The 57,671-nt window shown below is 58.7% G+C and carries 46 protein-coding genes, 2 tRNA genes, 1 other RNA gene and 2 pseudogenes (1 of these 51 running past the window's edge); 22 read left to right on the top strand and 29 right to left on the bottom strand.

All coding sequences use genetic code 11. The features are described 5' to 3' along the window. The 9 genes and pseudogenes from QKE19_RS01615 to QKE19_RS01575 all read left to right on the top strand — a co-directional run. Positions 1–119 carry the end of a glucose PTS transporter subunit IIA gene (locus tag QKE19_RS01615; protein ID WP_049189584.1) on the top strand. It extends 2,002 nt beyond the left edge of the window, so 119 of the gene's 2,121 nt are visible here — the last part of the coding sequence; the start codon falls outside the window, past its left edge; its stop codon occupies positions 117–119. A 41-nt stretch (positions 120–160) separates the two neighbouring features. Beyond that, positions 161–1,000 (top strand): annotated as a pseudogene (locus QKE19_RS01610) (PRD domain-containing protein); the annotation flags it as partial. A 177-nt stretch (positions 1,001–1,177) separates the two neighbouring features. Beyond that, positions 1,178–1,444 (top strand): HPr family phosphocarrier protein, encoded by a 267-nt coding sequence (locus QKE19_RS01605; RefSeq protein ID WP_224433282.1) that lies wholly within the window; start codon positions 1,178–1,180, stop codon positions 1,442–1,444. Positions 1,445–1,532: 88 nt separating this feature from the next. Further along, complete coding sequence (gene ptsP, locus QKE19_RS01600; RefSeq protein WP_049189586.1) at positions 1,533–3,224, top strand: phosphoenolpyruvate--protein phosphotransferase; 1,692 nt, start codon at positions 1,533–1,535, stop codon at positions 3,222–3,224. Positions 3,225–3,692: 468 nt separating this feature from the next. Beyond that, positions 3,693–5,096, top strand: a complete 1,404-nt coding sequence (brnQ, locus tag QKE19_RS01595; RefSeq protein WP_070549801.1) for a branched-chain amino acid transport system II carrier protein — start codon at positions 3,693–3,695, stop codon at positions 5,094–5,096. Between the two features lie 80 nt (positions 5,097–5,176). Continuing rightward, a complete protein-coding gene (locus QKE19_RS01590) occupies positions 5,177–6,421 on the top strand; it encodes a dicarboxylate/amino acid:cation symporter (protein ID WP_347890196.1) in 1,245 nt (414 codons plus the stop codon). 123 nt (positions 6,422–6,544) lie between these two features. Next, positions 6,545–7,993 carry a threonine synthase gene (gene thrC, locus QKE19_RS01585; RefSeq protein ID WP_347890195.1) on the top strand — a complete coding sequence of 483 codons (1,449 nt, stop codon included), beginning with the start codon at positions 6,545–6,547 and terminating at the stop codon, positions 7,991–7,993. 135 nt (positions 7,994–8,128) lie between these two features. Next, the gene (locus QKE19_RS01580) at positions 8,129–9,865 is read left to right on the top strand and encodes a thiamine pyrophosphate-binding protein (RefSeq protein ID WP_347890193.1); all 1,737 of its coding nucleotides are present in this window, start codon (positions 8,129–8,131) and stop codon (positions 9,863–9,865) included. A gap of 78 nt (positions 9,866–9,943) precedes the next feature. Further along, complete coding sequence (locus QKE19_RS01575; protein ID WP_256887249.1) at positions 9,944–11,371, top strand: MFS transporter; 1,428 nt, start codon at positions 9,944–9,946, stop codon at positions 11,369–11,371. 29 nt (positions 11,372–11,400) lie between these two features. Here QKE19_RS01575 and QKE19_RS01570 read toward each other — a convergent pair whose 3' ends face one another. From QKE19_RS01570 to QKE19_RS01560, 3 genes are all read right to left on the bottom strand, one after another. Then, positions 11,401–13,623 (bottom strand): hypothetical protein, encoded by a 2,223-nt coding sequence (locus QKE19_RS01570; RefSeq protein ID WP_347890192.1) that lies wholly within the window; start codon positions 13,621–13,623, stop codon positions 11,401–11,403. 98 nt (positions 13,624–13,721) lie between these two features. Beyond that, entirely contained in the window at positions 13,722–16,898 is a 3,177-nt protein-coding gene (locus QKE19_RS01565) for a bifunctional [glutamine synthetase] adenylyltransferase/[glutamine synthetase]-adenylyl-L-tyrosine phosphorylase (protein ID WP_347890309.1), read from the bottom strand. A 68-nt stretch (positions 16,899–16,966) separates the two neighbouring features. Beyond that, entirely contained in the window at positions 16,967–18,307 is a 1,341-nt protein-coding gene (locus QKE19_RS01560) for a glutamine synthetase family protein (RefSeq protein ID WP_005511085.1), read from the bottom strand. A 140-nt stretch (positions 18,308–18,447) separates the two neighbouring features. Between QKE19_RS01560 and panB the strand changes: the two genes are divergently transcribed. Together panB and QKE19_RS01550 are read left to right on the top strand one after the other, a co-directional pair. Further along, on the top strand, positions 18,448–19,257 hold the full coding sequence (gene panB / locus QKE19_RS01555; protein WP_101687482.1) for a 3-methyl-2-oxobutanoate hydroxymethyltransferase: 810 nt from the start codon (positions 18,448–18,450) through the stop codon (positions 19,255–19,257). A gap of 30 nt (positions 19,258–19,287) precedes the next feature. Further along, positions 19,288–21,111: a CYTH and CHAD domain-containing protein gene (locus tag QKE19_RS01550; protein WP_070546228.1), complete on the top strand. Its 1,824-nt coding sequence runs from the start codon at positions 19,288–19,290 to the stop codon at positions 21,109–21,111. A 10-nt stretch (positions 21,112–21,121) separates the two neighbouring features. Here the strand turns inward: QKE19_RS01550 and QKE19_RS01545 are convergent, their stop codons facing one another. After that, entirely contained in the window at positions 21,122–21,325 is a 204-nt protein-coding gene (locus QKE19_RS01545; RefSeq protein WP_016423068.1) for an SPOR domain-containing protein, read from the bottom strand. Positions 21,326–21,588: 263 nt separating this feature from the next. Here QKE19_RS01545 and QKE19_RS01540 point away from each other — a divergent pair, with 263 nt between their 5' ends. After that, the gene (locus QKE19_RS01540; RefSeq protein WP_070438627.1) at positions 21,589–22,752 is read left to right on the top strand and encodes a galactokinase family protein; all 1,164 of its coding nucleotides are present in this window, start codon (positions 21,589–21,591) and stop codon (positions 22,750–22,752) included. An 11-nt stretch (positions 22,753–22,763) separates the two neighbouring features. On the opposite strand, the gene rnpB is transcribed toward QKE19_RS01540, so the two are convergent. The 5 genes from rnpB to cobC all read right to left on the bottom strand — a co-directional run bounded on the left by rnpB (position 22,764) and on the right by cobC (position 27,117). Next, an RNA gene (gene rnpB / locus QKE19_RS01535) (RNase P RNA component class A) lies at positions 22,764–23,228 on the bottom strand. 59 nt (positions 23,229–23,287) lie between these two features. Continuing rightward, positions 23,288–23,977 carry a histidine phosphatase family protein gene (locus tag QKE19_RS01530; protein ID WP_076772136.1) on the bottom strand — a complete coding sequence of 230 codons (690 nt, stop codon included), beginning with the start codon at positions 23,975–23,977 and terminating at the stop codon, positions 23,288–23,290. Further along, on the bottom strand, positions 23,978–24,721 hold the full coding sequence (locus QKE19_RS01525) for a C4-type zinc ribbon domain-containing protein (protein ID WP_049189597.1): 744 nt from the start codon (positions 24,719–24,721) through the stop codon (positions 23,978–23,980). It abuts the gene before it with no gap. A gap of 5 nt (positions 24,722–24,726) precedes the next feature. Beyond that, positions 24,727–25,914: a Nif3-like dinuclear metal center hexameric protein gene (locus tag QKE19_RS01520; protein ID WP_070858928.1), complete on the bottom strand. Its 1,188-nt coding sequence runs from the start codon at positions 25,912–25,914 to the stop codon at positions 24,727–24,729. Positions 25,915–25,983: 69 nt separating this feature from the next. After that, entirely contained in the window at positions 25,984–27,117 is a 1,134-nt protein-coding gene (cobC, locus tag QKE19_RS01515; RefSeq protein WP_049170167.1) for an Rv2231c family pyridoxal phosphate-dependent protein CobC, read from the bottom strand. A gap of 35 nt (positions 27,118–27,152) precedes the next feature. On the opposite strand from cobC, the gene QKE19_RS01510 reads away from it, so the two are divergent. Both QKE19_RS01510 and QKE19_RS01505 read left to right on the top strand, forming a co-directional pair. After that, positions 27,153–27,833, top strand: coding sequence for an HAD hydrolase-like protein (locus QKE19_RS01510; protein WP_049170165.1), 681 nt, complete (start codon positions 27,153–27,155; stop codon positions 27,831–27,833). Positions 27,834–27,895: 62 nt separating this feature from the next. After that, positions 27,896–28,405: a low molecular weight protein-tyrosine-phosphatase gene (locus tag QKE19_RS01505; RefSeq protein WP_016423075.1), complete on the top strand. Its 510-nt coding sequence runs from the start codon at positions 27,896–27,898 to the stop codon at positions 28,403–28,405. Here the strand turns inward: QKE19_RS01505 and QKE19_RS01500 are convergent. After that, entirely contained in the window at positions 28,402–28,980 is a 579-nt protein-coding gene (locus QKE19_RS01500) for a GtrA family protein (protein ID WP_016423076.1), read from the bottom strand. The genes QKE19_RS01505 and QKE19_RS01500 overlap by 4 nt on opposite strands. A 139-nt stretch (positions 28,981–29,119) precedes the next feature. On the opposite strand from QKE19_RS01500, the gene QKE19_RS01495 reads away from it, so the two are divergent. Then, positions 29,120–30,106: an SURF1 family cytochrome oxidase biogenesis protein gene (locus QKE19_RS01495; protein WP_049170162.1), complete on the top strand. Its 987-nt coding sequence runs from the start codon at positions 29,120–29,122 to the stop codon at positions 30,104–30,106. Here the strand turns inward: QKE19_RS01495 and QKE19_RS01490 are convergent. The 4 genes from QKE19_RS01490 to QKE19_RS01475 form a co-directional block, all read right to left on the bottom strand. After that, positions 30,103–31,062 (bottom strand): cobalamin biosynthesis protein, encoded by a 960-nt coding sequence (locus tag QKE19_RS01490; protein WP_246824243.1) that lies wholly within the window; start codon positions 31,060–31,062, stop codon positions 30,103–30,105. The two genes, QKE19_RS01495 and QKE19_RS01490, sit on opposite strands and share 4 nt — an antisense overlap. 1 nt (position 31,063) lies before the next feature. Then, entirely contained in the window at positions 31,064–31,669 is a 606-nt protein-coding gene (locus tag QKE19_RS01485) for a hypothetical protein (protein ID WP_141698021.1), read from the bottom strand. Positions 31,670–31,741: 72 nt separating this feature from the next. Next, a tRNA-Val gene (locus QKE19_RS01480) sits at positions 31,742–31,813 on the bottom strand. Between the two features lie 187 nt (positions 31,814–32,000). Next, positions 32,001–32,411 carry a DUF3052 domain-containing protein gene (locus tag QKE19_RS01475; RefSeq protein ID WP_005511050.1) on the bottom strand — a complete coding sequence of 137 codons (411 nt, stop codon included), beginning with the start codon at positions 32,409–32,411 and terminating at the stop codon, positions 32,001–32,003. 276 nt (positions 32,412–32,687) lie between these two features. On the opposite strand from QKE19_RS01475, the gene aceE reads away from it, so the two are divergent. Continuing rightward, positions 32,688–35,444, top strand: a complete 2,757-nt coding sequence (gene aceE / locus QKE19_RS01470) for a pyruvate dehydrogenase (acetyl-transferring), homodimeric type (protein WP_347890185.1) — start codon at positions 32,688–32,690, stop codon at positions 35,442–35,444. Then, a complete protein-coding gene (locus QKE19_RS01465; RefSeq protein WP_187404726.1) occupies positions 35,444–35,803 on the top strand; it encodes an acyl carrier protein in 360 nt (119 codons plus the stop codon). The genes aceE and QKE19_RS01465 overlap by 1 nt, the downstream gene beginning before the upstream one ends. On the opposite strand, the gene QKE19_RS01460 is transcribed toward QKE19_RS01465, so the two are convergent. The 4 genes from QKE19_RS01460 to QKE19_RS01445 form a co-directional block, all read right to left on the bottom strand. Continuing rightward, complete coding sequence (locus QKE19_RS01460) at positions 35,779–36,402, bottom strand: DUF3145 family protein (protein ID WP_069359222.1); 624 nt, start codon at positions 36,400–36,402, stop codon at positions 35,779–35,781. The two genes, QKE19_RS01465 and QKE19_RS01460, sit on opposite strands and share 25 nt — an antisense overlap. Before the next feature lie 267 nt (positions 36,403–36,669). Continuing rightward, positions 36,670–37,524: a serine hydrolase domain-containing protein gene (locus QKE19_RS01455; protein WP_076772146.1), complete on the bottom strand. Its 855-nt coding sequence runs from the start codon at positions 37,522–37,524 to the stop codon at positions 36,670–36,672. Between the two features lie 10 nt (positions 37,525–37,534). Continuing rightward, positions 37,535–38,899, bottom strand: a complete 1,365-nt coding sequence (locus QKE19_RS01450; RefSeq protein WP_070858933.1) for a dicarboxylate/amino acid:cation symporter — start codon at positions 38,897–38,899, stop codon at positions 37,535–37,537. Between the two features lie 317 nt (positions 38,900–39,216). After that, on the bottom strand, positions 39,217–40,860 hold the full coding sequence (locus tag QKE19_RS01445; RefSeq protein ID WP_347890184.1) for a DHA2 family efflux MFS transporter permease subunit: 1,644 nt from the start codon (positions 40,858–40,860) through the stop codon (positions 39,217–39,219). A gap of 257 nt (positions 40,861–41,117) precedes the next feature. Between QKE19_RS01445 and QKE19_RS01440 the strand changes: the two genes are divergently transcribed. Next, positions 41,118–41,191, top strand: a tRNA-Ile gene (locus QKE19_RS01440). A gap of 20 nt (positions 41,192–41,211) precedes the next feature. Here QKE19_RS01440 and QKE19_RS01435 read toward each other — a convergent pair. Then, on the bottom strand, positions 41,212–41,778 hold the full coding sequence (locus tag QKE19_RS01435; RefSeq protein ID WP_048732776.1) for a thymidine kinase: 567 nt from the start codon (positions 41,776–41,778) through the stop codon (positions 41,212–41,214). Between the two features lie 94 nt (positions 41,779–41,872). On the opposite strand from QKE19_RS01435, the gene QKE19_RS01430 reads away from it, so the two are divergent. Next, complete coding sequence (locus tag QKE19_RS01430) at positions 41,873–42,877, top strand: PfkB family carbohydrate kinase (RefSeq protein WP_069359224.1); 1,005 nt, start codon at positions 41,873–41,875, stop codon at positions 42,875–42,877. A 78-nt stretch (positions 42,878–42,955) separates the two neighbouring features. Here QKE19_RS01430 and QKE19_RS01425 read toward each other — a convergent pair whose 3' ends face one another. The 9 genes from QKE19_RS01425 to QKE19_RS01385 form a co-directional block, all read right to left on the bottom strand. Continuing rightward, complete coding sequence (locus QKE19_RS01425) at positions 42,956–43,588, bottom strand: DUF624 domain-containing protein (protein ID WP_147719360.1); 633 nt, start codon at positions 43,586–43,588, stop codon at positions 42,956–42,958. A gap of 115 nt (positions 43,589–43,703) precedes the next feature. Beyond that, complete coding sequence (locus tag QKE19_RS01420; protein WP_042389412.1) at positions 43,704–44,600, bottom strand: carbohydrate ABC transporter permease; 897 nt, start codon at positions 44,598–44,600, stop codon at positions 43,704–43,706. Positions 44,601–44,618: 18 nt separating this feature from the next. Then, positions 44,619–45,464, bottom strand: a complete 846-nt coding sequence (locus QKE19_RS01415; protein ID WP_016423090.1) for a sugar ABC transporter permease — start codon at positions 45,462–45,464, stop codon at positions 44,619–44,621. 179 nt (positions 45,465–45,643) lie between these two features. Further along, positions 45,644–46,972, bottom strand: coding sequence for an ABC transporter substrate-binding protein (locus QKE19_RS01410; protein ID WP_042388805.1), 1,329 nt, complete (start codon positions 46,970–46,972; stop codon positions 45,644–45,646). 480 nt (positions 46,973–47,452) lie between these two features. After that, positions 47,453–48,664 (bottom strand): DUF4032 domain-containing protein, encoded by a 1,212-nt coding sequence (locus QKE19_RS01405; protein ID WP_172620277.1) that lies wholly within the window; start codon positions 48,662–48,664, stop codon positions 47,453–47,455. 81 nt (positions 48,665–48,745) lie between these two features. Further along, positions 48,746–49,882 (bottom strand): sn-glycerol-3-phosphate ABC transporter ATP-binding protein UgpC, encoded by a 1,137-nt coding sequence (gene ugpC, locus QKE19_RS01400; protein WP_016423093.1) that lies wholly within the window; start codon positions 49,880–49,882, stop codon positions 48,746–48,748. Between the two features lie 97 nt (positions 49,883–49,979). Continuing rightward, positions 49,980–51,254: a PhoH family protein gene (locus QKE19_RS01395; RefSeq protein ID WP_042388806.1), complete on the bottom strand. Its 1,275-nt coding sequence runs from the start codon at positions 51,252–51,254 to the stop codon at positions 49,980–49,982. A gap of 189 nt (positions 51,255–51,443) precedes the next feature. After that, on the bottom strand, positions 51,444–52,880 hold the full coding sequence (locus QKE19_RS01390) for an FtsX-like permease family protein (RefSeq protein WP_070546208.1): 1,437 nt from the start codon (positions 52,878–52,880) through the stop codon (positions 51,444–51,446). Further along, complete coding sequence (locus tag QKE19_RS01385) at positions 52,877–53,593, bottom strand: ABC transporter ATP-binding protein (protein WP_083301590.1); 717 nt, start codon at positions 53,591–53,593, stop codon at positions 52,877–52,879. The genes QKE19_RS01390 and QKE19_RS01385 overlap by 4 nt, the downstream gene beginning before the upstream one ends. Positions 53,594–53,719: 126 nt before the next feature. Here QKE19_RS01385 and QKE19_RS01380 point away from each other — a divergent pair, with 126 nt between their 5' ends. The 3 genes and pseudogenes from QKE19_RS01380 to QKE19_RS01370 all read left to right on the top strand — a co-directional run bounded on the left by QKE19_RS01380 (position 53,720) and on the right by QKE19_RS01370 (position 56,865). Continuing rightward, positions 53,720–54,511, top strand: coding sequence for a histidine kinase (locus QKE19_RS01380; RefSeq protein ID WP_083301589.1), 792 nt, complete (start codon positions 53,720–53,722; stop codon positions 54,509–54,511). After that, positions 54,511–55,224, top strand: coding sequence for a response regulator transcription factor (locus QKE19_RS01375; RefSeq protein ID WP_049170138.1), 714 nt, complete (start codon positions 54,511–54,513; stop codon positions 55,222–55,224). Before QKE19_RS01380 ends, QKE19_RS01375 begins: the two co-directional genes overlap by 1 nt. A gap of 121 nt (positions 55,225–55,345) precedes the next feature. Beyond that, a pseudogene (locus tag QKE19_RS01370) lies at positions 55,346–56,865 on the top strand (aldehyde dehydrogenase family protein). Between the two features lie 184 nt (positions 56,866–57,049). Here the strand turns inward: QKE19_RS01370 and QKE19_RS01365 are convergent. Next, complete coding sequence (locus tag QKE19_RS01365) at positions 57,050–57,487, bottom strand: hypothetical protein (RefSeq protein WP_049189609.1); 438 nt, start codon at positions 57,485–57,487, stop codon at positions 57,050–57,052. Positions 57,488–57,671 lie beyond the last annotated feature (184 nt).

Here is a 57,671-nt window from a genome sequence, read left to right as displayed (position 1 = left end):
CTGGCTACCCAACCACGACACTGATGACCATCACCAATACCAAGAAGCTGACCAAGGTTTCCCCGGTCACCGGCATCTCCGTCCAAGCCGGCGACACGGTCATCGAAGTTCAGCCATAATTGATTTCTAGAAGGCATACCGGCCTGAAATCCCTCAACTTATGGAGGAGTTCACGGTTACCGACATGGAAATCCTGAGAGTATTCAATAACAACGTGGTTCTGGCCAAGGACGCGACCGGCGAGAAAATCATCACCGGCCGCGGCATTGGCTTCAAGGCCCGCCCGGGGCAGCCGGTTGATTCGAGCAAAGTTGTTCGCATCTTTGTCCCAGCGGAAGGCCGTGATCCGGACCATATTGCCACGATGCTCACAGAAATTCCGCTGGCTCACATGACTCTTGTGACCGATGCGGTAACCGCAGCCGGCCTGCCGGAATCAATGACGAAGAACGCTTCCCTCCTTGTGGCGTTAGCCGATCACATTGGTTTCGCCATCATGAGGGCAGCTAACGGGCAGCGAGCAGATTACCCGCTGCTCGCGGAAGTCAGCCAACTTTATAGTGAAGAATACGCGCAGGCGCAGGCGATTTTGTCGCATATCAATCGCGCTCTCAATGACCGTCGTATAGCACCATTGCCCCGTTCCGAAGCAGTGGCTATTACGTTGCACCTGGTCAACGCCGGGTTTGCCACGGGTGATTTGAGCTTCACCTACACCATGACGGGCGTCCTGCAGCAGCTGCTCACAATCATTGAAAGTGATTTTGGCATCACGCTGGAGCCAGAGACTGTCAATGTGGGGCGCTTCATCACACACCTGCGCTACCTGTTCGTCCGGATTGCCAAGCATGAGCAGTTGAAAGATCACTCCTCCGCTATTGGCCAGGCCATCCGTGACTCCGCCCCAGAGGCGTTTCGCTGCGCACAGCGTATCTCCGCAGTCATTGAACTGCGTCTGGGGTCGGGGTTGACGGAAGACGAAGTTTCCTACCTCACCCTGCACATTGCACGCATTGTGCAGGCAGCGGCTGTATCTCCCACCGCCTCCAGGGTTTCCCGGAGCGTTCGCGACGTTGATGCTAAGCAAGCACCAGCGGGCGGCGCACCCGCGGTGGGATGTACAGGCACTGTGCCTGAGTCAGAACATTTCACATATTCGACCCGAAAGGATTCAACCATGATTACTCGTACCGCTACCATCGGTTCCTCCGTAGGCCTGCACGCTCGCCCGGCTTCCCTGTTCACTCAGGCTGCTGCTGAGTACGACTACGACATTGTCATTTCCCTTGACGACGAAGAGGCCGATGCCGCCTCGATCCTGGAGGTCATGACCCTCGGCGCTAAGCACGGCGACGAAGTCACGCTGAGCTGCGAGGACGACTCCGCAGCTGCAGCTCTGGACGAGCTTGCAGCCATGCTCGAGCGCGACCTTGATGCCGAGTAAGCCCAGCTAGAACGCTCCTGGATAACACCACGGCACACCACGACCGACGAGTATCCCCGCAGAGGTCCCGAAAAGGAGATCGGAAGCAATGAACGAGCAGCACACTGTCATCTATGGCATCGGTGTCTCGACCGGTACGGCCAGCGCTGAAGTAGTAAAGGTACTCCCCGCCCCGGGAGTTGATACTCAAGAGCCGTCGTCGACCGATCCCGTCGCCGATGGTGAGCGCGTCCGCGCGGCGATGGCCAACGTCGCAGAGTCGCTGAAGAAGCAGGCTGAGCACTCCAGCCCGCAGGCACGCCCGATTCTGGAGGCCACTGCGCAACTGGCTTCCGATAGGGCGCTCGCCAAGGCCGTGGTGAAGAAACTCAAGGCGGGCTCCGGCATCACCCAGGCCGTTCACGATGCCGTTGAAGACTACGCGCAGCTCCTAACCAGTCTCGGTGGCTACATGGCTGAACGTGTCACCGACCTCTACGATGTTCGCGACCGCACAATTTGCGAGCTGCGTGGCCTGCCAAAACCGGGCGTCCCGGATGTCTCCACCCCAACTATTCTGCTTGCCGACGATCTCGCGCCCGCCGAAACCGTGGGTCTTGACCCCGGGTTGGTCGTAGGCATTGCCACCGCCGGTGGCGGGCCGACCAGTCACACGGCTATCCTCGCAGCACAGCTGGGCATTCCAGCCGTCGTTAAGGCGAAGGGCGTCATGGAACTCGAGGCCGGTACCTTCGTCGCCATTGACGGCGGCGCCGGTGAGGTAATTGCGAATCCGACCGCCGATGAGGTCGCCGCGTTGGAAGAGCGCGCTCGACGCCGGGAAGCAGCCCTGGCGCAGTCTGTGGGCGCAGGCAAGACCGCTGATGGGTACCCCGTGAATCTGCTGGCCAACATTGGTACGGCGGAGGATGGTGAGTCTGCAGCAGCGCAGGACAATGAGGGCACCGGCCTGTTCCGTACTGAGTTCCTTTTCCTCGACCGCGACAAGGCTCCGAGTTTGGAGGAACAAACGGAAACCTACACTCGTGTGCTGAAGGCATTCGGTGAGCGACGCGTGGTTGTGCGCACGCTGGATGCGGGTGCGGATAAGCCGCTGAGCTTTGCCGACCTAGGCGAGGAAGAAAACCCGGCGCTGGGTCGCCGCGGACTGCGCCTGTCGCAGGCTCGGGAAGATTTGCTGGATACGCAGCTGGATGCACTCGCCGCTGCGTTTGACGCCACCGGCCGTAAGGCTGACCTGCGGGTTATGGCTCCGATGATCGCAACGGTCGAAGAAACAAAGTGGTTTGCAGACAAGGCACGGGAGCGTGGCCTGCCGAAGGTCGGCATCATGATTGAGGTCCCCGCAGCAGCAATTCGCGCGAAGCAGCTGCTGTCCATTGTGGACTTTGCCTCCATTGGTACTAACGACTTGTCGCAGTACACTATGGCGGCCGACCGTATGCAGGGGGCTCTGGCGGATCTCCTATCGCCATGGCAGCCGGCTGTGCTGCAAATGATTAAGTCCGCATGCAAGGGCGGCAATGCTACCGGCAAGCCCATTAGTGTCTGCGGTGAAGCCGGCGGTGACCCGCTGCTGGCACTGGTCCTGGTGGGACTCGGCGTGAGCTCGCTGTCCATGGCTTCCAAGAAGGTGCCGGCCGTCCGCGCCGCTCTCCGCCTCCACGACCGCGCTACCTGCCAGCAGATGGCAGCATACGCTGTCGATGCCGAAACTGCAGCCGATGCGAAGGCCGCAGTGACCGCGCTGGTGGATCCGAAAGTGAAGGATCTGCTGTAGAGCAGACGGAATTAGTACTAAGCCTGGCGTACACACGCTGTCAGCGTAAACGTGTGCGCCAGGCTCTTTCTCTTTTGTTCGCTGCCCCATCACAGGCAGCAAACTTTCTGGGAAATTTCTTGATTTTCCCTCTCTCGAACGCCCCATTAGGATAAATAGAGTGCCTTCGTCGGCACCACCAACGCCGTCGAAGCCCCTTAATAATTCAAATAAAGACGGCTCATACAAGCCGCAACTTAATTCACGCATCAGGCTCCACCCAGCCCGTGAAAATTCACAATTTCACATTAAGAGTGTCAGTTTTCGACATCGTGGCCTTTCATCTACATGGGCACACGAACTGCAATTGCGCTGCTGTAACGGGCGTTTGCGCCACCGCAGCACAGGCAACAACGGCGTCGCCACAGCAGCTTGCAGCATCGCCCTTGACCTTACGGGCGACACTAATTTAGAAAGAACACAATTCTCATGACCAAGTCGAGCGGAGTGGAGTCCCCGAAGTCTTTCGCTTCCATTATCGTTGTTACAGCTCTCATGCTGTTTTCGATGTTCTTCGGCGCGGGCAACCTCATCTTCCCGCCGAAGCTCGGAGTGGATTCCGGTACCAATTTTGGCCCCTCAATCACCGGCTTCCTGCTCACCGGTGTGGCGTTGCCAGTTCTGGCCATCATCGCCATCGCCATTTCAGGCAACAACCTGCGTGACCTAGCGTTTCGCGCAGGCCGCATCTTTTCCTTGGGCTTCCCGGTAATCGCATACCTTTCCATCGGTGCTTTCTACGCTCTGCCGCGTACCGGTGCCGTGTCGTACGAAACCGGTGTCCAGCCGATTTTCGGCAGTGATTCACTGGCCGTCGCTGCGGCCTTCTACTTTGTTTTCTTCGGTATCGCCTTAGCATTGGCGTGGAATCCGAATGAGATTGTGTCCAAACTGGGCAAGATTCTCACTCCGGCTCTGCTGATTCTCTTGGTTGTATTGGTTGGAATGTCGGCATTCAAATTCGATGCCGCTCCAGCTGCGCCAATTGAGAAGTACTCCTCTACCCCATTTGCCTCCGGCCTAGTCGAGGGCTACCTCACCATGGACTCCATCGCCGGCCTGGCATTCGGCATTATTGTCATTTCTGCCCTCCGCGTCAGCGGTGTCCCAGAGGGCAAGCGTATGGTTCGCGGCACAATGATCTCAGGCCTGTTCGCCGGCATTTTGCTGGCCATCATCTACTTGGGTCTGGGCTATGTCGGCCAGGTGCTGCCGAATGCCGCCTCCTTCGATAACGGCTCGGGCATTCTCGCAGAGGCTTCCAAGCTGGCCATGGGCCAGGTCGGACAGATTGTCTTCGGCCTCATCGTTCTGCTCGCATGTATGACCACCGCTGTCGGCCTGATTGCCGCCACCAGCGAGTTCTTCAACCTGCTACTTCCGGGCATCAGTTACAAGGCCTGGGCGATTATCTTCACGGTCATGTCCTTCGTAATGGCAACACAGGGGCTGTCTCAGGTACTGGCGATTGCCGCGCCGATTATCACCTTTATTTACCCGCCGGCTATCACTCTGATTGCACTGACTCTTCTCGACCCGGTCATTTCCTACTCCTTCAAGCTGCATTACACCTACCGCCTGGGCGTCTGGGTTGCCACCATCTGGTCGGGTATCTCAGTACTCTCCGGTTTGGGTGTCGGTGGTTCTGCTTTGGCGGACTTCCTCAGTCTCGTACCTGGTCAGACCATCGAGTTCGGATGGTTCCTGCCGACTCTGGCAGCGACGGTGATCGGATACGCAATTGACGTCGTCACGCGAAAGCAGCGCGCAAATCGCCCGGCGAGTGTGCTTGCCGACGAGACCGTTGCAGAAGAGGTAGCCGAAAAGGCGTAAAACCACACCCGGTTATTTGCGTTGCATAACGTAAATACCGCACGCTAGAGAAGTAAATTCCATCCGAACAAGGATTGACTATGAGTACCCGAATGCGTTTTACGCAAACGCTCCTTTTCCGCGTTATTGTCGCGATTATTCTGGGCATTGTCTGCAGCTTTTTCTTCCCGGACTGGCTGGCTCGAATTTTTGTCACTTTCAATGGCCTCTTTGGTAACTTCCTGGGCTTCTTTATCCCGGTGCTGATTTTTGCCCTCATCACGCCGGCGATTGCTAGCCTGGGCCGCGGCGCCGGAAAGTGGCTGGGTATTACCACTGCTATCGCCTACGGCTCGACGGTGTTTTCGGGTCTATTGGCCTACGCCGCCACCCAGGGGCTCTACCCTTGGCTGCTCGGCGCTGATCAGGCCGGCACATCGGTGGATATTGATGAGGGCGCGCTGGAGAGCTTCTTCAATGTGGAGATGCCACCGCCGTTTGACGTCATGACCGCCCTGTTGCTGGCTTTCACGGTCGGTGTGGCGATGACCACCGTGAAGTCGGACTCGCTCTACCGCGGTGCGACGCAGCTGCGCGACGTGATTATGAAGATCATCTCGGCGTTTATCATCCCGCTGCTGCCGATTTACATCTTCGGCATGTTCCTGTCTATGGGCATGAACGGCAACCTGACCACGACGCTGTCGATGTTCTTCAAGGTGCTGCTTCTGGCAGTCATCGGCACCGTGCTCCTGTTGGCAATCCAGTTCTCCATCGCTGGCGCCATCGCTGGCCGTAGCCCGTGGACGTCCCTGAAGAACATGCTGCCGGCTTACGTCACCGCACTCGGCACCTCCTCCTCGGCCGCTACCATTCCGGTGACTTACAAGGCCGCGCTGAAGAATGGTGTCTCGGAGAAGGTCGCAGGCTTTACCGTGCCGCTGTGCGCGACCATTCACCTGGCCGGTTCGATGATGAAGATCACCCTGTTCGCGTTTGCTGTGATGTTTATGGCGGACAAGCCGCTTTCGCCGGGCATGGCCATCGGCTTCATTCTCACTTTGGGTATCACCATGATCGCGGCTCCGGGCGTTCCGGGTGGCGCAATTATGGCCGCGGTCGGAGTGCTGCAGTCCATGCTCGGCTTCGATCAGGAGCAGGTCGCTTTGATGATTGCCGCCTACATCGCCATCGACTCCTTCGGTACCGCATGTAATGTCACTGGTGACGGTGCAATTGCCATGATTGTTAACCGCTTTGCCAAGGATGATGTCATCGACCGTTCCGAAGAGCTCAGCTTCGACGCTGAAGAGGCCAATTCCGCATCTTCCACAACCGAGGCCTAACTGGCTTCGGTGCATATGTAAAAATTAAAGAAAACATCCACCGGTCAACCCCGTCGCAATCTTTCAAAAGGCCTTCTTATGGGCCGATGCGGCGGGTGTTGGCATACATGTAAGGGGCCCGCCTTGGACTTCATTTCGACTCGCGACCCAGAGCGCACGCCGCACAAGTTCTCAGACATTCTCCTGGGAGGTCTCGCTAACGACGGTGGCCTCTACCTGCCGGTCGAGTACCCACAGGTTGACGATGCCACTTTGACGCGTTGGCGCTCCGTGCTTGTCGACGACGGTTACGCAGCCTTGGCTGCAGAGGTCGTCAGCCTTTTTGTGGACGACATTCCACTGGAGGATTTGCGCGGTATCTGTGCACGGGCGTACACCTACCCGAAGTTCTCCGATCCGGATATTGTGCCGGTGACGAAGCTGGAAGATCAGCTCTACATCGGTCACTTGTCCATGGGCCCCACAGCGGCATTCAAGGATATGGCGATGCAGCTGCTCGGTGAGTTCTTCGAGTATGAACTGGCTCGTCGTGGCGAGACCCTGAACATCCTCGGCGCCACCTCTGGTGACACGGGTTCCTCGGCCGAGTATGCAATGCGCGGCCGTGAGGGAATCAGCGTGTTCATGCTAACTCCGGCTGGTCGAATGACCGCCTTCCAGCAGGCTCAGATGTTTGGTCTGCAGGATGCCAACATTCACAACGTCGCCCTCGACGGTGTCTTCGACGATTGCCAGGACATCGTTAAGGCGGTCTCCGGTGACTTGGAGTACAAGGCCAGCCGCCACATTGGCGCAGTCAACTCCATCAACTGGGCTCGCCTGATGGCTCAGATCGTGTACTACGTCTCCTCGTGGATTCGTGTCACTGGCGGCAACGACGCTGAGGCGAACAACGCGCAAAAGGTCAGCTTCAGTGTGCCGACCGGCAACTTCGGTGATATTTGCGCCGGCCATATTGCGCGCCAGATGGGTGTGCCAATTGACCGCCTGATTGTGGCTACCAATGAAAACGATGTCTTGGATGAGTTCTTCCGCACGGGTGCCTACCGCGTGCGCAGCGCTGCGGAGACGCAGGCTACCTCTTCCCCATCGATGGATATCTCCCGCGCGTCTAACTTCGAGCGTTTCATCTTCGATCTGCTGGGACGCGATGCTGAGCGCACTGCAGACCTCTTTGGTGTCAAGGTCAAGGAGGGCGGCTTCTCGCTTACTGCTGATCCAATCTTCCCAGAGGCTTCTGCCCAGTACGGTTTCCTCTCCGGTCGCTCGACTCACGCTGACCGCGTCGAGACCATCAAGGACTGCTGGGAGCGCCTAGAGGTCATGGTCGATCCGCACACCGCTGACGGCATCCACGTCGCCCGCGGCCTGGTAGACCAGGTATCCACCCCAATCGTCTGCCTGGAGACCGCCCTGCCGGTAAAGTTCTCCGAGACCATCCTGGAGGCCACCGGACGCGAGCCGGATTGCCCGGAGCGTTTCGCGGACATCATGAATGCCCCGCGCCGCGTTACCGAGCTGCCGAATGATGTCGATGTGGTGAGGAAGTTCATCGACGACAACGTGGCTTAAAACCGGGCATAGCCCAACGTCACCCCCATCCGCGCAGCAACGATGTGGAATAGTGCCCTCTTTTTTAAGGGCAAACGGCATTATCTTGGGCTATAGGGCTGTTATTACCCCCGTGATTACCTCACAATTGTTCACATGAGTTTCACTCGAGTTAATAGCCGTCCTATGCCCCACGCGCCCGCTTCCTCTCCGCAGGAAGGTTCCCAAAAGACCACCACGGTCTCGCGGGCGCTGGCCGACACACTGGCCCAGCACTGCGACCACTGCTTCGGTCTCATCGGCAACGCGAACTCCCACTTCACGTCAGCCCTTACTGAATCGGGATTCGGCTACTCCTCCGTCCGACACGAATCGGCTGCTGTCGGGGCCGCCGATGCCTTCCACCGTGCAGGCGGAGGGCTTGCTATCGCGACCGCTACTTGCGGCGCAGGATTCACCAATGCGCTAACCACTCTGGCCGAGGCCCGAGTAGCCCGTATTCCGCTGATTTTTGTCGTCGGCACGCACCCGGAACGCCCACGTCCCTTTGACCTTAATCAGGCGGCGCTCCTCGACGCCCTCGACGTCTGTCATCGCACCGTTACTCCCGAGTCCGCGCTTGACGACGCAAACTTTGCGGTCCAGCACGCACTGAGTTCTCGGCAGCCTGTCGTGCTGCTGCTCCCCTATGACATCCAAGAAGCACCGATAACGGCATCTGCATCTGAAACACAGTCGGCTAACCAGGAACATCTGCACACGGGCCGACCAGAATGGCTGGAGTCAACTGTCACGTCGCTGGCCGAGGAACTGCAGACCGCCCGTCGCCCTCTCATTATTGCTGGTAGAGGTGTGCTGCTCTCTGATACCGCAGAGCTAGTCCGCCGCATCGGGGACAGCGTGGGGGCACTGTTTATGCACTCAGCGATGGCTCGTCATGTGCTTTCCAGTCCGTGGCAGATCGGCACCGTGGGCGGTTTTGCGCATGCGTGGCAGGTGGAGCTAGCTCGACAGGCCGATGTGGTGCTGTTCCTGGGAGCAAGCTTTAACGCTTTCCAAAACCGTGGCGGCAACATGTTTGCACCGGACGCGAAGATTATCCAGGTTGTCGACGAGCCCCATCCCGCCGCTCAGCCGTCCGTGACACCGCTATTGGCTAAGTTGGAGGAACTTCTGCCCGTACTGGCAGAGCAGCTGGAGAAGCCCCGGGGGGCGTCGTCAAGCACATGGCGTGCGGAGTTGAAGACACTGCCGACGACAGCGGAGGTCGAGTCCCTGACGTGCGCGGATGGCCGGTTGGATCCGCGGGCGTGCCTGCAGTATCTGAATCGTATCCTGCCCAATCAGCGCGCTGTGTGTACTGACGGTGGCCATTTCCTGGGGTGGGTACCGAAGTATCTCGATGTGCCTGGTCCGCAGCAGCAAGTGATTGTGGGCACGGCGATTCAGTCAATTGGTTTGGGGATGGGGTCGCTTGTCGGCCTCGCGGCAGCGCGGCCCGAGGACTATTGCGTGCTAGTCGCCGGTGACGGTGGCGGCACGATGGGTATTGCGGATTTACCTGCGGCGATTGAGCAGCTGCGACGTGGTCGTGGCGGTTGCGTGGTGTTCATTAACGATGCTGCCTACGGCGCGGAGCTGCACCAGTTTGGCGATGTCGGGTTGGACACCTCGTCCATGGAGATTGCCGACTACGACTTCGCCGCAGTCGGACGTGCCTATGGCGCTCACGGTTTCAGTGTCGGCACACCTGAGGACTTTGCCCAGCTCGACGCCTATTTCCATGACGTTTCCAACTCCGATGAGGCCTCCGTTGCCGTAATTGATTTCAAGGTCTCACGGCTGGTGGTTGCGGACTTCGTGAAGGAAGTTCTGGCTAAGGCACAAAGGTAGATTGCCGCAGGCATAATCGGGCTGCCTAGAACCCCCGGTGCGACCCAACTTCAGGCCGGTTGGTTGATGGGGTCTACAATGTGGCGAGTGGTAAAGCAGCGTAACGGTAAAGATCAAATTTCATCAACAGATCAGCCCGCCACAGCGGTGGCAAAGGACCCGCGCGAGCACGTCACTGGCCGCGCGATTGCCGTCTGGCTGGCGGCGCTGATTACCTACATCGTTGCCATCGTCGGCCGCACCTCCATGGGTGTCGCTGGCGTCGAGGCGCTCGATCGCTTCCATATCAACGCCTCCCAACTCGCGCTGTTCACCGCCGTGCAGGTTGGCGTCTACGCCCTGGCGCAGATTCCGACGGGCATCATCATTGACCGCGTCGGCGCCAAGAAAACGATGGTCGTGGGCGCACTGATCATGGCGCTGGGCCAGGTCATCATCGCGTTTACGACATCGTATCCGCTGGCTGTCATTGCTCGTGTGTTCATCGGCGCCGGCGATGCCACCGCATTCCTCGGTGCTATGCGGCTGCTTCCCGCGTGGTTCCCACTGCGCGTCACTCCGCTGTTCACGCAGCTCACGGCTGGTCTTGGCCAGCTCGGCCAGTTCATCTCTGCGGTCCCGTTCCTCGCGATTCTGCACGCCGCGGGGTGGGTGCCCGCGTTCTTGTCGCTGAGCACCGCGGGTCTTCTCATCGCTATCGTAGGCATGATCGCGCTTGCCGACGTCCCGGAGAACTCCTCCACAGCCAAGATGTCACTTCGTAAACGCCGCGCCGCCAAGAAGGCCGCGAAGACGGCTGCCAATGGCGGGACCTCTGCCGCAGCCGACGAGAAACTGACTATCGGCCAGACTCTGAAGATTGTGACCACTCACCCGGTGTGCTGGCAGGGTTTCTTCACTCACTGGACTGGTTTGATGCATCAGTGCATCTTCACATTGCTGTGGGGCATGCCTCTGATGATGCTGGGTATGGGTCTTAAGCCCTCCGAGGCCAGTGTGGTGCTGGTCGTTAACACGCTGTCAGTAATTATCGCCGGGCCGTTGATGGGCATGGTCTCGGCACGCACCGGCCGCGACCGTATCAAGGTTGTTGTCGCAATCGCGTTTATCAACATGGCCGTCTGGATTGTGTTCCTGGCACCGAGCAACCCACCAGCGTACTGGGCAATTATTGTAGTCAACATCCTAATGGCCGGTCTTGGTGCAATGTCCAACTTCGGCTTTGACTCAGTGCGCGAAGAGGTCGATCGCAAGGTACTCGCCACAGGCACTGGGTTGGCGAATATGGGCGGTTTTGTGGCCACCATGCTCGCTGCACAAGGTGTCGGCTTCCTGCTGGATATTGCAGCTCCCGATGGAAATTACACCTGGGAGACCTTCCGCATTGGCTGGTTGGCTGTCGTCGGTGTGTGGGTGATTGGTTTCGTTGGCCTGCTGGTGGCAAAGCGTGCGGCGGCACGCTTTGTCGCCCAGCAGAGCCGTTTTGAGCTGGAACCTACGGAGTAGGAACTACAGGAAGTCGAGAGACGGAGCGGCTAGAACAGCGAAAGCTGCTCTGGTCCTTCCAGTCCCTCCGAGTCATCCGAGTCCTCCGAGTCCTCCGATTGCCCAGAGGAGTCTGCGCGGCCGCTATCCGCCGTGCGTTCGCTGCCATCGGTCTGAGCACCATGGGAAACGCGCTCACCGGTGTCAGTTTCGGAGGCTGCGTTCTCCGGGACGTCGTCAAGCGAAGGCGTTGGCGCTACGGCCTCACGCTCATACATTTCCTGCAGCTTCTCGGTCTTGGTAATGCGGACTAGCTCGGCGTAGATGACCAGCTTCATGGAACTATTGACCAGTGGCCCCAGCTGGGAAAACAGGACATCGACGTCGCCGTCAACCGCGAGGCAAGCGCGACGCAGGCTCTCCTCGGAAATAATCCAGCGAGAAGTTTCCGCGCAGGTTTCGCGGTCGCCGATGAAGTCCAACGCGAGGGCAACCTGGTTGCTGGCGACGCCATCCAATGTGGCAGCCAGGCGCTCGTTAGGTGCGGCATCCTTGAACAGGCGGGCAATCTGGACTGCCTCCGCCGTCGGCACCTGGCCAGCGGCATACTCAGCGATGAGTTCGGCCATGCGCTGAGCACCGACGTGCTGATCAGTCAGCCAGATGTCGTGCAAGGCATACATGATGGCCATGGCTTGCCAGGAGGCGTGCCCATGGTAGAGAATGCCCAAGATGCCGGCCTGCTCCAGCAGCCAACCGACCATCGCTTCCCCATCGGCGCCATTGCGAGCGCAGAGGTTGTCGACATTCCAAGCCATATGCCCTTCGACACAGCAGCCATAGAACTTCTGATCTTCCTCCAGCTGCGCGGCCAGTGACACTACTTCACGCGCGGCATACGGGTAGCCGTAGGCAAGGGTGGCATGCGACAGATCATCGACGCCCATGGTCACCCACGGAAACTCGCCGTGCCACGGACCGCGACCAACGAGGAAGCCCGCCGCGAGATACGCCCATCGGGTCGAGGCATCAGCGTTGTACCAGTACTGCAGTGCGCGCGGCGTCGGATGCCCGCTGTCAGCGTGAATCAATCCCGCGTTGACCAGCATCTCCACAATCCAGGGCGCCGCGAAAGCACTCGCCCCTATTGACGCTGCGAAGTCCTGAATCCACAGCAGGCTCGATTCCTCATACATGTGCAACGGGTCCTTCAGGCGCCCGTCGCCGCTGCCCGCAGCATCCATAAACGCCGAAGCAAACGCCACCGCAGCCACCGAAGCTTCGGTCAATTCCTTTGACTCCAGCGTTGCCGGGAAAGACTCCGTCGGATGCGGCTTACGAATCGACCACATGTCGCCCTTGAGCGCGAGCGCGACTGCACCCACCAGGCGGGCAACCACTGTCGATTCGTTGCGTGCTTCCGATTCTTGCTCAAATGTCGGCATCGCCGGTTCTTCTAGCACAGTCAGCAGCAGACGCTCTTCGGCCCAGCGCACTGCGTCGGCACGTAGTTCAGACCACATATAGGAGGGCAAGTACTTCTCGTCGGTTGCCATCCAGCGCAGCTCATTGCGAATATCCACCGGAGCTGTCATCACCAGAGCCCGCACCTTCACCGGATCGCAGAGGAAGCCTGCAATGTGCTCCACCTGGCGAGCCTGCACATTCCGCACCGTTAAATCGCTGGCGTTCAGAGCTCGCGATGTGCCCTCTCCCGGCGCGTTATCCGGCTCCAGCCCCATGCGCTCCATACGGCGACTCAGCACATCCGCTGGCATATTCGCCACCAAGTCGGCGACGCGGAAGCTGAGGCTCGGTTCCGCCGGGAACACCTCCGAAATATGTGGCGGCACATGCCACACGCCCGCCGGTTCCTCCCACACGAGCCCCTGACGCTGGCCACGGCGTAGCACATGCTCAAGCTGCTGCTTGCCGACGCGACGACGCTTGCGGTCAACGCCCTTCGGCGTATCGTGCGCCATCACGTCCGCATCCGATGCCCAATAGGCCACTTCTGTGAGGGTATCCAGCGATGCGGAATCCTCCAGAATATGAACCAAGTGCGCCACATCGAGAACATCGGGATCACAAAAAGACAGCGCTGTATGCGCTGAATCCTGTGACATCAGCAATTCCACCGCCTCTTGCCCAGCAGCTGAGGTGTCAGCTGCTGGGCACGTGCGGCTCAATAAAAAACGCAGGTCAGTGCCATCGAGGTTGAGAATGAAATCCTCATACCTAGGGCGTACCGAGTAATCGACGTTGCGTTCCATAGCCCACCATTATGCCCGGTCGCCGTGCTAAGACAAAGGCTGCACCCCGCTGCCACATATTGAGCCTCGCAGCGAGGTGCGGCAGACCTCTGCCCGGCCTACTCGTGGTCGGGGTTCTCCTCACCCCAAAACACGCGATTGACGACACGGCTGGAGTGACGAGTCAGACGCAAATAGTGCTCAATAAAACCGTTGGAATCCGATGCTTCCCACCCCGCCGCACCTGCGACCTGAGTCAGCTGACGCCCCGGCTGTGGCAGCTGATCCGTGCGTTTACCACGCGTGAGCACCAGCGCGTTACGAGCATTCGTCGCCATCAGCCAGGCATCCCGAAGTGCGTCGGTATCTTCCGCATCTAGAATTCCGCGGTCTTTCAGCACTTCCAGACACTCCAACGTCGAAGTGTTGTGCAACTCCGGCACCTCGTGGGCATGCAGCATGGTTAGCAGCTGCACAGTCCATTCAATATCGGTCAGTGCACCGGAACCGAGTTTGGTGTGGGTACGGCGATCGGCTCCGCGAGGCAGCCGCTCGGAATCAACACGCGCTTTCATACGACGGACATCGCGGACCATCTTGGCATCAGCTCCGCCCTGTGGGTACCTCAGCGGATCGATGGCCTTAAGGAAGCGGGTGCCCAGGTCTTTGTCGCCGGCAATCCAGGTAGCCCGTAGCAGTGCCTGAATCTCCCAGGTTTCACCCCAGCGCTCGTAGTAGGTCACATAGGAATCCAGGGTCCTGACGATCGGGCCCGAGCGTCCTTCTGGGCGCAGGTCCACGTCGACCTCCAATGGCGGGTCCTGGCTTGGCTTTGCCAGCCTACGACGCAACGAGTCACAAATCCTGGTTGCCCACTTGACCGCCTCGGAATCGTCGACAAGCGGCGTGCCATCAGCGTCCTTGCGGGGTTCACAGATGAACATCACGTCGGCATCGGAGCCGTAGCCCAGTTCAGCACCGCCGAGTCGCCCCATACCGATTACGGAGATAACGCCCGGGACCTCCGAGTCAGGATGCTCCAGCGACCATGCACGGATTTCGGCGGCGAGGGCAGCTTCGAGCACGTTGTCCCACACCATCGACAGAGAGTGACAGACCTCTTGCACATCCATCAGCCCGAAAAGATCCGCGGAGGCAATGCGCGCGAGCTCTGCACGGCGCAACGCACGTGCCACACCAATGGCCTTAGCTGGACTGTTGTGACGGGCAGCCGCTGCGACCAGCGCACGCCCGACTGCATCGGAGTCGGTATTCAGTAGCTTCGGCCCGGATGCACCGTCGCCGAACCGTTTAATTACGTCCGGCGCACTCATAATCAGATCAGACACGTACGGCGAAGAACCGAGCACACGCATCAGCCGCTGGCCGACGACGCCCTCATCGCGCAGCGTACGCAGGAACCACGTTTCGTCGTGGAGCTGCTCAGAGAGCTTGCGATAATTGAGCAGACCCGCGTCGGGATCTGGCGTCGACGATAGCCACTCCATCAGCGTCGGTAGCAGCATCGCCTGAATACGCGACTTGCGCGAGGTCCCCGCCGCCAGCGCAGAAAGATGCTCGTAGGCGCGATCCGGGTACTGATAGCCCAGCGCGGCCAGCTGGCGCTTTGCCGCATCGGCCGATAGCTGCAGGGTTCCAATATCCTGCTCCACCACGGAGTTCAGCAGTGGACGGTAGAAAAGTTTGTTGTGCAGGGAGCGAATCTGTGAGCTGGCCAGTCGAACCTGTTTGGCCAGCGGTTTGCTGGCATCGGTGCCACCCTCTCCGACGATGCCAGAGGCGCGGCCAAGCCACTGAAGAGCTTCAGTGTCGTCCTCGGCAGGCAACAAATGCGTTCGCCGCATCTTCTGCAGCTGCAGGCGGTGCTCTAGTAGACGGACGAACTCGTAGGCGTTAATCAGCGCGGCACCGTCTTCGCGACCGATGTAGCCAGCCTCGACAAGTGCGTCGAGTGCCATCACAGTTGGCAGCACGCGGAGGCTATCGTCATAGCGACCGTGAACCAGCTGCAGCAGCTGCACCGCGAACTCGACATCACGCAGACCACCGCGACCGAGTTTAAGCTCTCGGTAGCGAAGCTCTTCGGGGACGTTTTGGACCACGCGGGCGCGCATGCGCTGAACATCATCGACGAAGGATTCCCGCTGAGAGGCGGTCCACACCATCGGGGCCAGAGCATCGATGTATTCACGGCCCAGCTCGACATCGCCCGTCATCGGACGCGCCTTCAGTAACGCCTGGAACTCCCAAGTTTCGGCCCAACGCTTGTAGTAAGCGACGTGGGAATCCACGGTGCGTACAAGTGCACCCGACTTGCCCTCCGGGCGGAGATTCGCGTCGACCTCAAAGAAGCAGTGACAAGAAATCCGGATAAATTCACTGGCCAAACGAGTCGCTCGGGCATCCGCCGGCTCTGCGACGAATATGACATCCACATCGGAGATGTAGTTCAGCTCTTCCGCACCGCACTTACCCATGGCGATTACGGCCAGGCGTGTTGAGACCGGCGACGAAGGAAAGACCTGCTGAACAGCCACAGACAGTGCAGCCGTCAACGCTGCATCAGCCAGATCACTGAGTGCCTCCGAGACCTGACGGAATGGGACTTGTGGCTGTCCCGGACGGCGAGGACCCCGTGGGTACGTGCCAGCCAAGTCGTAGCACGCAATACGCATAATCAAGTCGCGGTAGGCGCACTGCATCGCAACTTCGGCCTCACGGCCGGTAAGCTTCGCACGGTACAAACCGGGGCCTTCAAGCGTGGCGGGCGCAACGACGGGCTTGCGATACTCCGGATCCTCCTTCTTTTCCAGACTGGCCTCATCAGTGAGTTCAATGACCTCTGGCACAGCCCCGACGCTGGAGAGCATCTCGCGGAACATGTCTGCCTCAGTTGGAAGCTCGGCTTGGAGCAAAACCCACTTTTTTGGGTGTGCGACCAGGTGATCGCCCAGTGCACTCGAGCCTCCGAGCAGCGCAAACATACGCGTACGCAGCGGCACCTGCTCGCGCATGGCCTCATCTAGACCGGACCAGGTGGCCCAGTCCTCCAGCTTTCCCTGCTGCTCCAGCTCGTCGAGAGCGCCTTTCAGCCGCACTAGCGCCATGAGCGCCAGTTTGGGGTCGCTGGCCCCGGCAAGCCCCCACAACAGCTGTAGGGACTCCTCGTTGTACCACCCCAAATCTTCCAGGTCAGCGCGCGTCCGATCGTCGTTACGCAAGCCCAGCGCTGCGGGCCGCGGCACTGACTGGCGGGATGTGCGAGGTCGATTCATCACCATTGAAACTGGTCACCCAAAAAAACAAATTAAAGACGAAAAAGGAAGGGAGCGGTACGGGGAAACTAATAATCCAGGGTTGTGCGCAGCTCCCACTGCGTCACCTGACGCTGGAACTCGCGCCACTCGCGCCACTTATTGAGCAGGAAGAACTCGTAAACATGGTCACCGAGAGCATCGGCCACCAGATCGGAGCGTTCCATCTCCTGCAGCGCCACCTCCAGGGATGTCGGCAAATCGCGGTAGCCCATCGCACGTCGTTCCCGCTTGGTCAACTCGGAGATGTTGTCCTCTGCCTGCTCCGGAAGCTGGTAGCCCTCCTTAATTCCCTTCAAACCGGCGGCCAAAATCACCGAGTAAGCAAGATACGGGTTACAGGCCGAGTCCAAGGAACGAATTTCCACCCGGCGCGAATGTGCCTTACCCGGTGAGTACATGGGCACACGCACGAGAGCCGAGCGGTTGGCCATGCCCCATGTCGCGGACGTCGGAGCCTCATCGCCAAATGCCGTGCGCTTGTAGGAGTTGACCCACTGATTGGTCACAGCGGAAATTTCGCTGGCGTGGGTCAGAATGCCGGCAATGAAACCCTTTGCAGTGTCCGAGAGCTGGTTTTCATCATCCGGGTCGTGGAATGCATTAGTGTCCCCTTCAAAGAGGGAAATATGAGTGTGCATGCCATTGCCCGGCAAATCCTGGAAAGGTTTCGGCATGAATGTCGCCTGCACACCATTTTTCATTGCGATCTGCTTAATGATGTAGCGGAAAGACATCACGTTATCCGCCATAGTCAGCGGATCGGCGTAGCGCAGATCGATTTCCTGCTGACCCGGCGCATTTTCGTGATGGGAGAACTCCACAGGGATTCCCATGTCTTCCAACACCGTGATCGCCTCTTGGCGAAAGCGGGGTGCGCGGTCGTAGACCGCCTGGTCAAAGTAACCGCCATTGTCCGTTGGCACCGGCGGCTTTCCATCAGTAGCCAGACTCTCTACGAGGAAAAACTCAATCTCCGGGTGGATGAACGCGTGGAAGCCCTCGTCGGCAAGCGCCTTAATTTGGCGGCGCAGCACCTGGCGTGGATCTGCCCACGACGGCTGCCCGTCGGGCATGACAATGTCGCAGAACATGCGCGCGGACGTGATTGTGTCTTCTTTATGTAGACGCGGCATGACCTGGAACGTCGAAGGATCCGGTTGCGCGATAGTGTCAGCCTCGGAAACGCGGGAAAAGCCCTCCACCGCGGAGCCATCGAAACCAATGCCCTCTTCAAAGGAGCCCTCGAGCTCAGCCGGTGCGACGGCAACGGACTTCAGATACCCCAAAATATCGGTAAACCACAGACGGATATAACGGATATCTTGCTCTTCGATTGCGCGGAGGACGAATTCCTGCTGACTGTTCATACTTTCCAACGTTACCCAGGTGCCCGGATTCGCGGTACACATTTTGACCATCCGGCGTGGCTAGCCAACTGCCGCGCCCGTGTCATAACCGCTGCCCTCGTGGCCTCGAATTGCGGGTGACTATGGCATGCTCTATTGACATGAGCGGAAAAAAGATTCGTCTGAATAATCTGGCCGAATGGAAGGCTGAGTCTCGCCCCTGGGCAATGCTGACTTGCTACGACTACTCCACCGCGCGCGCTTTTTCCGCCGCCGGTGTCGAGCTGCTGTTGGTCGGCGACTCTGCAGCAAACGTTGTCTACGGCTACGACACCACCACCGAGATCTCGCTGGAAGAAATGATCCCGCTTGCTCGCGGTGTCGTCCGGGGCGCTGGCAACGCACTTGTGGTTGCCGATTTACCCTTCGGCACTTACGAGGCCTCCGATGAGCAGGCCGTGCTGTCCGCCGCGAAGATGATGCGCGAAACCGGCGCACACATGATCAAGATCGAAGGTGGCGTTCGTATCGCTCCGCGCATCCGTGCGCTGGTCAACGCCGGCATTCCGGTCATGGCGCACATCGGTTTCACCCCGCAGTCCGTCAACGCGCTGTCCGGATTCAAGGTACAGGGGCGCGGTGCGGGGGCGGAACAGCTGCGTGCCGACGCCCATGCGGTAGCCGATGCTGGTGCCGCGGCCGTGGTCCTTGAGATGGTGCCTGCGGATCTGGCCACCGAGATTACCCGCGAGCTATCCATCCCAACCTGTGGCATTGGCGCTGGTAACCAGTGCGATGGCCAGGTTCTCGTCTGGCAGGATGCCTTTGCAGTTCCGGCCGATGGCCGCAGGCCGTCGTTTAGTTCGGTGTTCGAAGAGGTCGGCGAGATGCTGACCAAGGGAGCGAAGCAGTATGTCGACCAGGTGCACTCCCGCGAGTTCCCTACTGAGGCGCAGAACTTTTCGGGTTAGCTCTTCGATTCGGGGGTAGAATTAGTGGTTATGGCATCTAAGTCTGGTTCTAAGTCCAAAACTCCAACTGCGGCGTTGGAGGTGGAATCTAAGTTCTCAGCTACCCCAGAAGTGGTAGCCCCATCGTTCGATTTCGTTCCACAGGTTGGCTCCACCACCACTGAGGTGCGAAATCTCTCCGCGATTTACCTGGACACGGCGGACCTGCGTCTGACCCGGTCCAAGCACACTCTGCGTCGCCGAACGGGCGGCCCCGATGAGGGGTGGCATCTGAAGGCGCCGGGTACCGGCGGTCGCCTCGAATATGGCGTCGGCCTGGAAGAGGGCTCTGTTAACGGTGAAGGCCGCGATGCTGACTACATCGTGCCTACCGAGTTGCTTGCTCCCGTGCGCGCAATTGTGCGCAATCACCCGCTGCAACCAATCGCGCAGGTAGACAATGAGCGCCACGTCACCACGGTGTTTGCCCTCGATGGCACGCCCATGGCGGAGTTTGCGGATGATCACGTCACGGCGACTTCCTTCCTCGATGGCGGCGAAACCACTACCTGGCGTGAGTGGGAGATTGAGCTGCTCGGGGATTGGGCAAATCACCCGGACGGTAAGGCCGTAATGGCAGCGATGTCCAAGGTCGCTGAGGTGGCTGGCGCCGTGCCGTCGGAAAGCCCTTCGAAGTTGGCGACGGCGTTGGGTGACTCCATCGACTCCGCTCCCCTGCCGCCGGTTCCAGCGAAGCTGCCGAAGGGCACTCCGGGGCGCACTGTGGTCGATGCGCTGGCCGCTAACGTGGCCAAGATGGTCGAGTACGACCCGAAGGTACGCCGCGATGAGTTTGACTCGGTGCATCAGATGCGCGTCGCCACTCGTGAGCTACGCAGTCACATGCAGACCTTCCACGGCATTGTTGTGGGCGATAAGGTCGCTGAGCTGGAAAGCAACCTCAAGCAGCTGGCGGGTGTTCTCGGCGTGGCTCGTGACGCTGAGGTCGTCGCTATGCGCTGGGAAGAGCTGCTGGCCAATCGCGAAAGCGCCGCTTTGGGCGAGGAGCTGCGCGCGAACCTTGTCGAGGATGTCCAGAAGGACTACGAGCGCGCCCATCACCGCGTTATTCTCGCGCTGAATTCCGGCGAGTACCTGCAACTTCTCGACGATCTCGATGAGTTCCTCGCCAATCCGCCAATTGCCGCAAATGCGGACGAGGCCGAGGCTGGGGAAAAGAAGTCTAAGAAGAAGGATGATTCGCTTGTCGACGGAGCGGAGAACGCAGACTCCGAGGATACGTCGGCAGCTGGTTCCGAGGTCGCGGCTGAGGCTGATACTGCAGCCGCCGATGCAGCAGCTTCCACAACCTCAGACAAGGCCGCACCGGAGAAGGTAGCGGCCCCGAAGGAACTCGACACCACTGCGGTGCTGCTCGATCACCTGCGCAGCGCGTTTTCGAAGTTCCGTCGTCGCCACAACCTGGTACTCGATGGCCGAGAGGATGCTGACCTTCCAGAGGCAGATTTGGACGAGCGTTACCACGATGTCCGCAAGGCTGCGAAGAAGCTCCGCTACAGCGCGGAAGCTGCTCAGAACGCGGACCTGCCGACCGAGAAGCTCTATGCTGCCTGCAAGAACCTGCAGTCGGTTCTCGGTGACTTCCAGGACACCTGTACTGCGCGCGACTTCGTGCTGGCTCGCGCGAAGCGTGCCTCCCGTGCGGGCAGGGACACGTTCGGCTACGGCGTGCTTTACCAGATGGAGTACTACGACGGCCTGAAGGCCCTGACTGAGTACGACGATGCCGTGGCAAAGGTTTTCAAGGCCTTCCGCAAGATGGAAAAGAAGATTAAGAAGGGCAAGAAGGCCTAAAGGCAAAGCCTTATTTCTCAGCTACGCCCCAGTCGTCATCTTCTTCATCCCAGTCGTCGGCCGCCTTGTTGCGCTCGGCGACTTTTTCCATGGCAGCGCGGGCTTCCTCTTCGGAATCGTAGGGGCCCATTCGGTCGTCCCAACCGGTTTTCTTCCCCTGAAACACCGTGCCCGTCGACGGCTGGTAGTACCACTTACTGCTGTTGTCGCTCACGATTTTTCTCCTCTTCCACATCGAGAACATGTCGAGTTATCAAGCGGTTCTGCCACCGCCAACTCCACAGATAAGCAAACTTGCAGAGAGGCAACCATTTGACTGCCATGTGCGCTGCGGCGACATAAAATCCCAGTATATAGGTTTGTCACTGTCCCCCGACCCGGGTATTATCGACGGAATTGTTCACCTTAGAACACAAGCGTTGAACGCGAACACTGCACACCAGCACTATGAGTCCGATCTCTGGAGAGGTTTCACCCATGCCCGCCGCACCCGCTGTCGTAAACGACGTCTTCGATGCCGTCGGTTCAAATGCTTCAGTTGCATACGCCCCGGGTTCCATCAACCTGTTGGGTGAGGACTGCGCGTCCTCCGGCGGCATGCTCCTAGCCACCGCCATTCCGGCCTATGCTGCGGTCGGTATCGAGGAAATCGACGAGCAGCAGCTCATTGTCGTGTACAAGCGCGAAACTACCAAGATGGATTTCCCGGATAGCGTCCCCGCCGCTTTTTCTCAGGTGCCGACCGCTGTCGCGGCTGCCATTGTCGCATTGCAACACTCGCTGCATCTCGTTCCGCGCAACAGCAACGGCCTGAAGGTCACCATTGCCTCCACTATCGCGCCAGGTCGCGGTTTTGGAGAAATTCCGGCAATTCAGTGTGCCCTCGCACTGGCTCTCAACGCGCGTTTTGGCGACCGCGATGATGTGCCCACCCGCACGCGTATTGCCACCGCTATCCACGAGACCATGGTGCAGATTAAGGGACAGTCGTGGCCGCTGTACCCCTACACCACGGCACTGCGCAGCCGCCCGGACAGCCTGCTGTGCATCAACCACTCCGATGAGGCAGTCACGCAGACGGCGTTCCCGCAGTCGTTGGCGCTGACTGTCGCTTACTCCCCCGATGTCACCGGCGGTTCGCCCGACGAGGAGCGCTACGAGTTCTTCCAGCAAGCCTGCGCCGCTTTTGGCGTGCCGACTCTCGCTAGCCTCCCCGACTCACAGGAGCGGGTCGCGGACTGGGTGCGTGCTCGTCACGAGGTGCATCCGGACGACGAAGACATCCCCACCATCGGCCGTGCCATTCAGTGGCTTGACGAAGCCGACGCATCCTCCGACCGTGCCCGCGCAGTCATCGGCCACATCCGTCACAGCGATATTCAAGCAGCCATCGCAGGGGTTTCGCGCGATGTCAGTGAGCGTGGCTCCGCGCCGTCGGCAAGCTCTGTGCTGGGGCAGATTTCCGAGCTGACCGACACTATTGACTGCGAGAAGATTGCCCGTTGTGCGCCATGCCCGGGTGCGTCGCTGGTGATGTGGTCCCACGTCGACGACGCCGATCGGATTGCCTCCGCGCTTAACGACGGCGGTTCCGAGACCATCCGTGTGGAGAACACTGCGGCCGGCGCGGTGGTCGAGTAATGAAGCTTGTGTGAACGAGTCGGCCTATGAGCCGGATTCTGTCCCTCGGCGCTCCTTTCGGAAAGCGCCGGGTGGCGATCATCCATCTCGGTCTGCCATTGCTGACAGCCTGAAGCAGCACACCCGCGAGTATCGGACGGGCAGCCCTCAAACACTCGCGCACGCGCACGACGAAGCATGCGCGATTTTGCCTTGCTCCTGGTGGGGTTTACCTAGCCGGTGCAATCACTTGCCCCGCTGGTGCGCTCTTACCGCACCTTTTCACCCTCACCGAATCTCCACAGCTTTACGTCAAAGACATCGGCTGTGCGCCCGGCGGTCTATTTTCTGTGGCACTATTCCCGCAGGTCACCCTGGGTTGCTGTTAGCAACCACCATGCCCAGTGGAGTCCGGACTTTCCTCGACAGCGGCCTGGACACACTCTGTAAAAGAGGCGTCCGGTTCCGTTAACTGCCGCGATCACCCGGCCGGCTCGCTCGAATGGTTAGTGTACCCGCCACAACCGCAATTCAAATAACCCGCCGTGCTCGGCTGCTAACCACGCAGGTAGCTGGTGTCGTTAATCAGCCGCACTGATGTCGGCCCATCTGCGTAGAACTCCGCGATGGAGAGGCTGGCCAGGTCCAAGTGCAGGCGAGTGAAGATTTCAAAGCCGCAGCCGAGCCCCTGGCGCAGCAGCGACTTGATTGGCGTGACATGGCTGACTACCAGCACATCCGAGGCACCGAATTGTTGAGCGATGCGCTCACGCGCGGCGCTCACTCGGCTATCGACCGTGCGGAAATCCTCCCCCTCCGGTGGCGCCACGGCCGGATCCGCAAGCCAGGAACTGTGCAGCTCAGGGGTGGCGTTGTGAGCCTCGGAGAAAGTCATGCCCTCCCACTGCCCAAAGTCGGTCTCGCGCAGATCCTCTTCAAGGTGGATGTCCAGCCCGAGCGCTTTGGCTGCCGCCTCTGCTGTCTGCTGTGCACGACGCTGTGGAGAGGCCACAATCGCCGAGAAACTCATGTTGCCGCTATCGACCAGCGCCGCCAGGTGACGTGCTGCCACTTCCGCTTGCTGTCTGCCCACCTCTGTCAGGTCGGGGTTCGAACGGCTTCCCGAGTACTCCCGGCGAATCGACATTGGCGACTGCCCATGGCGCAGCAGCACCAACCGCGTGGGGTCGGTAGTCGCCCCCGTCCAGCCCGGCGCGCTATCGCGCTTGTCTGCAGCCTGGCTCATCTACTTGCCCTTCACCGCTCCCAGCGTTTCCGCACGCACAATCATCGCACCGCATTCAGGACAAAACGTCACTTCTTCCGGCGCGAGCGTGGTGAATTCATGCACGGTTCCGACATCGAGCTCCATGAAGCAGGAACCGCAGGTGCGTCCGTTCAGGCGTGCAACGGGGATCCCATTAGCAAGCGCTAGACGACGGTAAAGCTTGGCTGCCGAACCATCAATAAGCTTGTCAGCCTCCTCGATTCGGGTCTCAGCGATGGAAATGCGCGCAATGAGGTCAACCTCGGCGTCGTTAAGCCTTTGCTTGGCAGCGACGATGTCATCGTGCGCCTCGTCGGCGTCGTATTCGTGCTCAGCGTCGACCTGATAGGCCTCCTGCATGCGCTCGTACTGCTGGAGTTCCTGTTCAGCGCGTTCGCGGCGCCGCTTGGTGGAGCGCAGGTCGTGCTCGAGGTCACGGCGCGTGGATGCGTCTTCTGCGGCACCGAGCGACAGACGGTCTGCCTTTTCGCGGGCCTTCAGCTTGTTGATGTCCGATTCCAGCTTGGCAATATCGCGGCCGATATCGGAGGCGCTGAGCTTGGAGCGCGCTGCCTCACTGGCCTGACGGCTGTGCTTTTTGCGCAGCTCCTGCAACTCGGCACGCTCGGGCAGAACGTTCTGGCGGGCGGTGAGCCCATCCAACAGAGTTTGGTTTTCCGCCTTTTCCAACATCGCCACTTGGATTTGTGGACTAAGCCTCATGGTCTTCACTTCCTTGCCTGTGTCGACGATTCTGCCACTGTCCAGGGATCGGTGCGCACCTCAAGGACCTCGGTCGCGACCCCGAGCCTCTCGGCCAGCATGTCTGCGGCCTGGTAGCACCAGGGGAACTCGCTGGCCCAGTGAGCCGTGTCCACCACGCAGAAGTCCGCGGTCCGCAGTGTCTCATCGACAGGATGATGCCGCAGGTCAGAGGTAACGAACGCATCGACGCCCATCTTTGCCACAGTGTCCAGGAAAGAGTCACCTGAACCAGATGCGACGGCAACCGTGCGAATCATCCGCTCCGGATCGCCTGCGCCACGCACGCCCCATGCCGTTGCGGGCAGGCGCTCAGCCACACGGGCGACGAAGTCCTTAAATGGCATCGGCGTATCCAGCGTGCCCACTCGCCCAATGCCCACAGCCTGCTGCGGATCCAAGCCGGTAGCCTGATTGTCCACGATGTCGAAGGCAGGCTCCTCATACGGATGCGCTGCAACGAGAGCCTTGACAATCGCCGCGCGCACGGACCGTGGCGCGACCATCTCCAGGCGTACTTCCTCGACATACTCAATCTGCCCCTCGGCACCGATGAAGGGATTCGCCCCGCTCAGCGGGCGGAACTGGCCGCGGCCGTTAATGCGAAACGCACAGCTGTCGTAGTCGCCGATAGTGCCCGCGCCCGCCTCAAACATGGCTTGCGCGACCTTATCGACGTGATCTGCCGGAACCTTCACTGTCCAGGTATCCAAGCCGGGAGCCGGCTGCGGAGCCAGCGGCGCACCCGGTTCAACTCCGAGCACCGTGGCCAACTGGTCGTTGACACCCGGTCGGGCGCTGTCAGCGTTGGTGTGCGCTGCAAAAAGAGCTACACCTGCCCGAATCAGCTTATGAATAATCCGACCCTTCGGTGTATCCGCCGCCACGGAATTCACACCACGCAGAAGCAGCGGATGGTGCACAACGAGCATCTGAGCACCGGAGGCAATCGCGCGATCTGCAACCTCGTCAGTGCAGTCCAGCGCCAACGCGATGCGACGCACCTCATCCTGCGGGTCACCGCAGATCAGGCCAACTTTATCCCAGTTCTCCGCCAGTGCCGGCGGGTAGGCCGCGTCCATCGCCGCACGCACGTCGGCAACGGTCACCACTGCGTTATTGCCCTCGGCACGGGTCTGCGCAGAGTCCGTCATACATCCATCCCTTCAACATGCATTTCTCTCCAGCTTCTCTTCCAGCGTAGTGAACTCTGCCCCGACCCATCAGTTCTGCGACAGCAAATCCGCTACTTCCGCAATGAGCCGCCGCACACTGGTCTCGTCTCGCACAGCCAGCCGCCACCACGAACCGTCCAAACCGGCGAAGGTGTCGCAACGCCGCACGGCTACTCCGCGCGCAGCGAGCCGCTGTCTCAGGCGCTCGTGCTTGACGACGTCAACCTCCGCAGCGTCCGGACCATCATGCGTGCTCAGGGCAACCCCCGGGCGCGCCAGCACAAAGGGAGCCTTGGAATCCAACACCTGCCAGCCGGCGGCTACTAACAGCTGTGTCATAGCCTCGCGCTGCTGACCAATCTCAGCGCGGATTTGTGGCAACAGCTCTGCCTCGCGACACGCGATTGCCGCCATAGCGGTAAGTTGCAGCGTGCCCAGTGGCCAGTGCGGACGCAGTCGCCCCAACTTCGCCAGGAGCTCAGGGGTTCCCAGTGCGTAACCACAGCGCAGGCCTGCGATTGCCCAGGTCTTAGTCATGCTGCGGAAAACGATGACATTATCGGGGATACTGTTCGCTTCCCCCGGCCTGCAATCAGCTAGTGAGCACCGCCGAATAATCTCACCATCGGCGACGTCCATAAATGCCTCATCCACGACCAAGATCCCACAACGGCTGGCGAGCCCCCGCAGGTCATCCGCTGAATGAGCAACACCGGTGGGGTTAGTCGGATTGCCGATGATGACCATCCGACCGTCAAGCTGCTGGGAATGCGGGGAGGAGGCGTTCTCGTGGACGTCGGCAAGCGTAGGCGTGAGCGTGTACGGCGACGGTAGTACCAGCGAATCCACCCCGACTCCCGCGGCGCGGAACGCGGCTTCAGGTTCGGTGAACTGCGGCTGGACGATGGTGGCGGGCAAGCCCAGGTGCGGCAAGAGCGAAAAGCCCTCGGCGACGCCGTGGAGAAGCAGTACCTCGTCGGCGCTGCGATTGTGGTTGGTGGCAATGGCAGCGCGGACGTCGGCATCGAGCTGCGCAGACGGATACGCGGCAAGTTCTCCGAGGGACGTGGCCAGCGAGTCCTGCAGCCACTGCGGTGTGGTGCCGTGAACATTGACGGCAAAGTCCAGGTCAGCGCCATGGGCGGCCTGATCGCCGTGATAGCGCAGCGGGTCGTCTAACATGCCATCCAGCCTAATGACCTTTTAGGATGAACAATATGTCCACTGGCCATCGCCCCACTGTCCTTATTGATGTCGACGGCACCATCGCCGATTCTCTCCCCGCAATCGCACATGGGTTCCGCCTTGCATTGAAGGCAATTGACCACCCACTTCCGCCCGAGAGCTTTATCAACACGATCCCCGGCCCGCCAATGGTGGAGACACTCGCATCCCTCGGACTTTCCGACGAACAAGTCGACCGAGCCTTCGCTGTGTACATGGAGCATCAACACGCCGGTGCTTGGCAGCGTGCCGAGATGTTCCCCGGCTGGCCGGAGCTCCTGCGCGATTGGCGGGCAGCTGGTGTCCAACTAGCCACTGCGACGTCCAAGGGCGACTACTTCGCCCGCAAGACCCTGGACAATTTCGGGCTTCTCGACGCCTTTGACTTCATCGGCGCCGCCAGCGACGACGGCTCACGACAGACTAAGACTGAGGTCATTGAGTACACGCTCAAGGAGTTGGGCATTGAAACCGATGAAGCAGTGCGTCCGCACGGTTCGGTCGTAATGGTTGGCGATCGCATCCATGATTTTGAGGGCGCCGCACAGTTCGGCATCCCCGCCATCGCTGTTAAATGGGGCTACGGCTCGGAATCTGAGTGGGCATCGGCAGCGGCGGTGGCGTCCTCGCCTGAGGACCTGAATCGTGTTGTGCGGGAAATGTTGTATCTTTAAGACTCGTCAACGATTAGTGACAATCCTATTTTTATTTTCCGAGAAGTTTGGTTTTGCCTATTATGCTTATGAACTCGTCGCATCGTACTGAGTCCGTGTACGTCGTGTTTGTCTGCTCCGGAAATATCTGCCGCTCCCCCATGGCTGAAATCATCGTCCGTGACGCGGTTGAAGCCAATGCGCTTGCCGACGATGTCCTGCTCGCCTCCTGCGGAATCGGCGGCTGGCATGTCGGCGAACCCGCCGACGAGCGAGCGCAAGCCGAGCTGGAAAATGCTGGCTACGATCCGAACCACACCGCGGCACAGCTGGGCGATGAGCACATGGATGCAACGCTTTTCATCGCCATGGATGAATCGCACATCAATGGTCTACTCCACGCTGGCGTGCCAAAAGAGAAGATTCGCCTGATGCGTTCCTTCGACCCGGCATCCCCGAAGGGGGCCGTCGTGGCCGATCCTTACTACGGAGGTCCGGAGGGATTCGTCCGCACTCGAAACGAAATTGAGGCCGCGACGCCGGGAATCATCGCATGGTTGCGTGAGACTCTGGCGCTGGCCTCTGAGCGCTAAGGTTTCAAAACAACCTTTTCTTTTGTTTTGCTGGCATTGCCCCGGTTTCGAAACGCCCAAATCTTATTCAAGATGAAGTTAGCGGGCGTGCCCAAAATAACGCCGATAAGGTTTGCCCAGTAGAGGCGGTTTCTAAAGCCGGTGGAGTCGTCGAAAATATCCACCGGCAGTGCCAGCGGCGAGGTGGGGTTAGTCAGCAGCGTGATGACAACCAGGTTCACAATCAGCGCTGAGATACCTGCAAATAAAAACGGGAAGAACTGCCTAAACCAGTTCGGGCGATTGTCAGTTCGGAAGGTCCAGGACCGGTTGAGCTGGAAGTTCCAGATGTTAGCCACGACAAACGCCAGAGTTGCATAGACGTGGGAGTAACGGATATTCCACCGCGTTCCGAACAGGTTCATAAACACGTCATGCTCATTGGTGCCCAGACTGAGGCCCAACTTGCGGGCAATAATCACGACAATCAGGTTGACAACCACACCTGTGCCGCCGACCAGACCGAACTTGATGAACTGGCGCGAGACTGTGCTGAAGCGGCGTGAAGGCGAAGATTTCGCTGTTTGCGTGCCCACCACGACACCTCTCTTTCCATCTATCCCCGGGTAGATTCCCCGTCAAATACGCTCAAACAACTTTACCCGAAGTTCACTCAATCTCCGCACCGCCAACCACCAGCCGCTCTAGTGCCATCCACACCACCGGGTAAGCTCAATGAATGTGTTTAAGAATGTGCGCCAGTTTCTGACCCCTGGATGGGTTCTCACTGCCATTGTCGCCATTGCGTTTTCCTATCTCGCATTTACTGTTCTGGCTCCGTGGCAGTTGGGTAAGAACACCGCGACGCAGCATCGCAATCAGCAGCTTGAGCACTCATTCGAGCTCGACCCCGTAGATGTCAATGAGCTAATGCCCAAGGGCAAAGGATTCGTCGAGGGCAACGAATGGCGTCGCGTTACCGCCACCGGGTCCTTCCTGCCGGATACACGCGTGCTATTGCGTAACCGTCCGGTCAATGGAGCCCCCGCCGTCCAGGTACTCGATGTCTTCGTCGCTAACAATGGCGAAAACTACCTGGTCAACCGCGGCTTTGTACGCCCGACAGACTCCAGCACCCCCAATGTTGAGCCAGCCCCGAAGGGCACCTTGACTATCTCGGCCTTTACCCGCCGAAACGAGATTCCCGCCGAGACCGCCCCAATCCCCGGCACCCCGCCGCAGGTCTACGGAATCAACACCAAGGAAGTGTCCGAGCTAGTCGACACCGAACTCAACCCCGATTGGCTTCAGCTCTCGGACAAATCCGATGCCGTCATCGAGGCCATTCCACTGCCCACTCTGGAGTCCGGCCCCTACCTCTCCTACGGCATTCAGTGGATCTTCTTCGGCGCTCTCGTACCGCTGGCCGTCGTCTGGTTCATTCGTGCTGAAATCGTCGAGCGCAGACGAGACCGCGCGGAGCAAGAGGAGATGGCTAAGAACCTCCGCGATGCCGAAGCCGCGGAACCAGTAGATGACGCTGATGACTCTGAGGACGCAACACCCGAATCGGACGATGCCACCACTCCCACTCCTCCGCAGGCTAAGTCCGAAGAGGATCGCGCCGCCGAGCTGCACCGCCAGCGCATGGCGCAACGCTACGGCAACACTGGCCACCGCGCCGCAGGTTACCGCGACAACCGATACGACGAACGCTTCTAGCTCGCAGCTCGCGCCTTCGCGTGCCGGACGCATCCGGCCACAACCACAGCTCCCGCACAGCTGAGCGCAACAATATTTTGCACTCGCTTGCTCAGCTCAGCCGCACGCCGAACATCTGCCACCGCAGGTCTCCGACCACTGCCCAGCACTGGGCGCATCTCCACACCGCTGGGATACACCGTCTTACCACCCAGCTGCAGCCCCAGCGCGCCTGCAGCGCTCGCCTCCACGACGCCTGCGTTCGGGCTTGGGTGGTTGCCGGCGTCTCGTCGCCACGCTGCCAATGCTTGACGACGATCCGGACCTGCAACCACAGTTGCGACAGCTGTAAGTCTCGCGGGGAGGAACCCGGCGACGTCGTCAAGCCGTGCACTAGCCCACCCGAACTGGCGATAGCGAGCGTTGCGGTACCCCACCATCGCGTCGAGGGTATTGGCCGCTCGATGAGCGACCACACCAGGAGCTCCTGCAATGGCACCCCACATGAGAGTGCCGGTGACGGCGTCGGAGGTGTTTTCGGCGAGCGATTCAACGGTGGCTCGGGCGATGCCATCAGCGTCGAGGGATTCCGGATCACGCGAGCACAGCCACGGCACTAGCGCACGAGCGGCATTGATGTCGCCGGAGGTGAGTCGGTCGGCCATGCGTTCACCAGTGCGGCGAAGAGTGGTGCCACCAAGCGACGCCCACGTGACAGCAGCCAGCGTGAGGCTCGGAGCAACTGTGCTGGCCGCAGCGGTTAGCGCTACCGGTGTGGCCACGGCGATGGTGGTGAAAGCTACACCGCACCCTTTGGAGTCGGCGTAGATTCGGCGCTCAAGCTTGCTGACAGCCTGCCCGTAGAGGGCCACCGGATGGTGATTGGTGGGATCTGCGAAAATGCGGTCAAGCGCATATCCTGCAGCGATGACTGCACCGCGTCGCCAGAGGCGTCGACTTCTGGCTTTTATACGCAATTTAATCGAACTGTCCCTGCAGAACGGCTACGACATCGAGCGGAGTGACATGTGCTGCCGGATGACGGTGCGAAGATGCAGCCATCAAGGTGTAATCACAGGTGTGCCGGATACCGAGTAGGTGCCCAAACTCGTGTGCAAGCGTGCTGCGAATTGCATCAGGATAGAGTGTGGAAGTAACGAAAACCGTCATTTCTTTACTAATTTCCGATGCAGAAGCCAAAACGTGCGAGTTCGGCTTAGGCACGTAGCGAACGCTCACGGTATCCGAATCAGCTTTGTCTTTGGTCACTTCCCGGAGCACGACCTTGCCACCGAGCTTTTCATTCCACTCTTGGGCAGCAGCGTCCAGCTGCGCGCGGTACGGAAAGTCTGGAGCAACAACGTAGTCCAGGGTGCCGTCGGCAAGGTAGGAAGGCATCTTGTCGGAGAGATGGAGAATCGATGGATCCTCCACCGGCTCGCCTGCATTTGCGGCTTTGACCATTGCCTTACAGGTGGCAGCGTCGATTACTGGTTTACCGTCTCCTCCAATTGCGTAGGCCTGTGGGCCCGCAAGTAGAGATCCGGCAACAATGATGGTTACTAGCGATTTGGTAAAACGCACAGACCGGGAGTTTAGCACAAACAAAAATCCGCCCGGTTTCTCCATTACGAGAATCCGGACGGATTATGACTGTGCGGCGAGAGGGTTTCGAACCCCCGACCGCTGGTGTGTAAAACCAGAGCTCTACCGCTGAGCTATCGCCGCGCTGCTGCGAAACTTTAACACACGGCAAACATAGATTGCCAATTTCGCACTACACACAGCGTTTATCCAGTTTATTTAAGCAGACTTTCTCAACGACGACAGCCCGCCTCACGGCAGCCCTACCCAGCAACAGCTCAGCTAGTGGCCAAATTTAGCTGATTAGCTAAAGCCAATCAGCTAGAACCGGCTAGCTAGAGCGCTGCACCAGGCAATTGCCCTGCCAATCCCCCAGACGAAGCGCCGAGGTATTGGAGAAACCAGCAAGCTGTGCGGACTCATCAATCACGCCAGGATCAATGGCGCCCGGCTGACCAGCGCCTGGCGTGAGCAGCCAAACGCGGCCTTCATCCTCCAAAGGGCGGGAAGCATCCACAAGACCATCGACCAAGTCGCCGTCTTCTTCACGCCACCACAGCAATACGACGTCGACAACCTCATCCGTGTCTTCGTCGAGCAGGTCTGCATCCAGGAAATTCTCGACCGACTCACTGATTGCTGAGTCACAGTCTGTATCCCAGCCAACCTCCTGGACTAGCTGACCTTCCTTGATGCCGAGCCTGCTCGCATATTCATGAGCAGCGCCTGTGGCGTTGACCACTTCCCTTTTCCTCCTCTAGAAAAAATATTCAGCTCGATTTTTCGAGCTATGTGGGGAAATTTTACCGCTCAAATACATTTTTCACAGCTGCAAAATAAGAATTTCCCCAAAAAGGTGCAGTTTTCGCAGTGTTCTTCGCAATGTTCGTCGTAAAGCCGACCGGATTGTTCGGTGAAAGCGTGTGCAAGAAACGGCTAGGGGCACAACAAACGATTCAGACGTAGAGTGGAGAAAAATAACCTTTGCCTTTCCTTCAGGGACTGAAAGGAGCTCACAATGTCCGATATCTCGTCGGGTACGCCACAAGCCCACTCTGATGAGTCAAACTTTGCCCTTATCCGTGATGGGGTCGCCTCCTATCTCACGGATGCAGATCCTGAAGAGACCAAGGAGTGGCTTGAGTCTCTCGACGGACTGTTAGAAGAGGCAGGCCCGGAGCGCGCACGCTTCCTCATGCTGCGGCTGCTGGAACGTGCCACGGCAAAGCGCGTAGCTCTACCGCCACTGACTTCGACAGACCTCGTCAACACCATCCCGACTGAGATGGAGCCGGAATTCCCTGGCGATGAGGACATTGAGCGCCGCTACCGCAAGTGGATCCGCTGGAATGCGGCAATTATGGTCCATCGCGCACAGCGTCCGGGTATCGGCGTGGGCGGACATATCTCCACCTATGCGGGCGCCGCACCGCTTTACGAGGTCGGCTTTAACCACTTCTTCCGCGGCAAAGACCACCCAGGCGGCGGTGACCACGTCTTCTTCCAGGGCCACGCTTCGCCGGGTATGTACGCCCGCGCATTCCTAGAGGGGCGTCTGACCGAAGAGGACCTCGACGGTTTCCGTCAGGAAGTCTCCCTCGGCGAGGGCAATGGCCTTCCCTCCTACCCGCACCCGCATGGCATGCCGGAGTTCTGGGAGTTCCCGACGGTGTCCATGGGCCTTGGTCCGCTCAACGCCATCTACCAGGCACGCTTCAACCGCTACCTGCATGACCGCGGCATCAAGGACACCTCCCAGCAGCACGTTTGGGCCTTCCTCGGTGACGGCGAAATGGACGAGCCGGAATCTCGTGGCGCCATTCAGCATGCGGCGTTGAACAACCTGGATAACCTGACATTCGTCATTAACTGTAACCTGCAACGCCTCGACGGTCCGGTGCGCGGCAACACCAGCATCATCCAGGAGCTGGAGTCGTTCTTCCGCGGCGCTGGTTGGAATGTCATCAAGGTCGTTTGGGGCCGCGAGTGGGACGAGCTCTTCGCTAAGGACAAGGACGGCGCACTAGTCGACCTGATGAATAAGTTCTGCGATGGCGATTACCAGACGCTGAAGGCTAACAACGGCGCTTGGGTGCGCGAGCACTTCTTCGGCCGTGACCCGCGCACTGCCAAGCTGGTCGAGGACATGACCGACGAGGAGATTTGGAACCTCCGTCGCGGTGGCCACGACTACCGCAAGATTTACGCTGCCTACAAGAAGGCCTTGGAGACCAAGGACCAGCCGACCGTCATTCTGGCGCACACGGTTAAGGGCTATGGCCTCGGCCATAACTTCGAGGGCCGCAACGCGACCCACCAGATGAAGAAGCTGACGCTCGATGATCTGAAGCTTTTCCGCGATAACCAGCGCATTCCGATCTCCGACGAGGAGCTGGAGAAGGATCCTTACCTGCCGCCGTACTACAACCCGGGCCCGGAGTCCGAGGAAGTGCAGTACATGCTGGAGCGCCGCAAGGAACTCGGCGGTTTCGTGCCGGAGCGTCGCACTAGCTACGAACCACTGACAACGCCAAAGCCGGAAACCCTGAAAAACCTCCTCAAGGGATCAGGTAAGCAAAAGGTTGCCACCACTATGGCGACGGTGCGTGTTTTCAGGGACCTGATGCGCGATAAGGATCTCAAGGACCGCTTCGTGCCTATCATCCCTGATGAGGCCCGCACTTTCGGCATGGACTCCTGGTTCCCGACGCTGAAGATCTACAACCCGCACGGCCAGAACTACACCCCGGTCGACCATGAACTGATGCTGTCCTACAAGGAAGCGAAGGACGGCCAGATTCTGCACGAGGGCATTTCTGAGGCGGGCTCTGTGGGGTCGTTTACCGCTGTCGGCTCGGCGTACGCCACCCATGGCGTGGCCATGATTCCGCTCTACATCTTCTACTCGATGTTCGGTTTCCAGCGCACGGCTGACTCCATCTGGGCTGCCGGTGACCAAATGTCCCGCGGCTTCCTACTCGGCGCTACCGCCGGTCGCACGACGCTGACAGGTGAAGGCCTGCAGCACATGGACGGTCACTCCCAGCTGCTGGCAGCTACGAACCCGTCCGTGGTCTCCTACGACCCAGCATTCGGCTACGAGATTGCTTACATCGTCTGCGACGGTATCGACCGCATGTATGGTCCGGAGCGCGGCGAAGATGTCATTTACTACCTCACTATCTACAATGAGCCGACTTCGCAGCCGGCTGTCCCGGAAGACCTCGATGTCGAAGGGCTGCTTGGCGGTATCTACCGCTTCCGCAAGGCTGAGGGCGACAAGCATGTCAACCTGCTGGCTTCCGGCATTGGCATGCAGGAGGCGCTGCGCGCCGCGGACATCCTGGAAGACTACGGTGTGGCTTCCTCGATTTACTCGGTGACTTCGTGGAATGAGCTGGCTCGCGATGGACACGAGCGTGACACTGAGCGTCTGCACAACCCGGCTGAAGAGGTCGAGGACGCCTTCGTTACCCGCCAGCTGTCCGACACCGATGGGCCATTCATCGCAGTGACTGACTTCCAGCGTGCGGTCCCGGAGCAGATTCGCAAGTGGGTTCCAGGTGACTACACCGTCCTCGGCACCGATGGCTACGGCTTCTCGGATACCCGTCCGGCCGCTCGCCGCTACTTCAATTCCGACGGCGAGTCAGTCGCTGTTGCGGCCCTGGCCGCACTGGCACGCGCTGGCAAGCTCGACAAGAGTGTCGCCCAGGAAGCAGCCGAAGAGCTGCAGATTACCGATCCAACCGCAACCACTCAGGGCGCTGAATAATGACCTCTAGCCTTGGAGATCAGCTCAGCGCCCTACTGGGCACACAGGTCACCGGGGCCAGGGACGCTGACGATGCCAATGCAGCGAACGCGGGCTCGAAGAAGGGTTCCGCCGACGCTGACCTGCCCGCAGGTCTTCACGGAGAGGTCGCGGCAATCGTCAAAAAGATGGCTAACGACGCGGTGGAGTCCTTAGAGCTCCCCACTCCGCTGACCGACTACGGCTTTGACCGCTTGAGCGTCGTAGAGTTGGCCGTCCGCTGTGAGGAAGAGCTGGGAGTCCGCATTGAGGACGAGGACATTCCCTCGTTTAAGACCCTTGGCGATGTAGTTGACTACATCGCCGCCCGGCGCGGGTAGAGCTGCAGCACGTTAGCTGCCTCTACCCCACCGAGGTCTGCGTTGCCAGCGGTCGAGTTGCCGCTGGCACTGTCGGGTCCGGCAGGGGTGGACGTCGTAAAGCACTCTTCGGGGGCGTAGCCTGCCGTCATCATGCGCATCGGCTCTAACACGCGATCCCACGGCCCGCCGATGGCCGCGTCGAGGGCGCCTGCGATGTCGCCGCCGCGTGCCATGATGGAACGCAGCGCATCCTCGTTGACCACGATGTTTCCGGCGGCATCGGTCTGTCCGGCGAAAGTCCCCAGCTGCGGGGTATGGCAGTAGCGCATGCCATCGATGGCGTAGCCGTCATCATCCACGGCTGGGTCTTGCGCCAGCTCGAAATAGAGGCGCGGCCACCTAGCCAGGTTGTCCACCAGTGTGGCGATGGTGTCAGCACTTGCAGTGAAAGGCACCTCGGCGCACAAAGTGGCATCCTGGTCGGTCGCACGCCAAATATCCCGGCCTGGCTTAGTGCCATCGGGCATGCTGAGTCGGGCCAGCGCCCACGTGATGTGTGGTTGCAGCGGCCCTGGCATGCTGTGAATCCACAGAACGCCTGAAAGTTGGGTGCGCATAGACGAAGGTCCTCGGAAAAGTTGCGGTCAATTGGTGTAAGACGAGATTCGTCTTCCCCTACGAACTCATCCAACGACACTTGCCACACTGCAGAAAAAGCACTGCGGTAAAACAACACTTCTGAGGTTTGCGTTGCACGTGTTTATGATTGTTATTTCCGAGACGGCTGCTGGCAACCCTCAAGTTGTCCTTAATCCCCCAGATGTGATTTAGCGCTGAGACGAAAAATCGGCGCCGCAGCCGACGCCGACTTAGCTCATATCCCCTTAACCTTTAGCGTGTTCTTCCAGTTCACGCCATAGTTCGTCGTTGAAGTCAGTCCACAGCGGCTTGGCCCATTCGCCGAAAGCTCGGTCGGTCAAGGCGATTGCCGCCCGCCCGGTTGGACGATGAAGCCACAGGAACGTGCCCGCCTGCCCGAAGTGGCCTGCGACATCCTTGGGCATCGAGGCGCCAAACCACAGCCCCTGCTTGGAATCGGGGTGCCCGAAAATCTCAAAGCCCAGGCCCCAATCGGCCGGACGTTGCATTCCATAGCCCGGCACGACACCATTCAGGCCCGGGAACTGCACGGTCAACGCTTCGGAGACGGTACCTGGGTGCAGGAAAGTCGGGGTGAAGATCTCATCGACGAAGACCATGAGATTAGCGACACTGCTACGCGCGCCATGCCCTGCCGAGCCATCAAGCTCGGAATCCGCCATCCCCAGCGGCTCAAACACAGCCTGGCGCAGGTATTCACTAAACGGCATGTCTGCCTCCGCAGCGATGGCATCGGCGATGATGTCAAAGCCCGCGGAGGAGTAAATGCGCCGCTCCCCTGGTTCTTTTTCCAGCTCGCGGCTGGCAAAGCCCACCCCGCCGGCGTGCGCCAGAAGGTGACGCACAGTCGCGCCGTGACCGGGTGGGGTGAGCTCTTGGGCGAGCTCCACCGCGCCCTCTTCGACGGCCACAAGCATACCCACGGCGGCTAGCAACTTGGTCACACTGGCGAGCTCAAAAACGCGACCGCTATCTCCGTGGGTGTGCCAACTGCCATCATCGGCACGCACGGCAGCCGCGACCGTGTCAACTGGCCACTGATCAACTTGCGCAAGAACAGAGGGCTTCCAAGAAGTCATGTCCTCAAGACTACGCAAGCGTGGCGGACTCGGACTTCTCAGCAGGCGCGTCTGCAGACTCGTCGTCCGACTCGTCGGCTGGCGACAGGTCGGCGTTGGCGCTGGCGTCCCACTCGTCCTTGTCCCAGATTCCCGCACGCTTTGCGACGACCAACGGGACCACAGCCTGACCGGTGACGTTCACCGCAGTGCGGCCCATATCCACGATCGGCTCGACAGCCAGCAGGAGACCGACGCCGGCGAGTGGCAGGCCAAGGGTCGACAGAGTCAGGGTCAGCATGACAGTAGCGCCGGTGGTGCCAGCAGTTGCTGCCGAACCGATGACGGAGACGAAAATGATGAGCAGGTAGTCCGTGAAGTCCAACGGCACACCGTAGAACTGCGAGACGAAGATAGCCGCGATAGCCGGGTAAATGGCGGCGCAACCATCCATCTTCGTGGTGGCGCCCAGCGGTACTGCGAAGGAGGCGTACTCATCCGGTACTGCCAGACGACGGGAGACAACGCGCTCAGTGACCGGCATGACGCCCATAGACGAACGGGTGAAGAAGCCGAGCGAGGTCACTGGCCAGACGCGACGGAAGAAGTCGATTGGGCTAATGCCATGAATCTTCAGCACAACTGGGTAGACAACTGCGATGACCAGGAACAGGCCAATGTAGATGGCAATGGCGAACTTGCCCAGGCTGCCGAGTGCTTCCCAACCGTACTCAGCGACAGCATGACCGATCAGAGCCGCGGTACCGATTGGTGCCAGACGGATGACCCACCACAGCACCTTCTGCACGATGGTCAGGAGCGAGCCGGAAAACTCGATGAATGGCTCAGCCTTGGGGCCAACCTTCACCGCGGCGACACCGAAGACAATCGCGATGACCAGCAGCTGCAGGACGTTGAAGTTCAGCGAGCCGGATACAGCACCGTCAGATTCGCTGATCTTCACGCCAAGGCCGAGGAAGTTCTGCGGGACGATGCTCTGCAGGAATCCCCACCAGGAGCCCACGGAACTCGGCTCTTGCGCTGCCGAAGCATCCACGCCAGAGTTAACGCCCGGCTTGATGACCAAGCCCAGCACGATGGCGATGACCACCGATACAAAGGACGTAATGGCAAACCAAATCAGTGTCGAAACAGCCAGCTTGGCTGCACCTGCGACCTGACGCAGGTTGGCAATCGACACTACGACCGCGGTGACCACCAGCGGCGGGATGAGCAGCTTCAACAGCGTGACGTAGGTACTGCCGACCTCGTCGAGCGCTGTGCGCAGCGAGGAGTCATCGCCAGTACTGCGGGCCATGAAGCCCAAAATGAGACCAATAATCAGGCCATAGACAACTTGGGCACCGAAGCCGGTCGCCCATTTAAATTTATTCACTTTTCCTCCTGGAGTTTTATTTCTCTGAAAACACTTGTGCCGCGCCTTATGCTGTCTGACAAATGCGCGCGACGGGATCCGAGGCCGCTGAGCTCAGCCTCGAAGAGACAGGCGCAGCGAGGCGGAAGCTCCGAAGTGTTTAGCGACAGGAGGAAGTGGAGATTCGGCCGTAATCGAGCCAACGCCGCTTTGTGAGCATTTTCATGTTGGTCATTTCTATCTAGCAAGTCCGGTTAAGAGACAAACGATAAGACTGCCACGATTGATGTTGTGACACCAATTTCCAACACGGCCCCTCACCCGAATATTCCACATCGCTAATTCGACTTCTCAGCCTGCCTGCGCAACTGCAGTACCTTCAGCGAGCAGAGGAAGCCAATAGTCAACGCGCCGACAGCGGAATACAGCGCAAACTGCGTGGCATGTGCAAACGCATTTGTCAGCGGCACCAACACACCGTCGGGAGCACCCTGCGCACGCAGACCAATCAGCATCGAGCCAGCGGAATCCTTCAGCCCCTGCCCCATCTGCTCCAGGCCCGGCGACAGCTTCGCGATCTCACGATCCAGCCCAATCGTCAGCGCCATACCACCGAGCGCAGCACCGAGCGCCGAACCAATCTGCCGAATCGTCGACTGCGTTGCCGATGCCTGCCCCGACAGCCGCACCGGAATATCACCAAGCACCAACGAGGTCAGCTGCGCCGATGCCAGACCAAGACCCAGACCGTAGACAATCAATGCAAACACAACCAGCCACAGCGGCAGGTCAACGCGCTCTTCGGCCGCCAACTGCAGCGAACCAAAGACCTCGAGACCAAGGCCCACAATCACCACACCGGCCGGGGTAATCCGAGCTGCCAGATGACGCGCCATGGCACCTGCGAAGAACGCACCGAGAGCCATTGCTGCCAGGACCAGGCCGGTTGCGATCGTCGATAAGCCAATCGCCGACACCAAGTAGAGCGGCAGCACGAAGACCAGCGCGAACTCACCCACCGCGACGAGCATCGCCGTGGTATTCCCCCAGCTAAACGTGGCGTAGGAGAACATCGACACGTCCAACAGCGCAGAATCCGCGTTCTTCCGACGACGGTTTTCCCACAGCACGAAGGCGACAAGCACCACCGCACCAACCAAGAGAGTGACGACGGGGGCGGAGGGAAAAGCAAACCCTATCTTGGCGCCCTGAATGATGCCGAAGACCACGGCACCAAAGCCGATTCCAGACAGCACCAGGCCGAGAACATCGAAGCCACCCGCGTCATTGGTATCGCCTGCAGTGTTCGGCACCCAGCGCAGCGCAAGGACGAAAAGCACCACTGCGATGGGCACATTGACCCAGAAAATAGCTTCCCAACCAGCGAATTGAGTGAGCACGCCACCCAAGAGCGGGCCGACTGCTGCAGCACCGGACATGACCGCACCCCAGATGCCGAATGCGGTGGCTCGATCTTTGTCGCGAAATAGTGCATTCACACTGGACAATGTCGACGGCAGAATGCACGCACCACCAATGCCCTGGATGATGCGGGCTATGACCAATGGAGCCAATGAGGTGGAAAGCGCGGCCACGACGGAGCCGACCGTGAAGATGACCAGACCGACGAGGAAAAGCGTTCGACGGCCGAAGCGGTCGCCAGCGCGGCCAGAGGTCAGGAGTAGTGCGGCGAAAACGACGGAGTAGATCGTGGTAATCCACTGCGCGCCCACGATGTCGAGGCCCAGCTCCGAAATGATGGTCGGCAATGAAACACCGACGATGGTGCCGTCCAGGACGATCATGCCGAGGCCAACCGCGAGCACGAGCAACCCCCACCAGCGCTGTGGTGAGGCCGCAAACTCAGCGATCTGATCCTCGTTGGCGATTGCCGTGACGGTGGTGCCCTTCGCTTTCGCTGTGGCACCGGTTTGTGCGTCGGCTGAGACGTCGGCGCTGCTCAAGGAAGGTTTTGTACTCATAGGATTAATGCTAGAAGTGTCCAAGCACTGATTCATCAACCGAAAGTCGTAACTTTGCAGAAAGATCAGCTTCGTTGAGCACAGGGATTGCCTTCGTTGGCACGGAAATACTTTGCTTCATTGAAACTGTGCAATGGCAGCCGAACCCGCTGGGTATAGGGCTTTTATCACCGCACGGTGGCAGATTGCTATGATGCTATGAGGTTTTGGGCATTGGTTCATAGTGCTTAATTGTCACTTCATAGTGCCTAATCCTTGCCCCTATAGCTCAGTCGGTTAGAGCAGAGGACTCATAATCCTTTTGTCGCAGGTTCGAGCCCTGCTGGGGGCACTAAAAACTCCGGGTTCACCTCACGCCCACTTCCCCGACATCCGGTTGTAACAGCTGGCGCACAGGGAGATGTACTTCGGCGCTTCGAGTGCCTCAATTTCCACGGTTTCGCCGTCGAGGATAATGCTGCCGTCCGGATTCAACCGTGCAGTAAAGATGGCCTTCTGCCCACAAGTGCAGATTGTCTTAATTTCCTCAATGGTGTGGGCAACTTCGAGCAATCGCTGGGAGCCTGGAAAGGCATGGGTGCGAAAGTCGGTACGCAGACCGTAGCAGAGCACCGGAGTACCGCGAAGGGTAATTCCCAGCAACTGATCGACCTGGTCAGGGGTAAGAAACTGTGCCTCATCGATGATTAGACAATCGTAGCCGTCGGCAAGCGAGGAGAGGTCATCGCCATCGTGGATGAGGTGCGCGCGTTCCGCGATTCCGATGCGGGAGTGCACGTCGCCGTCAGCCAAAGTATCCACGGCCGGCTTGGCGATCAACGGCCGCATATCGCGCTCGCGGTAGTTGTGGGCGACGCGGAGGACCTCGATGGATTTTCCGCTGTTCATGGTTCCGTAGCGGAAGTACAGTTTTGCCATAGCCATCGATTGTAGGGCATCGATTCGCGGGCTCTGACGGCTGTAAACTCGGGCCGCCAACACGGATTTGAATTCCCGACTATCCTTTATTTTTATGCAGCCGATTCCTGACCTGAATGAGAATCCAACAGTTGTTGTATGTGGATCTATCCACCTAGATACCTTGGTACAGGTCGATAGTGTCCCCGCAGAAGGTGGCACGCTCATCGTTGATGACGGCACGAATATGCTGGGCGGCAAGGGCGCTAACCAGGCCGTTGCTATCGCTTATGACGGCGTCCGTGCGATCATGGCCGGTACGGTTGGTGAGGACCGCGCAGCGGATTTCGTGGTCGAGGAACTCAACGCACACGGCGTAGATGTCCACTCCATTCAGACGTCCTGGGATTTGCCGACCGGCAGCGCTTTCGTCGCAACGAACCGCAAGGGTCGCCCGGTGATTTTTGTCCAGCGCGGTGCCGATGCGCTAACCGACCCCACCGATTTCGTCGACGAGTTCGCATCAGCGGATGTCGTGCTCGCGCAGGGCGAGCTACTTCCGGAAGCAACTGAGGCCATCGCGTCCGTCGCATCCATGTACAGCGCGCGACTGGTGCTGAACCTCAATCCGGTCGTAACCGTTACACCTGCCCTGATTGACCATGCAGATCCGCTGATCGTCAACATGAAGGGCGCCTGGGAAACAATCCGTCGCCTGGACATCGCCGAAGGAATCCGCGCTACCGACTACCGCGCACAGCTCGAGGCGCTTCTGCAGTACTGCCCCAGTGTCGTCATGCTCCGGGGCGACCACGGCTGTCTCTTCGCACAGCACTCCGACGGTCTCGACGACGAGCCGACAATCTACGAGCACCCCGCGCTCAAGCTGCCAGAGGAGAAGATTGTCGACGGCACTGGCTCCGGTGATGCGTTCGTCGGCACGCTCACCGCGGAACTAGCTAAGGGCACCTCGCTTTACGACGCCGTCCCCCTGGCCACCGCAGCAGGCGCAGCAGCTGTACAGGCGGTCGGCGCATGCTCCGCTTTTGCACGTCGCGAAAAACTGCTGGAGATGGTCGAGGCGGAGGATTTTCCCCCTGTGAAAGAGTACGCGGGCTAAGGGTCGTCAGCGGCCTGGTGTGCGAGCTGGCACCGATTAAGTCAGTGCCAGCCGGGCCAGTGGGGCCAGCGGGAGAACCTACCCAGCATTGTCTGGCAGAACGGGCTCAAGCGCCAGCATCACCAAGTACCAACTCAACGCGTACCCGATGAGGAAGACATAGGTAGCAATCGCGTAGATTTTCGCCGGGAAAAAGAATATGGCCGCGGGCACGATGAGAAGCGCCAATACTGCGAGCGCAGTCCGCGGCAGGTTTTTGACGGTCATGCTGGTGGCCGTTGCCAGGGTTCGGCGGAGCGACGAGTGACCGTCGGAAAGCGAGCACAGCGAGTAGACCCACGCGGTAATTCCCAGCAGTATTAGCGCCCCGGAGGTAACTCCTGCGGCGAAGATTAGGCCGACAGTGCCGAGGTCCGCGCGGGAAATAACGTAAAACTCATAGCCAATGGCTCCGGCGAGAACCACGGTGAATAGCCACCACACGGTTGGTGTGCGCCAATTGTCCAGCAGTGCGCGCAAGAAGCGCTGTACGGGCCTTGAGCCTTCGTCACGGACCATATCGCGAGCGACCACTACCCCAGCGCGAGTTGCGGCGCCTGCAGTGACTATCGGGATGGATGCGACGATCATCAGCAGGTTGATGATTACAAGGTCTGCTAACAGCGACCAGGCTGCGTAGAACTTTGTATCGGTGCTGAAAAATCTATCCACGGGTTCATATCCTAATAAAGGCTGATTAACAGACGAAAGCCTCAACCTACGCGGTTGAGGCTTTCGCTTTCGTAAAACGCGGTGCTTGGCGCCCTATGCGCTAACGCTTAGGCGACTATCCCTTAACGGCACCCGCAGCAACACCCTCGATAATGTGCTTCTGGGTGGCGACGTAGAAGATCACAATCGGAATGATTGCGAGCACCAGCATTGCCATCATCGCGCCAAGGTCACGGTTACCGTTGGAACCAACGAAGCTCTGCACGACGACCGGGATGGTCTTGTACTTAGTGGACAAGCCGATGACCAGGTACGGCAGCAGGTAGTCGTTCCATACCCACATTGCGTTCAGAATGGCGACTGTCACTGCAGTCGGCTTGAGCATGGGCAAAACGATGCGGAAGTAGTTCTGCATCGGAGATGCGCCATCAATCATCGCGGCTTCCTCGATGTCAATCGGGATGGACTTGATGAAGCCGGCAAACATGAAGACCGACAAGCCGGAGCCAAAGCCCAAGTAGAGAACCACAATGCCGATTGGGTTGTTCAAATGCAGCATGTCGGCGATCTTGACGGTCGGGAACATCACCATCTGGAACGGGATGACCATCGAGAACACAAACAGGTAATACAGCAGCGAGGTCCACCACGTCTTCACTCGCGTGATGTAGTAAGCCGTCATCGCAGAGAAGAACACAATCGCAATAACCGAGAGGATCGTGATGACAAAGGACCACACGATCGCCCAGCCGAAGCCCTCCTTCATCAGGCCGACGGCGTAGTTTTCGAACCCGACCCACATGTCACCTAGTGGCAGCTGGAAGGGGTTATCTGAAATTGCGAACTTGGACTTGAACGAGTTGAAGATAATGAACGCGATTGGCCCCAAGAACACGACGGTCAAAAACACCAGAATCGCGTAGATGATGACCTTAGATACGCCTCCCACCTTGGCCTCGTCCTGCTTAGCGGGCTTGGCCTTGGGGAGCTTGGTGGCCGTTTCAGTGGTCATTGCAGCGTCGACAGACATTTATGCCTCCACTTCCTTGCTGCGAGTAGCACGCAGCTGCAGCATCGCGATCGCTACGACCACGACGACGAAAATTACTGCCTTGGCTTGACCAACGCCCTCCACACCAATTCGGTTAAACATGGTGTTGACGATGTTCAGAGCAACCATTTCTGTCTCTGAACCCGGCGCACCATTGGTCAGGGCCAAGTTTTGGTCGAAGAGTTTGAAAGTGTTCGACAGGGTCAAGAAGAGGCAAATGGTAATCGATGGCATGACCATCGGGATAGTAACGTGCCGCAGGATCTCCCAGCGTCCAGCGCCATCAATCTCCGCAGCTTCGATGAGCTCCGGCGGGACATTCTGCAAACCGGCAATATAGATAATCATCATGTAACCGACCAGCTGCCAGTTGATGAGGATGATCAGACCGGCGTAACCGAACTTCCAGTCGGACACGATTGTCGTACCGTACGATGCCAGCACTGCGTTAATCATCGACTGCCAGGTGTAACCGAGCACGATGCCACCGATGAGGTTCGGCATGAAGAAGACTGTGCGGAAGAAGTTCGTGCCCTTCAGCTTGCGCGTCAGAATCCATGCGATCCAGAACGCGAACAAGTTCACAGTAATGATGGAAACAACAACCACCATGAGAGTGAATCCGAAGGAAGCGACGAAGCCCTCGCGCTCACTAAAGGCCTTCTGGTAGTTCTCGATACCAACCCACTGCGCATTAGTGATGGTTGTGAAGTCAGTAAATGATAGGAAGAAACCGATAACGAACGGCACCAAGAACGCGATTGCAAAGGCAATCAGCGTGGGTAGCACGAAAATTGGGAAATACTTTTTCAATGTTGCTTGCATCTACAACACCGCTCCTAAAGCTAAAGGCGGAGCCTGGTGCCTCGAGACCGGTTTAACAGGTCACCGAGCCCCGAGCTCCGCCTTGCCATTGGATGAACTCATTCCGTCGGTTGTTCATGCGCGAGAAGCTTTCGCTTCACACTCACCGATGGAATGGATCACCATTGATTTGCTGGTATTTAATTGTTCGGAGATTCCGCATTCCAGCTGTCGGCGAAAGTCTCGACAACCTTGTCCCACGGCATCTTTCCGGAAGCGTACTGCGCCAGCGCTGCGCCAAAATCATCCTTGAACTGCTGCGACGGGAAGTACTGGAAGTCCCACGGGATGGTGGTCAGGTCCTCGTTCTCAATTGCTGCGGCCACTTCCTTGGCTAGCGGGTCATTCGGAGTGTCGGCTTCAGTGAAGTTCTGGAACGGAGCGATGAATCCGAGATCCTCGACGACGTACTTCTTGCCCTCATCGGTGTTGAACAGCCAATTGACGAAGTCCTTCGTTGCCTTTTGGGAAGCCTCCGAAGCCTTGGAGTTGACCGTCAGGTAGTTCTCAGTACCAACCGAGATGCCGGTCTTATCCTCGTCCTTCAGGCCCATGTACATAGGCATGAACTTAATCTTGTCCTGCTTGACCACGTTGCCGGAGACATCGTTGATCTGGGACCATGCCCAGTTGCCATTCTGAACCATAGCGGCCTTGCCCTGGGCGAATTCCGCCATCGAGTCGGACACAGCCTTCGACGGGGCCAGAGTCTTTTCGACAGTGGAGTTATTCAGGTACAGATCAAAGAGGTTCTTGAACTCCTTGTTGTACTTGAACTTCACATCAGCGGTTTCCTTGGTGCCAAGGTCCTCGAATTCATAATGAACCGGTCCGTTGGCCAAGTGTGTCTGCCAGCGCCAATCCTCACCGGATGCGAGCGAGGTGGAAGCGAAGGTGCCGGAAATCCCCAGCTTGTCCTTCTTGGCCTGCATGTCCTCAGCAACTTCCTTCAGCTTTCCGAAGGCCTTAATCTCGTCGATGCTCTTGGCCTTGGCATCGGGCAGCGCGAAGTACTTGTCCATGATCTCTTCGTTATAGATCAGGCCAAACCCCTCGACTGCAAACGGGACGCCGTATACCTTGCCGTCCTCGCCCTTCAGCGGCTCGATGCCCTCGTTGAGGTTTTGTGCGATCTCAGTGTCAGACATGTCTGCCATGTATTCCTGCCAAGTACGCAGGCCCGCCGGACCATTGACTTGGAACAGTGTTGGCGCGTCCTTTTTACCAATCTCGGCCTTCAGAGTTTGCTCATAGGAATTCGAAGCTGCAGTAACGACCTTGACCTGGACACCAGTCTTGTCAGTGTATGCCTTCGCAATCTTCTGATATGCGGCATCCTGCTCCGGCTTGAAGTTAAGGAAGTAGACACCACCATCTGCAACCGCATCATCACTCGAGCACGCAACCAAACCAGCGGTTGCCATCAGGCCTGCTGCACACAGAGCTGAAAGGCGCTTGAAGTTCTTCACTATGTTTTCTCCCTTGAGAAGAAAGGCCACTTCAATGGCATCCTCCGAGCAATTCGGACGAATATTTGCCAGCAGCCGTGGCCTAATTGGATTATCCCGCCCTGCGGCTAGAAGTAGCCTTTCATGCGAACTTCGACGCCACCCACGCGGGTATTCGGTCTCACCAAAATCTTACTTGACCAAAACCAATTTAGGTTGGCCTTCAGCCAGCTGTGAACAAATGCAAAGGAGAAAAATAGCAAAAGCTCTCGAAAGCACACCTAGAATTTGAGCTGTTTTCGAGCTGTTTTCGCTGAACAGAGCCGCCTACCGGCACCAAAGTAAGCACCTGGCCGCGACAATCACACGCAGACCCGACAACCACCCGACCACCAAAAGCACCCCTGTTTGGCCTGAATGTATATTTTTATAATATTCTGGCGGGTCGTTTACTTGTCACTTTTGAAATAATCGTACGCTCGACAGTCTGCTTCTAGAGAGCTACTCGACCTCATCGCTCGCGGGAAGATATACGGACTCGTCGCGATGCCCGGGCAACACTCGATCCACGTAGCTCTGCACCGCTTCTTGAAGCGGCACATCCGCACGGCGTTTTTCTGCCATGTACCAGCGATGCTCCAAGACCTCGTGGAAAACCTGCGCATCCTGCAGCCTTCCACGCAGCCCCTCGGGCACAGCCAGAATTGTGGCCTCGAAAACTTCACGCAGCCATCGGTGCGCAACCTGCTCTAGCGGAACCCCTTCAAGACCTTCCGCCAACCGAAAGGTCTGCATACTATTGAGCATCCGCCTCGCTTGCCGTTCTTGAACATCCAACCCCGTCAGTCGCATTAACTGCCGATGGTGATGCCCTGCGTCAACCACTCGTGGTCGGAATACAACACGGCCACCATCACTGGTGACTTTCAGCTCGCCAACATCGAAACCGAGGTCGTTGAGCCTGCGAATCCGCTCATCGACAAGCCAAGGCTCCTCAACACCAATAGATTCTTCCCCCGTCAGCTCTTGCCACAAGTCCTCATAACGCTCAATAATGCGCCTACCCACCGCAATTACGTCCAACTCAGGATCGAGGAATCCGCCGGCCTGCAGATCCATGAGCTCTCCGATGATGTTGGTATGGGCAACGTCAACGTCGTAAAGCCTGCGGGAATCTGAGAGTGTGCCTTGCAAATCTCCCGTTTCCGCGTCGACAAGGTAGGCGGAGAAAGCGTCTGCGTCACGACGAAACAATGTGTTCGACAGTGACACGTCGCCCCAGTAAAAACCAAGGAGATGTAACCGAACTAGCAGGACTACCAGCGAGTCAATCAGGCGGACCACAGTTTCGCGGGTGACCTGTTGAGAAAAAACTGCACGATACGGCAGCGAATACTCGAGATGTTCTGTGACGAGTGCGGCAGTTAACGGTTCGCCATCTGGATCCTTCCGGCCGGTGATTACCGCGAGCGGGCGAACCGATGGAGCACCGAGCCTGACCAGGTCACGCAGCATTCGATACTCATGATGAGCAGTGAACTCACCAATTTCTTTCACTGCAATGACGCGGTCATCTAAGTTGACGAATCGAACAATGTGTCGCGAAATTCCCTGAGGCAAGGCGGCTAACAAATCATCTGGCCACTGTTCCAGAGGTATATGCCAAGGAAGGCGCAAAAGCTTTGAAGCCACCGTTGTCGCGGCTATTTTCATAGTTTCCGACACGGTGGCTCCTAAAACTGTCTTACTGTCCCACTGCCCTACCAGCTACTCATTTCATCTAAACGAAAGATTTTAGGCCGGAAGGCGCATACCAGTCGACTTCGAGAACAGGTGCAGCATGCCCGGACGAATCTTGCCGTAAACTACCGAGCCCAACTTCGGCGCGGTGCGCGGGGCGGTACGAATAACCACCTGACCGTGTTCCTCTTCGTCCGGGTTAGAGGAAGATCCGGAGCTCAGTGCTCCGCCACCGACGAGGTCTCCATACATGAATGCATCGGAGCCCAACTCCTCGACCAAGTTAACCTGCACCGGAATGACGTCATCGCCCGGACCCTCGACCAGGTCGAATGCCTCCGGACGGAAGCCCACGATAATCTGGTTCTGATCCTCCGGCGTGATTGCAGCAAGTGTGGCTTCCGGCAGCTTAATCTTGGCCTCGCCCAACGTGGCGTAACCATTAGAGACGTTGAACGTGCCCAGGTTCATCGCAGGCGAGCCAATGAAGCCCGCGACGAATTCGTTTGCCGGGGTTTCGTAGAGTTCGCGCGGGGTACCGACCTGCTGCAGAACACCGAAGTTAATGACCGCGATGCGGTCGCCCATGGTCAGCGCCTCAGTCTGGTCGTGGGTGACATACATGGTGGTCACACCCATCCGACGCTGCATGGCCGCAATCTGAGTACGGGTTTGAACACGCAGCTTCGCGTCCAGGTTCGACAACGGCTCGTCCATCAGGAACACCTGCGGCTTGCGCACAATCGCACGCCCCATTGCCACACGCTGACGCTGACCACCGGACAGAGCCTTAGGCTTACGGTCCAGGAACTGAGTTAGATCCAGGGTCTTCGCAGCTTCTTCGACACGACGGTCAATCTCGTCCTTGTCCACACCAGCAATCTTGAGCGCGAAGCCCATGTTCTCGCGCACCGTCATATGCGGGTACAGGGCGTAGTTCTGGAAGACCATCGCAATATCGCGATCCTTGGGCGAGACATTGGTCACATCACGATCACCAATGAAAATCTTGCCCTCATTGACCTCTTCCAGACCGGCAAGCATGCGCAGTGTTGTGGACTTACCACAACCGGAGGGGCCTACCAGAACCAGGAACTCGCCATCGGCAATTTCCAAGTTGAACTTGTCCACAGAAGGCTTCGTCGCACCGGGGTAAATGCGAGTGGCATCAGCAAAAGTCACAGTAGCCATGTGAATACAAACCTTTCATCGGCAGGTACGTGCCGAACGATCCGAGTGAAAGTAACCGCAGGAACAGCTCCTACGTATCTGCCTCACAAGCTTACTCTTAATCGAGCAGCCCCGTCACGAGCTCCGCAATCTTCGAGCGCTCCGAGCGCTTCAGCGTGATGTGTGCAAAAAGCTCGTTGCCCTTGAGTTTTTCAATCACCGCCTGCACACCGTCATGGCGGCCGACGCGCAGGTTGTCACGCTGCGCCACGTCGTGCGTAAGGATGACCCGGGAATTGCTACCAAGACGCGACAACACCGTCAGCAGTACGTTGCGCTCCAGCGACTGTGCCTCATCGACAATCACGAAGCTGTCATGCAGGCTACGACCGCGAATGTGAGTCAGCGGCAGTACCTCCAGCATGTCGCGCGAGGCAATCTCATCCATCACGTTGTCTGAAACCAATCCCTCCAGGGTGTCGTAAACAGCCTGTGCCCAGGGATTCATCTTCTCATCCTCGCTACCTGGCAAGTAGCCAAGGTTCTGTCCACCCACTGCGTAGAGCGGACGAAACACCACGATTCGGCGATGCAGTCCGCGCTCCAGCACCGACTCCAGACCCGCGCACAGCGCAAGCGCCGACTTACCCGTACCGGCCCGGCCGCCGAGGGACACTATCCCCACCGAGTCATCCAACAGCAGGTCAAGCGCCACACGCTGCTCCGCCGACCGCCCCTTCAGGCCAAACGCCTCCGTATCGCCCCGCACAAGCTTGACGACGCCCGGGGCGCTCACCCGTGCCAGCGCAGACTGGCTACCAGCGCTGAGCTGCACGCCGCAGTGCAGCGGCTGATCCTGGATCTGCTCGAGCTCAAGGAAGCCATTGGCGAAGAGACGATCAATTTCCTCCGGGTCGACGTCTACTTCCACCATTCCCGAGTACCCAGTCAGAACGACGTCCTGGGCGCGGTAATCGTCGGCAGGCAAGCCGACCGCACCAGCCTTGACACGAAGCGGAATGTCCTTGGTGACCAGCACGACATCATGGCCATCGTGCTGAAGATTGAGGGCGCAAGCGAGAATACGGTGATCGTTTTCGGCGGTGCGGAAGCCTGCGGGAAGGATGGAGGGATCGGAGTGGTTGAGCTCAATATGCATAAACCCGCCAAGATCATTGGCGGGCACAGGCCGGTCCAGGTGGCCGTAGCGGTAACGCAGCTCTTCGAGGAAACGGAGCGCTTCTCGGGCGAACCACCCCAGCTCTGGGTGGTGGCGCTTGGCCTCCAACTCACTCACCACGACCAGCGGAAGCACAACTTGGTGCTCATCGAACTTCTTGGTGGCGTGGGGATCGGACAGCAGGACCGAGGTATCAAGCACGTAGGTACGCATGCCCTCAGGCTAAAAGTCAGAGGTAGAAATTACGTGGTTGTGAGATGAATGCTTGGTTATCAGATGAACCACAGTTGGTTACAGGCTCTAATCCTCAAGTTGAACCCTAAGGAAGTGGCCGAGCACCGAGCACCGCTGCCCGGCCTCTCTACTGTCTTCAGTAATGGCAACTAGTCATTGCAATGGCAACTAATCGTTATGGCGAATCTGTCGACCCAGCAACTTGTGGCGAAGCGGATCAACCGCCAAGGTCACAGCGCCAACTGATACAACTCCCACGAGGTACGCCAGCGCAACAACAAGTGAGCGTTGACCAAACGTGATTTCGTTCGCAATCGGGCCGAACATGGTGGCTCCCAACAGCGCACCCATAACAAAGCCGAAGATGCTGGTCGCAAGCATGGGAAAGAATGTCTGCTTGAAAGTGACCGTGCGGTGGAAGCTGATTGGCGTCCCGATGAAGTCCAGCGCCTTTGTCAGCGATGCCTCTTCATAGACGGCTGAGGCCTGAGTCAAAAGCGTTGACACCAGCAACAGAATGAAACCGATTACGAAAGTGATAGTCACACCGGTTGCAATATCGTGCGCGAATGTGACATCTGCAACCTCTTCAATCTTGTCTTCGCCAGGCACCATCATTGTGTAGCCAAGCAGCAGAGACAGGAAGGCCATGGAACTTACTCGACGCCACGATTCCTTAGCGTTAGTCGCGACTCGTCGCGTCGCCACAAAATCACTTGAAGTACCGAAGAAGCTGGAGATGCGGGCAACAAGCTGGATAAAGAAAGGCGCCACCAGGCCAATTGCCCAGACCATCAGGTACATCATCGCTGCGACACCAAGCGTGGCAGTGACGGTTCCACCCGCGATATTGGAGTTGGCAATCACGTATAGGACGATCGCACCGATAACAACGGCCACAATCATGCGCCACGCCTTCATCGACTTGGGCACTTCCTTGCGGCTAACGCCGAGTGGTGAAATCATCACCCTTCGCAAACCAACCACAGCCGCATAGAGCGCGAGGAGCACCACGGCAACCCAGACCAGCGGGTAGCCCCACCAGGGCAGCAACATGTCCCAGGTATCCAGGTAGTCATTGTCGAACTTGATTATCGCCCAGAATGGCGCAGTGGCCACCGACAACAACGTGCCCACGACAAGCCCTACAGCTGCCAATACGAGGGTTTCGATAATCACCATGCGCGTAACTGCCCCGTTAGACAGACCAATCAAGCGCAGAGTTGCCAATCGCTGCTCACGTCCTGCAGCGCCAAGCACCGCCGACTGTGCCACGAGCGAAACCATTGCCGGAATCACAAAAACACAGGCCACGAGTGCCAGCTGCAGGTACATCTCGCCCTGACCTTGATTCATGTAATCCTCGGGTGTTGGGTTCGGCGGCAGCTTTGGCTCAGCCTGCCAACGGCGGTAAAACATCGCCGTGCCACCGACGACGACCAACGCCAACCAGGTACTCACGGTCATGGCCACCACGGACAATGCGGACAGCCAGCCGTTTCCCGAATGGGATTCACGCCCGGCGCGCTGCAGCCGCGTGCTCAAGTCCGCTAGTGCGCCGGTAGGAATTCTCTGGGGTTTTGTTGCTTCAGTTACGGTGCTCACTTTGTAACCTCCGCTCCTGCCAGCATGCGGTCGTCGTGAATCAGGCCATCGCGGATCTCCACACGTCGACGACACCAGTCGGCCACCTTCACATCGTGCGTGACCATCACCAATGTCGTGCCAGTCTGCTCCACCAACGCGGTGAGCTGCTGCATGACCTCATGGCCTGTGGACTGGTCCAGCGCGCCAGTCGGCTCATCGGCGAAGATGACACCTGGCTCGCCGGCCATCGCGCGGGCAATTGCCACACGTTGTGCTTGACCGCCGGACATCTGTCCTGGGCGACGGCGCGTGAGGTCCTTGAGCCCCAGGCGGTTGAGGACATCGTCGGCAAGCGCGAGTGACTTCGAGCGCTTCTTGCCCTGCAGAATCATTGGCAGAGCAACGTTTTCCCTGGCAGTCAGCTCGGGAAGGAGCTGGCCATCTTGGAAAACGAAGCCGAAGTCGTGCAGGCGGAGGGCGGAGCGGTCGGCGTCGGAAAGCGAACTGATCTTTGTGTCACCGAAGATGACGTCGCCGTCGTCCGGTAGCAAAACGCCGGACATGCAGTGCAGCAGCGTGGACTTACCAGAACCTGACGGTCCCATGACTGCAACCGTTTCGCCGGGCTCAATGGTCAGCGAAATGCCGGTGAGAACGGGAGCGGAATTGTAGGACTTGGTGATGTCGCGGATACAAAGTCGTGCGTTTCTGGGGCTGTTGTTCTCTGTCATGGCACTCATTTCACTCGCACGGAGGCGATTTCAACACCGTGCCCACTTTCCTTTTGCGGTAGTGCTAGGTCTACCATGCCGGAAATTAATTCCTCCGCACACAGAGCTTTCGTACCATGGGAAACTATGGAGCTGAAGGATTATTTCCGCAAATATATCGGCGCGAACCGTCGCGAAAAAGCGCATAAACGCAGCTACGAGGAATCCGCCGCCGCCCGCATCGCCGAACTTACCGCTTCACGACGAACAATTGCCGAAGCCTTTGAGATTGAACGTCGCCGCATTGAAAATGACCTCCACGACGGAGCTCAGCAATACATTGTTGCGGCTTCAATGAAATTAGGACTTGCGGAATTAGAGGCCTCCAATACTGGCAATGAGGAACTAATGCAGCTCCTGTCGGAAACGCGCGGCCATTTGGAGGATGGCCTGCGGGCCTTGCGGCGAACAGTCCATGGCATCCATCCGCAGGTGTTGCGCGATCGCGGACTGCAAGCGGCTGTTGAGGAAATTGCTGAAGGATATGGCCCTCACGTTGTTGTACACACTCCCTATCCGCTGCCGGAATTGGAGGAAAGCGTGCTCGCCGCGGCATATTTTTTCTGTGCAGAAGTGCTGACAAATGCAGCAAAATATGCGCCGAATGCTCCTGTTTCTGTGCTGCTCACCTCAGATCAAACACTGAATATTTCAATTACGGACCAAGGCCCAGGTGGGGCAAAATTGGGGCGCGGATTGCGGGGCATGAAAGAGCGCCTGGCCACTTTTGACGGTGCGATGACCATGCACTCTCCCGAAGGCGGGCCAACGCAGGTAATAGCCAGAATTCCCTTGATGCTAAATCGCTGGGAATCGGGCATTGGAGAAATAGAAGGCATGGATATGGAAAGCGTGGAGAAGAAAGGTGCGGCGAAATAATGAAAATTGTCATTGCGGATGACTCGGCACTCCTGCGGGAAGGAGTCGCGGGGCTCGTCGAAAAGCGCGGACATGAAGTGATTGCGATGGTCGACACTGCGCACGGTCTGGTGGCGGACATCGATGACCGGTTTGACGACTCGGGCGAGCTGCCAGACCTGGTGATTACCGATGTGCGCATGCCTCCGAAGATGAGTGACGACGGCCTGCGGGCCGCAGTGGAACTGCGCGAGCGTTATCCGCAGCTGAATGTCATGGTGCTGTCGCAGTATGTGGCGCCGGCGTATGCGCGTGAGTTGTTCTCGCCGGGAGGTGCTGGGGTTGGTACTGGGGCCGGCTCAAGTGGCAGCAGCTCGAGTGGCGGGACCGGGTATCTGCTCAAAGACCGCGTTGGCCAGGTGCTGGACTTCTTGGGTTCGCTCGAGGTCGTCGCAGGTGGTGGCGTGGTGATTGACCCTGATGTGGCGACGGCATTGATGCAGTCCGGCAAATCGGGGCTAGCCAGTTTAACGGCGCGCGAACGCGAAGTGCTCGAGCTGATGGCACGCGGCAAGTCCAATAAGCAGATTGCCGATGACCTCGTGCTTTCCGGGGCGGCGGTGGCGAAACACGTGTCCAACATCTTTATGAAGCTGCATCTGGAGCCCGGCGAGGAAAACCGCCGTGTGCGGGCAATTTTGGAATTTCTCACGGCGACGTCGGGGCAGATTTAGGGTCGGCAGCAATCGCATCTCTCGCAAAAGCGATGAAAAAATAAGTGTTGATTATGACACGAGTCACAATTTAAAGTTGGCTCATACGTTTGTTGTTTCCCTATAGAAAGGACGTGTCTACATGACTGTTTACGCCAACCCCGGCACCCCCGATGCAATCTTCACGTACAAGGAGCAGTACGAAAATTTCATCGATGGTAAGTGGACACCTCCAGTAGACGGGCAATACATGGACAACTCCACCCCGGTTACGGGCGAGGTTTTCTGCCGGGTTCCGCGGTCTAACGAGAAAGACATTGAGCTCGCTCTCGACGCCGCGCACAAGGCGAAGGACTCCTGGGCCTCGGTTCCTGCGGCCGAGCGGGCGCTGATCCTCCACCGCATCGCGGACCGTCTGGAGGAAAACCTTGAGAAGATTGCCGTCGCCGAGACCTGGGAGAACGGCAAGGCCATTCGCGAGACCCTCGCCGCTGACATCCCGCTCGCAATCGACCACTTCCGCTACTTCGCCGGGGCCACCCGCACGCAGGAGGGGCGCATCTCACAGATTGACGACAACACGGTCGCCTACCACTTCCACGAGCCACTCGGCGTCGTCGGCCAGATTATCCCGTGGAACTTCCCCTCCTGATGGCCGCATGGAAGATCGCCCCGGCCCTCGCCGCCGGCAACTGCATCGTGCTCAAGCCAGCAGAGCAGACCCCCGCGTCGATTCTCATGCTCACCGAGATTATCGCCGATTTGCTTCCGGACGGCGTTCTCAACATCGTCAATGGCCTCGGCACCGAGGCCGGTGCTGCGCTGACCGCAAGCGACCGGATCTCCAAAATTGCGTTCACCGGATCGACTGCCGTGGGCCAGCTAATCAACAAGGCAGTGTCCGACAAGATTATTCCGATCACGCTGGAGCTCGGCGGCAAGTCCCCGTCCATCTTCTTCCCCGACGTCATGGACGCCGACGATGCGTTCCGCGAGAAGTGCATTGAGGGCCTGGCCATGTTCGCGTTGAACCAGGGCGAGGTCTGCACCTGCCCGTCGCGAGCCCTGGTCCACGAAGACATCGCTGATGAGTTCCTGAAGCTCGCGGTCGAGCGCGTTAAGCAGATTAAGACCGGCAACCCGCTGGATACGTCGGTACAGATGGGCGCCCAGGCCTCCCAGGAGCAGCTGGACAAAATCTCCGGCTACTTGGAGTCCGGGCCGAAGGAGGGCGCGGAGGTTCTCACCGGCGGCAACGTCGCCAAGCTCGAAGGGCTGGAGGGAGGCTACTACGTCGAGCCGACAATCTTTAGGGGCAACAACTCGATGCGTTTCTTCCGCGAGGAGATTTTCGGCCCGGTCCTGGCCGTGACAACCTTCAAGACTCTGGATGAGGCTCTCGAGATTGCCAACGACACTATCTACGGTCTTGGCGCCGGCGTGTGGAGCCGCAACCAGAATAACGCCTACCGCGCTGCCCGCGGCATCCAGGCTGGCCGTGTGTGGGTGAATAACTACCACAGCTACCCTGCTCACGCAGCCTTCGGCGGTTACAAGCAGTCCGGTATCGGCCGCGAGAATCACTTGATGATGCTCGAGCACTACCAGGAGACCAAGTGCATGCTCGTCTCTTACGACGAGAACCCGACTGGCCTGTTCTAAGAATCCGCCCACTTGGGGCTAGGCGGTTTGTCGATTCCGATTCACGTCCGATGAAGGTGTCGACAACTGCCTCTGCCCCCCGAAAAAACGCCCTCCGCACCCGGCAGGTTGCAATGGTCGGCCTTAACCGGACGCACCAGGCGCTGGCGACTCCAAATTTAGAGGCCTAGCTCACGGCCGCCAGCTAGGTCTCTCTTTCTTTCTTCGCTTTCCGGCGCCACCTACACACCCGTTTAATCGTGGCACTGGCGGCCCATCCGCCGATAAATAGTAGCGGGATGTAGAAGAACACGACATAGGCGACGACCAGGCCGTCCTGGCCATCGGGCGGCGTGGTGAGAAATAGGAATGCCAAATCGCCAAGCGCAGCAATTCCTGCGCCGGTAGCTGCTGCGACAATGCTCCGCGCGCTGGTCATCCCCCGGACCGACGAACGATCACCGGCAAAAACAGCTATTGCTCCGACCAGCATTACTGAGACCAGCATGGACACGATCCACGACGCAATTCCTTCGTCGTAGGCGAGATTGGGCTCCGGCAAGATTAGCCCACCTAAAACGCTCCACGCGACCGCGGCGAAAAAGGACGCCAGCAAGGGGCGGGTTATATTGTCGAGCCTCATGCGTCCCAGGTTACGTGAGATGACCTCCAAAAATGCTGAATCTCCCCTCCTCAGTGGAGAATCGAGTCACGCCCACAAGAACAAAGATCTCCGAGCATAAAGTGGGGTAAGGAGAGAAACTGACAACCCCGAAAAATTATGGGCTGCAAATGTGAAACTGTGTGAGTTTATGACACTTTCAGAC

This window comes from Corynebacterium sp. c8Ua_99 (genome assembly GCF_039907185.1).
In the GTDB taxonomy this organism is placed as follows: Bacteria; Actinomycetota; Actinomycetes; order Mycobacteriales; family Mycobacteriaceae; genus Corynebacterium; species Corynebacterium jeikeium_D.
This window is presented reverse-complemented; position numbering and strand designations above follow the sequence as displayed.

Excerpts from the sequence above, each read along its gene's own strand:
- QKE19_RS01605 (WP_224433282.1), top strand. The coding sequence starts at position 1,178 with ATGATTACTCGTACCGCTACCATCGGTTCCTCCGTAGGCCTGCACGCT.
- ptsP (WP_049189586.1), top strand. The coding sequence starts at position 1,533 with ATGAACGAGCAGCACACTGTCATCTATGGCATCGGTGTCTCGACCGGT.
- brnQ (WP_070549801.1), top strand. The coding sequence starts at position 3,693 with ATGACCAAGTCGAGCGGAGTGGAGTCCCCGAAGTCTTTCGCTTCCATT.
- QKE19_RS01590 (WP_347890196.1), top strand. The coding sequence starts at position 5,177 with ATGAGTACCCGAATGCGTTTTACGCAAACGCTCCTTTTCCGCGTTATT.
- QKE19_RS01580 (WP_347890193.1), top strand. The coding sequence starts at position 8,129 with ATGAGTTTCACTCGAGTTAATAGCCGTCCTATGCCCCACGCGCCCGCT.
- QKE19_RS01575 (WP_256887249.1), top strand. The coding sequence starts at position 9,944 with ATGTGGCGAGTGGTAAAGCAGCGTAACGGTAAAGATCAAATTTCATCA.
- QKE19_RS01570 (WP_347890192.1), bottom strand. The coding sequence starts at position 13,623 with ATGGAACGCAACGTCGATTACTCGGTACGCCCTAGGTATGAGGATTTC.
- QKE19_RS01565 (WP_347890309.1), bottom strand. The coding sequence starts at position 16,898 with ATGAATCGACCTCGCACATCCCGCCAGTCAGTGCCGCGGCCCGCAGCG.
- QKE19_RS01560 (WP_005511085.1), bottom strand. The coding sequence starts at position 18,307 with ATGAACAGTCAGCAGGAATTCGTCCTCCGCGCAATCGAAGAGCAAGAT.
- panB (WP_101687482.1), top strand. The coding sequence starts at position 18,448 with ATGAGCGGAAAAAAGATTCGTCTGAATAATCTGGCCGAATGGAAGGCT.
- QKE19_RS01550 (WP_070546228.1), top strand. The coding sequence starts at position 19,288 with ATGGCATCTAAGTCTGGTTCTAAGTCCAAAACTCCAACTGCGGCGTTG.
- QKE19_RS01540 (WP_070438627.1), top strand. The coding sequence starts at position 21,589 with ATGCCCGCCGCACCCGCTGTCGTAAACGACGTCTTCGATGCCGTCGGT.
- QKE19_RS01530 (WP_076772136.1), bottom strand. The coding sequence starts at position 23,977 with ATGAGCCAGGCTGCAGACAAGCGCGATAGCGCGCCGGGCTGGACGGGG.
- QKE19_RS01525 (WP_049189597.1), bottom strand. The coding sequence starts at position 24,721 with ATGAGGCTTAGTCCACAAATCCAAGTGGCGATGTTGGAAAAGGCGGAA.
- QKE19_RS01520 (WP_070858928.1), bottom strand. The coding sequence starts at position 25,914 with ATGACGGACTCTGCGCAGACCCGTGCCGAGGGCAATAACGCAGTGGTG.
- cobC (WP_049170167.1), bottom strand. The coding sequence starts at position 27,117 with ATGTTAGACGACCCGCTGCGCTATCACGGCGATCAGGCCGCCCATGGC.
- QKE19_RS01510 (WP_049170165.1), top strand. The coding sequence starts at position 27,153 with ATGTCCACTGGCCATCGCCCCACTGTCCTTATTGATGTCGACGGCACC.
- QKE19_RS01505 (WP_016423075.1), top strand. The coding sequence starts at position 27,896 with ATGCTTATGAACTCGTCGCATCGTACTGAGTCCGTGTACGTCGTGTTT.
- QKE19_RS01495 (WP_049170162.1), top strand. The coding sequence starts at position 29,120 with ATGAATGTGTTTAAGAATGTGCGCCAGTTTCTGACCCCTGGATGGGTT.
- aceE (WP_347890185.1), top strand. The coding sequence starts at position 32,688 with ATGTCCGATATCTCGTCGGGTACGCCACAAGCCCACTCTGATGAGTCA.
- QKE19_RS01465 (WP_187404726.1), top strand. The coding sequence starts at position 35,444 with ATGACCTCTAGCCTTGGAGATCAGCTCAGCGCCCTACTGGGCACACAG.
- QKE19_RS01460 (WP_069359222.1), bottom strand. The coding sequence starts at position 36,402 with ATGCGCACCCAACTTTCAGGCGTTCTGTGGATTCACAGCATGCCAGGG.
- QKE19_RS01455 (WP_076772146.1), bottom strand. The coding sequence starts at position 37,524 with ATGACTTCTTGGAAGCCCTCTGTTCTTGCGCAAGTTGATCAGTGGCCA.
- QKE19_RS01445 (WP_347890184.1), bottom strand. The coding sequence starts at position 40,860 with ATGAGTACAAAACCTTCCTTGAGCAGCGCCGACGTCTCAGCCGACGCA.
- QKE19_RS01435 (WP_048732776.1), bottom strand. The coding sequence starts at position 41,778 with ATGGCAAAACTGTACTTCCGCTACGGAACCATGAACAGCGGAAAATCC.
- QKE19_RS01430 (WP_069359224.1), top strand. The coding sequence starts at position 41,873 with ATGCAGCCGATTCCTGACCTGAATGAGAATCCAACAGTTGTTGTATGT.
- QKE19_RS01420 (WP_042389412.1), bottom strand. The coding sequence starts at position 44,600 with ATGACCACTGAAACGGCCACCAAGCTCCCCAAGGCCAAGCCCGCTAAG.
- QKE19_RS01415 (WP_016423090.1), bottom strand. The coding sequence starts at position 45,464 with ATGCAAGCAACATTGAAAAAGTATTTCCCAATTTTCGTGCTACCCACG.
- QKE19_RS01405 (WP_172620277.1), bottom strand. The coding sequence starts at position 48,664 with ATGAAAATAGCCGCGACAACGGTGGCTTCAAAGCTTTTGCGCCTTCCT.
- ugpC (WP_016423093.1), bottom strand. The coding sequence starts at position 49,882 with ATGGCTACTGTGACTTTTGCTGATGCCACTCGCATTTACCCCGGTGCG.
- QKE19_RS01395 (WP_042388806.1), bottom strand. The coding sequence starts at position 51,254 with ATGCGTACCTACGTGCTTGATACCTCGGTCCTGCTGTCCGATCCCCAC.
- QKE19_RS01385 (WP_083301590.1), bottom strand. The coding sequence starts at position 53,593 with ATGACAGAGAACAACAGCCCCAGAAACGCACGACTTTGTATCCGCGAC.
- QKE19_RS01380 (WP_083301589.1), top strand. The coding sequence starts at position 53,720 with ATGGAGCTGAAGGATTATTTCCGCAAATATATCGGCGCGAACCGTCGC.
- QKE19_RS01375 (WP_049170138.1), top strand. The coding sequence starts at position 54,511 with ATGAAAATTGTCATTGCGGATGACTCGGCACTCCTGCGGGAAGGAGTC.
- QKE19_RS01365 (WP_049189609.1), bottom strand. The coding sequence starts at position 57,487 with ATGAGGCTCGACAATATAACCCGCCCCTTGCTGGCGTCCTTTTTCGCC.